Below are 57,553 nucleotides of genomic sequence, written 5' to 3' on the forward strand. Positions count from 1 at the left end.
GATGGCTGCCGGGGGGCCGGAGAGCCTGAGCGCCCTCGCGGCGGCCGTCGCCGAGTACACCGGCGGTTCGATCACCATCGAGGACACCCGCCTGCGGGTCCTGGCCCACTCCGCGACCGGCCCTGACGCCGACGTGCTGCGCCGCTCCACCATCCTGGGCGGCCGGGTCCCGGAGTGGCGGGTCGCCGAGCTGCGGCGCAGCGGGCTGCTCCGGGCGCTGTGGACTTCCCGGGACGTGATCCACCGCGCGGCCGACGCCGAGGGGCCCGAGCGCCTGATCATCGCGGTCCGCAGCGGCCCGGAGGTCCTCGGCTCGATCTGGGTGGCCGGCGACGGACGCCCCCTGCGCACGGACGCGCCGGACGCCCTGCGCCGGGCCGCCGAGGTCGCCGCTCCCCTCCTGGTGCGGCACCGGCTGCGCGAGAGCGGCGCCGCCCGCCGCAGCGAGGTCGCGCTGCGCGGACTGCTGTACGGGGACGGGGACGCCCGCACGCACGCCTGGTCGCTCGGCCTGTCCCCGGACGCGGCCTGCGCGGTGGTGGTGGCCGAGCCCCTCAGCTCCGCGTCCTCCCCGGGCGGCCGCTCCCTCGACGTACCGGCGCTCCAGGCGGCGACGTACCGCCCGTCCGCGCGGGTCCTGCGCGACGGGGACCGACTCCTGGTGCTGCTGCCCGTGGACTCCGGCGCGGAACACGGACCGGCGGCGCTGGCCCGGGAGCTGGCGGGCCAGGGCGGCGCCGCCGGGGTGCTGGCGGGCGCCGGTCCGGTGGTCGCCGGGGCGCAGGGGGTGCGGGAGTCGTACGACGAGGCCCAGCTCATCGTGCGGGTGCTGCGCGAGCGGGCGGGGGCGGGTGGCGCCCAGCGGTCGGCGGACGCGGCGGGCGTCGGCCCCTCGCTGGACGTCGCCCGGGTCCTGGACGCGGCCCGGCCGGTCTGGGAGTCGGGGAACGGGCCCGTGCACGAGCTGGTCCGCGTAGATCTGGCGGCGGGCGGGGAGCTGGTCAGGTCGCTGGCGGCCTACCTGGACGCGTCGGGCGATGTGGCGCGGGCGGCCGCCCGGCTGGTCGTCCACCCCAACACGCTGCGCTACCGGCTGCGGCGCGCCCGGGAGCGGTTCGGCGTGGATCTGGACGATCCCGACACCAGACTGCTGGTCACGCTCGCCGTCCGGCTCAGCGGGTAGGTTGCCGTCTGTCCGTACGGTTCCGGGTCCGTCCAAGGCTTGGCCGGTCCGACAAGCGAGCGCACCGTCCTTGGCCGCCCGGACAGAGACCTGGGGGCACCCATCACCGAATCTGGCTCCATGAGCCTCTCTTCGCCGTCCTCCGCCCTGTCCCCCTCCAGCCCGCCGGCCTCCGCGCGTGTCGCGGCGGTGGTCCGCCACGCCGTGGCCGCCGGCCTGCTGGGCGAGTCCAGCCCGGTCGCCGGTTTCATCGACACGGACGGCGTACGCGCCTCGGTCGCCGCCCTGCACGAGGCGTTCCCCGGGGTGCCGGCCGTGCTGCACACGTTCGCCGCGAAGGCGTCCTCGCTCGTCCCCGTGCTGCGGCTGCTCGCCCGGTGCGGGATGGGCTGCGAGGTCGCGAGCCCCGGTGAGCTGCGGCTCGCGCTGGACGCCGGGTTCGCGCCCTCGAAGATCGTGCTCGACTCCCCCGCCAAGACGCGTGACGAGATCCGTCGTGCGCTGGCCGTGGGTGTGGCGATCAACGCCGACAACCTCGACGAGGTGGACCGGATCGCCTCGCTGCGCCCGGCGGACGCGGTGTCCGCCATCGGGCTCCGGGTCAACCCGCAGGTCGGCGGCGGCTCCATCGGCGCGATGAGCACGGCCACCGCCACGTCGAAGTTCGGCGTGGCGCTGCGCGACCCCGGCGCGCGCGAACAGGTCGTGAAGACCTTCGCCGCGCACCCCTGGCTGACCCGGCTGCACGCCCATGTCGGCTCGCAGGGCTGCTCGTTGGAGCTGATCGCGGCCGGGATCGCCGAAACGTACGCGCTGGCCGAGGAGATCAACGAGACGCTGGGCCGCCGGCAGGTCACCGGGCTCGACATCGGCGGCGGCCTCCCGGTGAACTTCGACGACGACGAGGTGCGCCCCACCTTCGCCGCGTATGCCGAGGCGCTGCGGGCCGCTGTGCCCGGGCTCTTCGACGGGCGGTACGAGCTGGTCACCGAGTTCGGCCGGTCCCTGCTGGCGAAGAACGGCTTCATCGGCGCGCTGGTCGAGTACACGAAGGAGGCGGGCGGCCGCCGCATCGCGCTGACCCACGCGGGCGCGCAGACCGCCACCCGTACCGTCTTCATGCCCGACGCCTGGCCGCTGCGGGTCGGCGCCTTCGACGCGGAGGGGCGGCCGAAGGACGGGCCCGTGGTGGTCCAGGACGTCGCGGGCCCGTGCTGCTTCGCCGGTGACGTGGTCGCGCACGCCCGGGAACTGCCCGAGCTCCGGGCGGGCGACTACGTGGTGCTGTACGACACGGGGGCGTACTACTTCTCCACGCCGTGGTCGTACAACAGCCTGCCGCGCCCGGCGGTGTACGGCTTCGGCATCGCCGGTACGGGCGGGCGTGCGGAGCCCGTGGTGCGGTTCGCGCCGGTGCGCGACGCCCAGTCGCTGGATTCCGTCGCCGCCGAAAGCGGCCTCGCGCACGCCGATGCGCTGCTGAATCTGCGGGACTGAGGCAGCCGGATACGAACCGCCCATTGGCTCCGGGAATTTACTAGCCATGGACATAGTAGCCATGTACGGTATTCGCCATGAGCAACGCGATCGAGGGCGCGACCCCGGGTTTCCTGGTCTGGCGCCTGTCCATGAAATGGCGGGTGGCCATCGACAGGGCCCTGGCCCCGCTCGGCCTGACGCACGCGCAGTATTCGCTCGTCGCTTCCCTTCAGGGCATGGAGCATGCGGGGATGCGGCCGAGCCAGCGGGTGCTGGCCGACCACACCGGACTCGAAGCGCTCTACGTCTCGAAGCTGGCCCGCGCCCTGGAGACGGCGGGGCTCGTCGAACGGACCACCGACCCGGCGGACAGCAGGGCGGTCCTGCTGTCGCTGACCGGGGAGGGCCGCGCGGCGGCCGGCCGCGCGGTCGAGGTGGTCCGGGAACTCATCGACGGGCTGCTCGCGCCGCTGGGCGGTATCGGCGGCGCCGGTACCGAGGCGTTCACCGAGGCACTGACGGCTCTGCTCGACGTGCCCGTTCCCCCCGTCACCGCATCCCGCGAGGAGTAATCATGGCTACCGCCCCCGCTGTCAACGGCCAGGTCATCGGCATGGCCCACTACGCCACCCGCGCCGTGGCCGAACGGCTCCTGCCCGAGGGCACCACCTTCCACCAGGCTCTGGCCCTCAACGCCGCCGAGGGCGCGGGCGGCACCGTCGGGCGCCGCGCGCTGATCGCGCGCCTGACCGGCGCGGTGAAGCTCGGCCTCGCGGCGGCGGAAGCCACCGTCGTGGCGCTGACCTCCGCCGGACTGCTGGAGGAGCGGCCCGGGGACCTGCTGGCGCTCACCCCTGCGGGCGACGCGCTGGTCCAGGCGTACAAGGCGGGCGTCGCCGACATAGCCGCCGAGCTGTACGGGGACCTGCCGGCCGAGGACCTGGCCGCGGCAGGGCGGGTGCTGACCGAGGTGACCGCTCGGGCCGACGCGATGCTGGCCGCCGGCTGACCGGCCGCCCGGGTCAGCCGACCGGCGACGGCTCGGGCTCCGGCGGCGGCACCGGGTCGGGGTTCGGGGACGGCGGCTGCGGAATCGGGTCGGGCGCGGGGCCCGGCGCCGGCGGCGTGGGTGCCGGCGGCGTGGGTGCCGGCGGGGTCGGCGCCGGGGGCGTCGGCTCCGGCAGCGGCCCCGGGGTGGGCGCCGGCGGGACGGGGTCGGGGAACGGATGAGTCATCTCGGGCCTCCGAACATTCGGGGTGGATCTCTCTTTCCACCGTCTCCCGGAGCGGCTGCCCGCGCCCGGCGAGCCCATACGTACGAATGCGGAAGAGTGCTGCGCACGGGCCACGGACCCGACCCGTCCGGCTCAGCCCTCCGAGGCCGCCACGGCGGCGGCCAGCCCGGGTCGCGGGCTGGACAGCACCGGGATGTCGGTGGTCGTACGGTCGGCCGCGCCCGCCATGGAGCCCTGGGCGAGCACGATGACGTCCGCGTCGGTCACCGCGTCGGCCGCGGCGGCGACGAGATCGAGGCTGCCGCCCTGGTCATCGGCGACGAAGCGCTCCCAGGCACCCTCCACCAGGACGGTGCGCACATCCGCCCCGGGCAGGCCCGCCGCGGCCGCCTCCTCGGTGAGCAGGGCGCGGGTCGGCGCCAGGGTGGAGGCGAGGGTGGCGAGGACCGTGACCCGTCCGGCGCGTACGGCCGCCGCCGCCATGGGCCGGTCGACGCGCAGGACCGGGACACCGACCGCGACTCCGGCGGACTCGGCCACCGCCCCGATCGTCGAACAGGTGCAGAGCACGGCGCCCGCCCCTTCGGCGGCGAGCTCCGCGACCAGCGCCTCCACCTCGTCCGCCACCGCGTCGGGCCCGAGGGCCGCGGCCCCGGCCAGCAGTTCCTCGCGTACGACATGCCGCAGGACGGTCCCCGGGTGGTCGGCGTCGCGCAGGGCGTCGAAGACCGGGACGTGCACCGGCGAGGTGTGGAGCAGTGCGAGCGTCACGGAGGCCCGTCCTTCCGGTTCAGTACAGCTCGGGGTGCGTGGCGAGCTGCGTCTTCGCGCGCTCCACCAGTTCGTCCGGCACCCCGGGGGCCTCGTCGGGGTGGCGCGAGGCCCACTTGGCGGCGTACGGGCACAACGGCACGACGGGCACGCCCTCGCGCCCCGCCATGGCGTAGAACTCCCCGACCAGGGCGCCCCCGATGCCCTTGCCCTCGTGTCCGGGCTCGACGACGGTGTGGACGGCGACGAGCCCGGCGGGCTCACCGTCCATCACGAAGTACGCGACGACGCCGACGGCCTCGCCGCCCTCGTACGCGGACAGCCTGCCCGCCGCCCGGTCGTCACGGATGTCGGGCCCGGTCTGCTCTGCCATGGCGTCTTGCTCCCTAGCTGGACGAGCCGCCTCAGCGCGCCGCGGGCACCGCGTGCGGGCTGCGCTCGGTGTCACTGCCCGGCACGGGCGCGGAGGCGTCGGCACCGAGTGCGACGATGCGGTTGTCCGCGTCGACGTGCACGATACGCGGCACGAGGGCCCGCGCCTCGGCATCCTCGACCTGGGCGTAGCTGATGAGGATGACCAGGTCACCCGGGTGCACGAGGTGGGCGGCGGCGCCGTTGATCCCGATCACCCCGGAACCGCGCTCGCCCTCGATGACGTACGTCTCCAGCCGGGACCCGTTGTCGATGTCCACGATGTGCACCAGCTCACCGGGCAGCAGGTCCGCGGCCTCCATGAGCTCGGCGTCGACGGTGACGGAACCCACGTAGTGCAGGTCGGCCTGGGTGACGGTGGCACGGTGAATCTTGGACTTGAACATGGTGCGCAGCATCGAGACACTCCTGGTTCTAGGCTCCCTGCCTGCGTTTTTGCAGGTCAAGGGCTGACTTTCCAGCCTACAGCGAGTCGCGTTTCCAGGTGGAGTTCCCCAGATTTTTCAGGACTCGGGCTGATCGCTCATCGACTTTCCTCACGGGCCGTCAGGCACCGCCGGAGGGTCCGCCCACTCACCCGCAGCCCGCCACGACGCCCAGGCAATCTTACGCAGCACCCGTTCGGGAACCTTCGTGACGGTCGTCACCCCGGAGGACAGGTGTCCGGGATCGGTCGGCTACTCCGCGGGGTTCGCGATGAACGTGCGGATTTCGGCGGCGAGGTTGCGCATGTCCTCCCCCGCCGCGTGCCACGTGGCGGCCTCGAACCGCCATTCCTCCGAGGGGGGCCCGGTCACGTATCCCCCAGGACAGTCGGACGTGACCGCTGGGGTGGTGTTCCGCCGAGAGAGTCAGGTCGTAGCAGAGGGAGTGCCACGTACGCGCTCCTTCCCAGCCCCGGAAGTCCTCGGCAATTGAGGCGAGGAAGGTGTCGAGACCGTCGCCGCCCCACGTCTCCACCGAGGTCTCGACGCTTCCCCAGGGCCCGCGGGCCCTGACGAGGAAGTCGAGTGCCGGCTCGTCCTCGTACCGCCGGGTCGGCTCCGAGAGCAGGAGTGGTGCGGGCTCGGAGTTCCCCACCAGGACCACGGGGCGGCCGCACTCGTCGTAGTCGATCACGCCATCAGATCAGAAGACCGGTTGGGCTGTGCCGCCCTGCCTCGGCGTGAGCCCGGCCTCGGGGCCTGACCGGCGACGACTGTCCGCGTGTCAGCTCCTGCTGGGTGCGATGCTTCAATGAACCGTCATTCCTGATCGCGCAAGGAGATGTGCCGTGCCCCTGGTGTCCGTCGTGATGCCCGTTTACAACTCGGCAGCCACCCTCGGCACAGCCGTCCGATCGGTGCTCACGCAGACGCACAGCGACGTAGAGCTGCTGGTCACCGACGACCAGTCCACCGACGGCTCGATGGATCTGCTGCGCGAATTCGCCGAGCAGGACGAGCGCGTGCTGCCGCGGACGGCGCCCGAACGCGGTGGTGCGGGCCGGGCCCGCAATCTCGCGATCGAGCGCGCCCGCGGGGACTACGTGGCGTTCCTCGACTCCGACGACATGTGGCTGCCGGAGAAGACAGAGAAGCAGCTCGCCTTCGCCAAGGAGGGCACCGCCCCGCTGACGTTCACCAGCTACTTCAAGATGGACGCCGACCACGACGGCGAGAGCGCCGACTGGGTGCCCAACGGACGGGTGATCCGCGCGCGGGCACATGTGGACTACCGCGCGATGCTCCGCCGGGACTACATCGGCGCCCTCACCGCCATGTACGACCGCACCGTCCTGGGCACCAGGCTCATGCCCGAGATGCGCAAGCGCCAGGACTACGCGCTGTGGCTGTCGATCATGCGCGACGGTGCGAACGCCCGCGGCCTGGCCGAGCCACTTGCGGTGTACCGGGCCGGGCAGGCGGCGTCGTTGTCCTCCAACAAGATGTCGCTGGTCAAGTACAACTGGTCCCTGTACCGCGAGCACGAGCACCTGTCCGTTCCGAGGGCGACGCGCGCACTGGCCGGCGCGGCGTGGCAGTCGTTGCGCAACTCACGCATCTGACGCGTACGGTCCCGAGGAGTCGTACGCCCGACCGTTCCGGACGGGCTTGGCCGAGCCCCACCCCGGGTACGCCGCGGGGCCGTCGTCGGCCCCTGCGCGCAGAAGGTGCTGGAGTGAAGCCGGGCGCCGGTCGGCAACCGGGAGGATCTCCTGACCGCCGTGGAGCGTTTCCCGACCGTGTCAACTCCGAGGCAGCCCGGGCGGCAGGCCACGCCTACTTGATGTAGACGAGTCCGTCGGTGGTGATGGCCGGACGGCCGGTCGTGCCGACGACGACAACCTTCACTGTGTGCTTGGCACTCTTGCTCCAGGTTTTGGTCCAGAGGGCTTGACGGTACTTGGTGGTGGAGGACCTGAGGTCGATGGTGGCGGCCTTGGTGCCGTCGACGTGGACGTACGCCTGGCCGGAGGTGGCGGCGCGGGAGACGATCCACGCTGTTGAGCGGCCGGTGAAGGTCCACGTCAGTGAGGCCTTCTTGGATGCGCTGGAGTACGACTTGCCGCCCAGGTAGCTGGAGGAGGACTTTGTCGTCCAGGCGCCGGACTTGGTGGCTGCGGTCTCCTGGAGGATCACCGGTGTGGCGGTGACCGACGCCGAGGCGGTGTTGCCCGCGTAGTCGTAGGCCGTCATGTTCCAGGCGCCGGCCTTGGCCGAGGGGGCGGTGTGCGAGGCACCGGTCGTGGCCGGCCCCGTACGTCCTGGCCACTGGTGCGGTCAGGCGGACCTCCCTCAGTGCCGCGCCGTCGACCGCCTTCCAGCTCAGCTTCACCGGCACTGCTGTGGTGCTGACCGTGCCCGTGCTCAAGGCCGGCGAAGGCTTGGTGGTGAAGGAGGGAGGGGTCTTCTCTGCGATCACGGTCGCGGCCGCGCTGGTCGTTGTCCTACCTGAGATGTGAGTGGCCCGGACGGCCACGGTGTGGGTCCCGATGCCGAGTTTCGCCTTCGCCGAGGTGGCTGTGCCGGCGGTGGTCGCGACGGGCTTGCCGTCGACGAGCAGTTCGTTCTGCTTGATGAGCGCGGCCGGCGTGCTGGTCGACCAGTTCACGGTGATGTCGGACTTGGTGTAGTACTTCGTCGCCGACAGACCGGCGCCGGTGACGGACTTGACCGTGAGCCCTGAAACGGGGCCCGCCGCCCAGGTCCGGATGGTGGCCAGCCGGCTGTGGAACGCGTCGCCGGGGCACTGGGTGTTGTAGCCGTCGCGGTGGCCGTGGATGACGGGGAAGGAGAGCTTCGCACCCTTGGCCCAGCTCTTGCGGAAGTAGTTGGTGCCGGCGTCTCCGGCGGTCAGCGTGGTGGTGCCCGACGGGTTCACACCGTACTGGCCGAGTTTCCATGCGGCGATCCGCGCGACAGAGGTCATCGCGGCTTCGGAGGGGGCGGCGTCGGTGTACGTGCCGAGGACCGAAATGCCCGTGGTCTCGGCGTTGAAGCCGTAGGCGTGGGCGCCCTGGACAGGCTTGTCCACGCCACCCTTGCGGCCTTCGTAGATGGTGCCGCACTTGTCGACGAGGAAGTTGTATCCGACGTCTTTCCAGCCCAGCTGTTTGACGTGGTAGGCGTAGATGCCCCGGACCACCGCCGGTGCCTGCGCGCAGGTGTAGGTGTTGGATTCCGCGGTGTGGTGCACCACTACCGCCTTGACCTTGCCTCCCGGGAGATAGCCCGGCGCCTCGGGGCTGATCGACTCATCGGCTCCCCAGCCGGCGCGCGCAGTGATGGGAGGAGGACCGGGAACGGTGGGCGACGGAGTCGCCGGGGCGGTTGCGGTCGGGCTCGCGCTCGCCGTCACGGACGGGGCGGGAGAGGTGGTCGGCGCAGAGGGTGGCGTAGTGTATTCGGCCGGCGGTTCACTGGCGGACGGCTGGACGGGCGGCTCCTGGCTCAAGGAAGCATCCGGCTCCGCCGTGGCGTCCTGTCCTTGGCCGGCGGAGTCCGAGGCGGAGGGCGTCGGCTCGCCACTCTCCTCCACGGCGAACCCGGCGGGCTCCATGGCATTCACCTTGCCCGCACCGGGATCGACCATGTCCAGACGCAGCCCGGCGGGCAGTCCGGCCGACGTCCGTCCACCCGCGTTCACCCGGGCCTCGACCGCGTCGGAGGGGCCGACCCATGCCGGCTCCGTGCCACCCCGGGCCGCGCCGCGCTCCCCCTGGCCGCTGTCGCCGTCCAGCCGCAGCCACGGTGACCACTGCCCGGTCCCGATGTCGCGGGTACGGACCTCGACCTTGCCCGTGACGCGCGCGCCCGGGTCCGTCCACGTCATGCCCAGCATGCTGAACGGCTCCGCGTCATGACGGCCCAGTGACGCGGCGTTCCCGTCCTCGCTGGTCAGCAACTGCTGGGAGTACGCCTTGGCCTTGACCGGCTCCTGTTTCGCGTCGGCCCCGGGAGTCCCGTCAGCGCCACCTGTCGCCCCCTGGAGGATCAGCGCGCCGGTCAACCCGGTTACCACGGCCGCGGCCGTGCCCCATATCCGATGCCGCTTCACGCAGCCCCACCCCTAGTTCCGTCAACCGGCCGGTTACACCTGCACCGGCTTCACCGGGCACACAGGCTCACCGGAAAGTACACGGAAAACCACCGACAACCACAACTTCCACACAAAGGCGTGCGGTCCGGCCGACCTTCCGGCCGGCCGGGGCCCGGCCCCGCTGAAGCCGATCAGCCGATGATGGCGACTGGGGCGTCCCAGGCGCTGCGGTCGACCGTGATGGTGTAACCGCCCCGCGTTTCCTTGCTGTTCACCATGTACTGGTGGCCGCGGCTGTGGTCGGTGTACTGAGTGGGTTTCCACGGCCAGTCGGTGGTGGTCGTGTTCTTCTTGTCCCACAGCGCGTACCAGAGGTTGCCCGGCAGGTCCGTCCGGTTCGGGGCGGTGGCGACGGCCTTGGCACTGGAACTGCTGAAGCCGTACAGGCCGGCACGGTAGGTGGCGTTCCGCAGCGTTCTGGTGAAGGAGCGCACGTACGTCAGAGTGGCGTCGTTGCACGCCTTGTCGCTGATGTCGTACGACTCCATGTTCAGGTAGATCGGGCTCCCGGCCTTCATCCCGAGGGCTGACGCCTTGGCCACCGCGTCCTTCGCGTTGCTCGCACCGACGGAGGCGGCCGTGGACGCGGTGAACCTCTCCCGGTTCGCGCTCTTCTGGCACGGCGGCTGCGCGCCGACGTAGAGCGGTATGAGCTTCCAGCCCGTGGAACTAACCGACTTCACCCAGGACTTGGTCAGGTTGGGCTGGGCGCAGCCACGGTTCTTGCCGCCGATGTAGACGGCGGCGGCGCCGTAGAACTTCGTGTTCCACGCCTTCATCGCCGCGAGCGAGGGCGCGGTGCACGTATCGAACGCCCGACCGGTGTAGGTCTTCTGCGCAGGCCACGCGGTGGCCGCCATCGACGTCTGTGCTGCGATTCCGGCGCCCGCGGTGACGACGACACCCGTCGTCGCCCAGGCGATGTAGCGGCCCCTCTTGGACAGCCGATGACTGGACAATCCCCACCCCATTCGTATGGCGGCCCACGGCCGCCGTGGATTCGACGCGCGTCCGAGGGGACAGCCCGCGCCAAGTCGCGACCGGACAGCGGTGCGGGTGCGGCGTCCGCGTCGTGGCGCGGCCTCCGCTTCGGATGCCCGAAGCGGATCGCAGAATAGCCGACGCCCGTGTCGCGGAAGTGAGCAGCTTCGGGTGCTCGGTCGGCGGCTGCACCGGCGCCGGCGCCGGTCTCCGTCGCCAACGGCGCCGCCCCCAGCCGTACCCGCCCGATGCGTCTGCGCCACTGAGTGAAACGGGGTGCCTGCGCGGACGCGTACCGACCGCGATCACAGGGACAGATCGAACACGCCCGGCTCGGCGGTGAGGGGTTGTTCGGTCCAGAGGGTCTTGCCGCTCCGGGTGTAGCGGCTGCCCCAGCGGGTGGTGAGCTGAGCGATGAGGAACAGGCCCCGGCCGCCTTCGTCGGACCATTGGGCGCGGCGCAGCCGTGGCTGGGTGTTGCTGGGGTCGCTGACCTCGCATACCAGCACGTCTCCGCGGATGAGGCGCAGGCCGATGGGACCGCCCGCGTACCGCACGGCGTTGGTGACGAGTTCGCTGACGACCAGCTCGGTGGTGAAGGACACCTCGTCCAGTCCCCACGCGGCCAGCTGCCCGGCGGCCGCCTCGCGGGCGGCGGCGACGACGGACACGTCCGCGGGGAATTCCCAGCTCGCGGTGGACTCCGGAGCGATGGCACGCGTACGCGCCAGAAGCAGGGCCATGTCGTCGCGGGCCGGCGCGTCGCCCAGGCTCTGGAGAAGCTCATGTCCCGCACCGTCGAGTTCGCAGTCGGTGCCGGTGAGCCGCGCGAGACGGTCGGTCAGCCGCCGCAGACCCGCGTCGAGATCGTGGTCGTCGCGGTAGATGACCCCCTTGGTGTACACCGCGACCGTACTGCCGGGCTCCAGGTCGAACGTGGTCGCCTCGAACGGCATCCCTCCCACCCCGAGCAACGGTCCGGGCGAGATCTCGACGGACTTGACGGTGCCGTCGGGCCGGATCACGACGGGCGGCGGGTGTCCCGCGCTGGCGAGGGTGCACTGGCGGGTGACGGGGTCGTAGACGGCGTACAGGCAGCTGGCACCGACGGTGTCCCCCTGGTGGGTGCCCTCCTCCTGGAACTGCTGGACGAGGTCGTCGAGGTGGGCGAGGAGTTCGTCCGGGCCCAGTTCCAGGTCGGCCAGGGTGTCGACGGCCGTGCGCAGCCGGCCCATGGTGGCGGTGGCGGGCAGACCGTGTCCGGTGACGTCGCCCGCGACGAGGGCGACGCGGAAGGACGGGAGGGCGATGACGTCGTACCAGTCGCCGCCGATCTCGGCCCCGTCCCCGGCGGGCACGTAGAACCCCGCGGTCTCCGCCGCGGGGGTGTCGGTGGTGGCCGCGGGGAGCAGGCGCTGCTGAAGGGCGACGGCTGCCCGGTGCTCGCGGGTGTAACGGCGGGCGTTGTCCACGCCGAGCGCGGCCCGGGACGCGATCTCCGTGAGCAGGTCGGCGTCCTCCTGGCGGAAGGGGACGGTCGTACGGGTGCGCCAGACGACCACGGTGCCGAGGACGAGGCCACGGGCGAACAGCGGAGCCGCGACTGCCGAGTGGCCGTGCTCGGGGACGAACAGGTGGGCCAGCTCCAGGTGCCCCTCGGCCGCGGCGATCACGCTGTCCCGGTCGGGCAGCAGGACGGTCTCGCCCTGCCCGATCCGCTGCAGAAGCGGGTGGTTCGGCAGCGTCGGCGAGACGGCGCCCGCGGCCGGGAGACCTGCGGGCCAGGCCTCACCCCGCGGGGCCACACCGGTGCGGCGCAGATTCCACTGTCCCGGGCCGGACATCTTCGGGGGCTCGTCCCCTTCGAGCACGGCCTCGGACAGTGCCACCCAGGCCACGTCACCGAGGTCCGGCATGAGGACGTCCGCCAGCTCCTGCGCGGTGCGTACCACGTCCAGCGTGGCACCGATGCCTTCTCCGGCCTTGGTCAGCAGTTCCATGCGCCGCTCGGCCCGGTGGCCCTCCGTGATGTCGGCGTACGTCTGGCACATGCCGAGGAGACGGCCGGCCGGGCCGGTCAGCCGGAACGTGGACAGCGACCACCACCGGTCGCGGTCCGGACCGGACGGAGGGCTGCCACGGACCGGGAGGCCGAGGACGGACTCACCGGTCTCCCTGACCTGCCGCAGAACCCGGTCGGTCGTTTCCGGGTCGACATGGGAGGTGTCCGTGCCGACGTGCCGGCCGACGAGGCGGTTCGCGGGGTGGCCGAGAACGCGCTCCGCCGCCGCGTTCAGCAACCGGTACCGCGACTCACCGTCCATGAGGGCGATGGGGGCGGGATTCTGCTCGAACAGCGCCCGCATCGTCTCCCGGTCGGCGACCTCCCGCTCGATTCGCCGGGCGTCCCCCGCGGAGACCGACCAGCCCGCCCGGCCCTCCCCGTCCGTGAGCGGGCGCACGTGCAGCGCGACCCTCACCTCCCGCCCGTCCCGGTGACGCAGGGCCCGCACTCCGGCCCAGCCCCGACCGGTCTCGGGCCGGTCGCGCGCCGCACGGGCGGCTCCGCGGTCCCCGTCGGCGGTCAGCAGCTCCACCGCCGGTGTGCCGCAGACTTCCTTCGCCGAGTATCCGAGGAGGGCTTCCGCCCCCGTGCTCCACAGCCGGACCGCGCCCATGCGGTCCAGCTGCGCAGTGGCGGGGCAGAGCTCCGGTGGCGGGCCGTGCTCGACCGCGCCGGTCCCCTCGGTATCCCCGGGTCCGCTCATCGGCATCAGCCCATTTCTGGCCTCGCCCCCCGGCCATCATAAGAGAAACGGGCATCCGGGACGCCTCGAACGCCAAGAAGCAGGGGCTCGGACGAGTCGGGTAGGGGCCCCGGATGCCTACGAGAGGTCCTTGCGCATCAACGCGCACATCGTTTCGTAGCGGTACGACGACCCGTCCGGGGCCTGGGCGTCCCACGAGTCGGCTCGGCGGTCGAACGCGACGTAGCCGAGCCGTTCGTAGAGCGCCCGGGCGCGCGGGTTGTTCTCCTCCACGCCCAGCTCGGCCTGGAGCAGACCGCGCCGCCTGATGCGCTGCTCGGCGGCCTCCACCAGGAGCGTGCCGATCCCGCACGACTGCAACGCGGGATGCACCGCGAGCTGCCACAGCGTGCCGACCCCCTCCTTGACCCGGTAGTCGACCCCGCCCTTCGCCAGGGGAAGGTCCGTGGGAGGGCAGACCGCGAGGTAGTCCACCTCTCCGAGCCGGGCGCGTTCCAACTGCTTCGCGACACTGGCCAAGTGCTGTTCGGAACCCGACCACCCGCAGTGCGCCAGGTCCGCCGGCACCAGATCGCGCACCGACAGCTTCAATACGACATCGACCATCTTCACCGCCTCCGGTCGGCAAGCCTCCATGCCCGCCGCACGGGCCGCAACGGTTTATGCGCGCCCATGAAGGCGTCGGACGACGGACGAGCTGTGCGGGGGCGGGAGCGTGTCCGCCGAGCACAAGGGCCGTCATGCCGGATCCGGCAGCAGCCGCACCGACGCGGGTCTTCACCCTCGACGATCACGAGGTCGTCCGCGGGGCGGCGACGGCGGAGCAGGCGGTGGCCCGTCCCCCGCGCACCCCACCGATCCGCGCGTCCCGGGGGCGCCGGAAGGGCCGGAACCGAGTCCGTCATCGGTTCCGACCCCGTCTTTCGGGCAGTTCCTCAGGTGCGGGTCCACCGCTGGTTGCTGCCGTTGGAGCAGGAGTAGAGCTGGATCTGGGTGCCGTTGGCGGTGCCGGCTCCCACGGCGTCGAGGCAGAGTCCGGACTGCACACCGACGATGGACCCGTCGGAGTTCAGCCGCCACTTCTGGTTGTCGCCGCCCCAGCAACTGTAGATCTGGACCTTGGCGCCGTTGGCGCTGCCGGCGGCGTCCAGGCACTTGTTGCCGTAGACCTTCAGCTCGCCGGCGGACGTCAGCTCCCACTGCTGGTTGGTGGCGCTGTGGCAGTCGTACAGCTGGACCGCGGTGCCGTCCGAAGTACTGGAGTTGGGCACGTCCACGCAACGGCCCGAACCGACTCCCTTGAGCTGCCCGCTTCCTCCGCCCTCGCCTCCCGGGTCGGTAGGCGTGGTGCTACCGCCGTTGAGTGCGTTCAGAACGGAGGTGTAGGCCGCCTTCTTGCTGCCGTCGTTGTTGAACAGCAGCGGCGTGTCCCCCGACCTCCAGGAGTCGCTGTCGCGTACGCCCCAGACGGTGATGCCGAGACAGCGCGAGACGGCCAGGCAGTCGTTGGTGACACTGGCGTACGTCGAGGCCGAGGCACCCTGGATGTCGAGCTCGGTGATCGCCACGTCCACGCCGAGCGCGGCGAAGTTCTGGAGCGTGGTGCGGAAGTTGCTGTTGTACGGGCTGCCACTGTTGAAGTGCGACTGGAAGCCGACGCAGTCGATGGGGACTCCGCGCTGCTTGAAGTCCTTGACCATGTTGTACATGGCCTGGGTCTTGGCCCAGGTCCAGTTCTCGACGTTGTAGTCGTTGTAGCAGAGTTTGGCGGCCGGGTCGGCGGCACGCGCGGCGCGGAAGGCGGCCTCGATCCAGTCGTTGCCGGTGCGCTGCAGGTTGGAGTCGCGGCGGGCGCCCGAACTGCCGTCGGCGAAGGCCTCGTTCACGACGTCCCACTGGGCGATCTTGCCCTTGTAGTGACCCATCACGCCGTTGATGTGGTCGATCATCGCTTGGCGCAGCGTGCTGCCGCTGAGGCTCTGCATCCAGCCCGGCTGCTGGGAGTGCCAGGCCAGGGTGTGGCCGCGCACCTTCTTGCCGTTCTGCACCGCCCAGTTGTAGACACGGTCGCCGCTGCTGAAGTTGAACTGGCCCCGTTGCGGTTCGGTGGCGTCGATCTTCATTTCGTTCTCGGCCGTCACCATGTTGAACTCACGGCCCGCGATCGACGTATAGGCCGAGTCGCCAAGCTTGCCCGAGGCGATGGCGGTGCCGAAGTAGCGGCCGCTCTGTGCCGCGGCGGCACCGAGCGTGTTCTCGGCAGCCTGCGCGCCGGACGGGGCGACCAGCGCGGCGGACGCGCCGAGCACGCCGACGAGCAGCGCCGGCAGCAGCGCGCGGAACGGCCGGCTGAGAGCAGATCTCGGAAGGGCGTAGGAGCCCATGACTGTGCCTCCAGGGTAGGAAGAACTCGGAAGAACCGAAGAGCGGCGGCCTGCGTCGTCGCCCCGTGCGGCCGCGGACGGTCGGCCGACGTGTACGCGGATCAGTGGTGCGGCACCGGTCGCCCGGAGCCACCCGACCGGAGATGTGACCCTCGAGCCGGGTGCCTCAGACACGGATGATCGAGCGATTGACTGGGCATCGTCAAGAGTCCGAGCAGAAAATATTTCTGTTCCATGTCCGAAACTTTCGAAGATGGGTAAGGGTGCCGCCCAATTCGCAGCGAGACCGCGCACACCCGCCCACCTGGCACTGACACCAGAGTTCCCCCGGAAAGAGGAGCGTCCGAGCCACCTCGCCGGACATCATTACCGCGCCGTACGCCTTGACTGTGAGCGTTAACATTTCTAGCTTGTGGCGACGCCCGTAGAAGGCATGTCGAAATGTTTCGAGCGACTTTGTCTGCCTGGCAACCCTTTCCGCAGCTCGTGGGGCAACCCATCCCCATCCCTCTCAGGAGGTCCACCCATGCGGTTTCGTCATACGTTCCTCGTTCGTCCAGGACGTCTGTTCACGCTCCTCGCGCCCTTGCTGCTCGTAGCCGCCTTCCTGGGCGCCCAGCCCGCCGAAGCGGCGACCGTCGACGGCAACGCCTCGTACGTGCTGGTCAACCGCAACAGCGGCAAGGCCCTGGACGTCTACAACATGGCGACCTCGGACGGCGCGCGCATCACCCAGTGGTCCCGGAACGACCAGAGCCAGCAGCAGTGGCAGTTCGTCGACTCCGGGGACGGCTACTACCGTCTGAAGTCCCGCCTCTCGGGCAAGGTGCTGGACGTCTACAACTGGTCCACGGCGAACGGCGGTTCGATCGTCCAGTGGACCGACCTGAACGCCACCAACCAGCAGTGGCGCCTGGCGGACAGCTCGGACGGCTACGTGAGGCTCATCTCGCGCCACAGTGGAAAGGCCCTCGAAGTGCAGGGCGCTTCCACCGCCGACGGCGGGAACATCGTCCAGTACGACGACTGGGGCGGCACCAACCAGCAGTGGAAGCTGGTCAAGACGACCGGCAGTGAGAACCCCGGCGCATGCGACCTTCCGTCGTCCTACCGATGGACATCGACGGGTGCGCTCGCTCAGCCCAAGCCGGGGTGGGCCTCCCTCAAGGACTTCACGGTCGTTCCGTACAACGGCAAGCAGCTCGTCTACGCAACGACTCACGACAACGGCTCCAGCTGGGGCTCCATGAACTTCGGCCTGTTCACCAACTGGTCGGAGATGGCATCGGCCGGCCAGAACACGATGTCGTCCGCGACCGTCGCACCCACGCTGTTCTACTTCGCACCGAAGAACATCTGGGTCCTCACCTACCAGTGGGGGGCGACCGCGTTCTCCTACCGGACGTCGAACGATCCCACCAACCCCAACGGCTGGTCCTCCCCGCAGGTGCTCTTCTCCGGAAGCATCAGCGACTCCGGAACGGGGCCCATCGACCAGACGCTCATCGGGGACGGTACGAACATGTACCTGTTCTTCGCCGGTGACAACGGCAAGATCTACCGGGCCAGCATGCCGATCGGGAACTTCCCGGGCAGCTTCGGATCGTCCTCGACCGTGGTCATGAGCGACACGACGAACAACCTGTTCGAGGCCCCGCAGGTCTACAAGCTGCAGGGCCAGAACCGCTATCTCATGATCGTCGAAGCGATCGGCGGACAGGGCCGCTACTTCCGCTCGTTCACCGCCACCAGCCTGAACGGCTCGTGGACGCCCCAGGCCGCGACCGAGAGCAACCCCTTCGCCGGCAAGGCGAACAGCGGCGCCACCTGGACGAACGACATCAGCCACGGCGAACTGCTCCGCACCGGCCCCGACCAGACCATGACCGTGGACCCCTGCAACCTGCAGCTGCTCTACCAGGGCCGCAGCCCCAACTCCGGCGGTGACTACGGCCTGCTGCCCTACCGGCCGGGCCTGCTGACGCTACAGCGCTGACGGCAGGAGGACGAAGGGACCGGCCCCCCGCCCGTACGAGCGGGGGGCCGGACGCTTCAGCGGGTGACGACGTGCCGTTCGTCCGGGACGCAGTGGGTCATCGTCAGCCCGGCGACGTCGCGCGGCGGGTTGTCGCCGAGGCGGGAGAGCCGCTGCCGGTCCTCGTCGGTCAGGGTCTGACCGGCCAGGGGTTCCAGACCCTTGACGTCCTGGGGGCTGATGCCCAGCCCTTCGCCGATCTTGAGGCCCAGCTCGTTCTCCACCAGGAGGAAGTGCCAGACCATCCGCTCCTGCACCGGCCGGTCGCACTGCGAGAGCAGGTCGACGAGGTTGTGCACCAGGTCGTCGCGCTCCCACTGCTCCATGAGCAGGTAGCGCTGCCCGGCCTGGAGGTAGTCGTTGGTGCGGGGGATGCGCTTGCGCGTGAGCCGGCCGCGCAGTTCCGGGCCGACCTCGTCGTGCGTGGGGTACTCCGCCTCGCGCAGGCCGCCGGTGATGGACGGCTCGTAGTTGACGATCGGGTTACCGCCGCCGCCGTCGACGTGGTACGTCATCAGGCCGTCGCGCTGGTTGGTGCGTACGGGGGCGTTCTTGGCCTGGTTGACGGGCAGTTGCAGGTAGTTGGGCCCGACCCGGTAGCGCTGTGTGTCGCTGTACGAGAAGGTGCGGCCCACCAGCATCTTGTCGTCGGAGAAGTCGAGCCCGTCGACCAGCACACCGGTGCCGAAGGAGATCTGGTCGTTCTCCGCGAAGTAGTTCTCGGGCATCCGGTCGAGCACCATCCGGCCGACCGCCCGGGGCGGGAAGTCCTGCTCCGGCCAGGTCTTGGTGTCGTCGAGCGGGTCGAAGTCCAGCTCGGCGTGCTCGTGGTCGTCCATCAGCTGGACGAGCAGCTCCCACTCCGGGTGGTCACCGCGCGCCACCGCCTCGTACAGGTCCTTGGTGGCGTGGCCGAGGCCGGCCGCCTGGACGTTGGCGGCGTCCTCCTCGGTCATGCTCCGTACGCCCGCCTTGGGCATCCAGTGGTACTTCACGAGGAAGGACTCGCCCGCCTCGTTGACCCACTTGTAGGTGTTCACGCCGAAGCCCTGCATGTGGCGGTAGTCCGCCGGGATGCCGCGCGGGCTGAACAGGTTGACGAGCATGTGCATGGACTCGGGCGTCTGCGACATGAAGTCGAAGATGCGCCGCGGCTGCTGCTCGAACGTGACGGGGTCCGGCTTGAGCGCGTGGATGACGTCGGGGAACTTGATCGCGTCCCGGATGAAGAAGATCCCCAGGTTGTTGCCGACGAGGTCCCAGTTGCCGTCCTCGGTGTAGAACTTCACCGCGAAGCCGCGCGGGTCGCGGGCCGCCTCGGAGGAGTCCCGGCCACCGATGACGGTCGAGAACCGCACCGCCACGTCCGTACGCTTTCCGCGTTCCTGGAAGAGCTTGGCGCGGGTGAAGCGGGCGATGGGCTCGTCGCCGAAGGCGCCGTACGCCTCGAAGTAGCCGTACGCGGTCACGCCCCGGGCGTGCACGACGCGCTCGGGGATGCGCTCGCGGTCGAAGTGGCTGATCTTCTCCAGGAACTGGTAGTTCTCCAGGGTGGCCGGGCCGCGCGCGCCCACGGTGCGCTGGTTCTGGTTGTCGTACACGGGGTGGCCCTGCCGGTTGGTGAGCGCCTCGCGCTCGTCACCGGCTGCGGGGCCCCTGCTCGATACGTCCGTCACGTGCGTCGACTCCTTCGAAACGTGTACCTATGCCCCCTTTCATCAAGTTATGCGAGGTTTGGGCACAGGGCAGGGTGAGCCGTCCGTGCGTGCGAGCGGCCCTCGGCCCGGACACTCCGAGGGGCTGGGCCGTTCGGGTCGTCCCTCCCCGTCAGAGCAGCAGGATGATCGCGTAGACCAGGAAGAACGCCGCGATGAGGATCGTCACGCCGATGATCAGCGCCATCGGGGCCTTAGCCCAGCCCTTGGGCGGGTTGTACGTGGTGTCCTGGGGGCCCGTCCCCGACAAGCCGCTCTCGGCGGGTGGGGTCTCACCGGGCGGCACTCCGCCGCCGGGCTCCAGTCCTGTCGTCTCGCGGGGTTCCGGGTCGGGGTTCGGGGTCTGCGAAGGAGTCATGTGATCCACGTTCCCCGAAGAGTGCCGGATGCGCAGGCCCACGGCACGCCCGCGTCCGTCCCGCGCGGGGAGGTGGCCTCTCGGAGCCTGCGGTGGAACGGGCGCGAGGCGTGCGGCCCGTGTCGAAAGCGGCGGAGCGGGTACCGGTTCCTGCCTGGGCAGGAGCGTCGGAGACGGCCGGCCCGCACGATCAGTGCAGCGGCCGGCGTCCGGGAACGGAGCAGCAGGTGACGCGGAACGCGAAGGACCCCGCCCCCGACGGCGAGCCGGTGCGCAGGTTGCGGCCGACCGGTCCGCCGGACGGGCCTGTCGGCGGGTCGCCGCACCATGCGGCCCCCACGCAGGAGCTGCCACCCGACCTGAACCAGGCGATCCTGGAGGCGACCAAGCAGGTCGCCGTCCTCCTCAAGCGCGGCGGGCACGCCTTCGCGCTGGCCGGGAGCGTCGCCGTCTACGCGCACGGCGGGACCGGGAACCTCCAGCACGACGCGGACTTCTGCGTACTGCCCGAGGAGGCGGAGGCGGTCGCGGCGACGCTCGCGGAGGCCGGGCTGCCGGTGTTCGCGCCGCCCGAGGACTGGCTTCTGAAGGCCAAGTGCCTGGGCCAGGACATCGACCTCATCCACGAGCTGGCCAACCGGCCGGTCGACGCGGAGCTGCTGGGCCGGGCCGTAGACCTCTCCGTGGACTCGGTCCACATGCCGGTGCTGGCGCCGACCGATCTGATGCGGTCGCTGCTGGCCGCGTTCTCCGCGCACCACTGCGACTTCGGCGCCGTGCTGCCGATCGCCCGGCAACTGCGGGAGAAGGTCGACTGGCCGGCGCTGCGCCGCGAGTACGGGGACGAGCCGATGCCGGACGCCTTCCTCTACCTGCTGGAACGCCTCGGAGTGGTCGCCGCGCAAGAAACCCCCGCGCCAGGAGGAGAGCAATGAACGCACCGCCCGATGTCGAGTACCGCATCGCCCATCTCAAGGAACGGCTCGCCGCGGAGGAGACGGGCGACCTCGGCATACGTATCGAGAACCGGGGATCGTCCGTCACGGTCATCGGTACGGTGCCCACCGCGCACTCCCGTGCGGCGCTGATGGACACCGTGAACGAGGAGCTGGCCGGTCTGACGGTCCACTTCGACGTCGTCGTGGCCGAGTGCGCGGCCCCGGACCACCCGGAGGAGGTCATATGATCCGCGTCGCCGCCGTCGGGGACATCCATATGGGACCGGACAGTCAAGGGGTGCTCCGGCCCGCCTTCGAGACCCTGGGCGACTGCGCGGACCTGCTGCTGCTCGCCGGGGACCTCACCCGCCACGGCACACCGGACGAGGCCCGCGTGGTCGCCCGGGAGGTCGCCGGCCTCCCGGTCCCGGTCGTCGCCGTGCTCGGCAACCACGACCACCACGACGAACGGCCCGACGAGGTCACCGCCGTCCTGCGCGAGGCCGGCGTACAGGTGCTGGAGGGTGAGGGCACCGTCGTGGAGACGGGCGGGGGCCGCGTCGGGGTGGCGGGCACCAAGGGGTTCGGCGGCGGGTTCGCCGGGCGCAGCGGCGGGGAGTTCGGCGAGCCGCTGATGAAGGAGTTCATCCGGTACACCCGGCGCTGCGCCGACGGGCTGCGGACCGCGCTGGAGGAGCTGGCCGGGCAGGAGTGCGCGGAGCGCGTCGCGCTGACGCACTTCGCGCCAGTCCCGGACACGCTCGCGGGGGAACCCCTGGAGATCTACCCGTTCCTCGGGAGCTATCTGCTGGCAGAGGCCATCGACGCGGCCGGGGCGGGCCTGGCCGTCCACGGTCACGCGCACGCGGGCACGGAGCACGGGATGACCAGCGGCGGCGTCCCCGTGCGCAACGTCGCGCAGCCCGTGATCCGCAAGGCGTTCAACATCTACCACCTGCACGGCGACCGGAGCGGGAGCGGCGGGACCTCGGCGGTGGGCCGCCGGTAGCGGCCGGGTACGGCGGAGGGGCCGGCGCCCTGTCGGACGCGCCGGCCCCTCTCCGTCTCCGTGTGCGCCTGGCTCAGCCCGGCCAGCGGCCCGTCAGGCGGCGGGCGGTCACGGCGCCGGAACGCTCTATCGCCGCCTTGACCACGGCGAAGATCGCGCCCTGGACGGCCGCCGCCAGCAGGATCTCCTTCCAGCGGCGGTCCTCGTCCATGGCGTCGGGAGCGTCGCCCTCGCCCTCGATGACCTTCCAGACCTGCTTGAACGCCATGCCCGCGAGCATGCCGCCGGCGGCGCCGAGCACGAGCCCGACCGGCTTGTAGGCGATCTTGGCCGCGTTCACCGACGGTGGCTCCGGCTGCGGCGGACCAGGAGGACTGCGGCGATCAGGGCGCCGGCCGCGAGCAGCGGGACGCGGTTGGCGCGTGCCGCGGTGGCGGCCTGGCCGGCCGACTCGCGCAGCGGCTCGGGGGCCTTGTCCGCGGCGTACTGGCCGGCCTTCGCCGCGCTCTCGCGTACCTGGGCGGCGGCCTGGGCCGTCTTCTCCAGCACGGGGTCGGGGGTGTGGTCCTTGAGCTTCTGGGCGACCTGGGCCGCCTTGTCGCGTACCTGACCGGTGGCCAGGGCTGCCTTCTCCGCGGTCTGCTGCTTCACAGCGGCCGTCCTCTCCTTCGCCTGCGCCTTGACGTCGGCCTTGGCGGCCAGCGCCTCGACGGTCATCCCGAGTTCGTCACGGGTGTGCTCGACCTGCCTGCGCAGGTCCTCGGGTGTGGGGTTCTCGTTGTCCGTCCGGTGTGTGTCGCTCATCGGTGTGCCTTTTCCTTGATCTCTGCGACGTCGGCCTTGACGCTGTCGATGGTCTGCTCGGGTGCGGGGGTCCCGGCCTCGGTGATCTGCCGCTTACCCGCCAGGGCGGCGACGGCGGCCACGACCGCCAGCACCGCCGTGACGACGAGAGCCGCCGCCCACACCGGCAGGACCGACGCGAGGGCGGCGATGCACGTCACCACCAGGGCCTGGGCCGTGAGGAAGCCCAGCAGTCCGGCGGCGCCGAAGAGGCCGCCGCCCTTGCCGTACCGCTTGCCCTTCTGGGTCATTTCCACCCGGGCGAGCTGCATCTCCTCCCGTACCAGCTCCGAGATCTGCTGCGAGGCACGCGAGACCAGCACGTTCACCGACTCGTCGGTGGCGCGGGCCTGACGCTCCATCGTGCTCATACGAGGTCACCTGGCCTTCCTCGATCGTCCGAATCATGCGCCGCGCCCATCCGTCCGGCGCAGCGGCGTGTATCCCGGTCCCGGCACGGCTACCCCGTGATCGTCCGGGTAGTGCCCGGCTCACTCCTCCATCCGGCGGCGGTCCTCCTCGCTCCAGGCGCGGGTGTCGCGCGGGGCGACGTACGGCTCCTCGTCCTCGGGCAGGCCGCCGGCGATGGCGCGGCGACGAGCCATCTCGGCGTCGAATTCGAGGCCGAGCAGGATCGCGAGGTTGGTGATCCACAGCCATACGAGGAACACGACGACGCCCGCGAGGGTGCCGTAGGTCTTGCTGTACGAGGCGAAGTTCGCGACGTAGAGCGCGAAGCCGGCGGACGCGGCGAGCCAGACGAGCAGGGCCAGGAAGCTGCCGGGGGTGATCCACCGGAAGCCGCGGCCCTTGGCGTTCGGGGCGGCCCAGTACAGGAGGGCGATCATGAGGACGACCAGGAGGACCAGGACCGGCCACTTGGCGATCGACCACACGGTCAGGGTGGTGTCTCCGATACCGAGGGCGGTGCCGGCCTGCCGGGCGAGGGCACCCGAGAAGACGACGATGAGCGCGCTGACGCACGCGAGGACCATCAGGACCACGGTCAGGGCCAGGCGCAGCGGCAGGATCTTCCAGACCGGGCGGCCCTCGGGCAGGTCGTAGACGGCGTTCGAGGTGCGGATGAACGCGGCGATGTATCCGGAGGCCGACCAGACGGCGACGGCGAGGCCGACGACCGCCATGACGGATCCGACGCCGGCGTTCCCCTGGAGCTGGTGCACCGCGTCGGTGATGACGTCGCGGGCGGAGCCGGGTGCCAGTTTCCGGAGGTTGTCCAGGACCCGCTGGGTGGCGGACTCCCCCGCGACGCCCAGCAGGGAGACCAGCACCAGCAGTGCGGGGAACAGCGACAGGACTCCGTAGTACGTGAGTGCCGCGGCCCGGTCGGCGAGCTCGTCGTCCTTGAACTCCCTCGCGGTGGAGCGCAGCACGGCGAGCCAGGACCGGCCGCTCAGGTCGCTGGGCTGGTCGGGTGCCCGTTCCTCGACCTCTTCCCCGGGTCCCGGGTCCGGTGCCGGGTCGTCGGTGTCGTACCGGTGTTCTTCCCGGTCGGCGCCGGGGTGCGGTGTCCGTGTCATACGGTGCGGTTTGCCCGCCCGGCGCGACTCATGTGTGCGGCGGCCCGGTCCGGGGAGGACGGTGCTCCCGGGCCGGGCCGCCTGTCTGCGGTTTCCGCCGCTATCCGGCGTACGTCTCGAACTCCGCGACCCTCGGCGTGCCACTGGCGCCGGTGATCTCGAAGGTGATCTTGCGCAGGGAGGTGGCCGGGAAGCTGATGCCGCCGGCGCCGCTGCCGGTCTTCAGGACCGCGCCGGTGTCCGCGTTCAGCAGCCGCCAGGAGCCGATCACGCCCTGGGCGCCCGCGGCCTCGCGGATGGTGACGGCGGAGACGCTGGTGGCGGAGGGCCACTTGACGGAGACGGAGCCGGTCGAGCCCGCCGGGGACCAGTAGGTGCCGAGGTCGCCGTCGCGCACGTTGCCGTAGCTGGTTCCGCTCGCCTTGCTTGAGCCGTCGGCGCCGGCGCCGAGGCTGAGGTTGGTGCCGCCGGGCGTGGTCGGGTCGGTCGGGTCCGGGGTGGGGTCGGTCGGGTCGGGGGTGGGGTCGGTCGGGTCGGGGGTGGGGGTGGTGGTGGAGCAGTCGCCGTCGGAGACCTTCAGCCCCTTGTTGGCTCCTGCCGTGCCGGTCACGATGGCGGGCACGCAGGAGGCCGCGTCGAGGGTGTAGGCGTAGGGGATGCTGACCGTGGTGTTGGACTTCGGGTCGGGTCCCGCCGGGTGGTTCTCGGTGCCGGGCGAGGACCATGTGACGTTGTCGAAGGTGTTGCCGCTGACCTGCCAGTATCCGGTGCTGTCGGTATAGAAGGTGCCGAGGACGTCCTTGGAGTCCTTGAAGTAGTTGTTGTCCACCTTGGCGTGGGCGCCGGCCCGGGAGTTGATCCCGGACTTGTTCAGCTTCACGTAGTAGTTGTTGTAGATGTGGGCGACGCCGCCGCGCAGCAAGGGTGTGCGGGAGTCGACGTTCTCGTACAGGTTGTGGTGGAACGTGACGTAGCCGTTGTCGAGCTGCGTCTCGCTGGAGCCGATGAGGCCGCCACGGCCGGAGTTGCGCAGGGTGCTGTAGGACAGCGTGACGTACTGGGTGTTGTCCTTCATGTCGAAGAGGCCGTCGAACCCGTCGTCCTCGCCGCCGGACGCCTCCAGGGTGGCGTGGTCGACCCAGACGTTGCGGACGTCGCTCTCCATGCCGATGGCGTCGCCGCCGTTGGAGGTGGGCGAGCCGGACTTCTTGACGTTCTTGACGGTCACGTTCTGGATGATGATGTTGCTGGACTGGCGGATGTGGATGCCCAGTTGGTCGAAGACGGCCCCGCTGCCGACGCCGACGAGGGTGACGTTGCTGATCTGCTTGAGCTCAATGACTCCGGCCGCCGTGTTGCAGCTGTCGCCGGACACCTTGGCGGTGTTGGCGTGGTTGATGGTGCCCTCGACCTCGATGGTGATCGGGGTGCTGCTGCTGGCCCGGCCGCACAGGGCCTGGTGGATCTGGGTGCCGGTGGTGGCCCGTACGGTCTGGCCGCCCGCGCCGCCGGTGGTACCGCCGTTCTGGCTCGCGAAGCCGGTGGCGCCGCCCGCCGCGGCGGCGGAGGCCTCGGGCATCGTCAGGACCGCCCCGGTCGCGGCCGCCAGGGCCATCGTGGACAGTGCCGCGGAGAGTCGCAGTGCGACTGGTCGCCTCATGTTCGTTCCCATTCGTCGAAGAGATGGAAAGCGCTTTCGGGATGGTGACGATAGAGGTGGCAAAGCTTGCAGTACAAGGATGTGAACAGAGAAAGACGGCGCTTTCTTGATTTGGGCACGACAAATTTATGCCGTTCACGGCGCAACCGGGTCGTAACGACCGCGAGGCCCCCACCCGGCCGGACAGCCGGCTGGATGGGGACCTCATCCACGGACGCGCGCGGGCGGGTCAGAGCACTGCGGCAAGGACGCCCGCCGTCACCGGAGCAAGGGCGCAGCCCGCCCCGGCCGCCGGCGGCCGGGGCGCACCGGAGCCCGAAGGAGGGCTCCCGGGCGGTCGCGGCCTCGGGTGCGTCCTGCGCGTAGTACACGGTGAAATCGCCCTCGGTCACGTCGAGTCGGCGCTGCCGCTCCTGGAAGGCAACGGTCCGGCCGGCCCCCGTACGGAACTCCAGGGTGGCGTGCGACACGGCGATGAGCACCCCCTCGGCGTCCTGCGCCTCCTCCGCGCGGACCCCCGTACACCGCGCCTCGGCTGTGCGACCGGCCCACGCGACCCGCAGCCGAGGGCCCTCCGTCTGCCGGTCGAGGCTCCGCGCGAGGATCACGGCCGCGGCCGCGGCGGTGACGAAGTAGACGGCGGCGACGACCATGACGCTCCCTGGGGCGGCGGGCCGGGGCGGCGCCACCTGGCCGCGGCGGACCGTCATGGCCCCCGGCTCCGATCGGCGGACAAGGCCCCTCGCGACCTCGGGCCAACGCCCCGCGCACCGCCGCACCGTGGAGAGAACGTGCGAATTTCGGCCCCGGGGGTGGTTCGCGCGCGCCTCTTGCTATACCTTCCGTCTAACAGCTTGCTAGACATCGCGTCTAACAAGCGAGGGCGGCGCCCGTCGGCAGGCGGTCTCACCGGGTGACACGGGATGAGGGCCGGACGGCGCCGGGTCGATCTCTCGAGTCAAGGAGCCGCAGCATGGCAAGCAGCACCGTTCGGCCGGAGGACCAGGACCGGGCCGCCGAGCAGGACGTCGCCCGGCGCCTGCTCGATTCGTCCGCGAAGCTCTCGTACGACCCGGCCACCGAGGTGGACTGGGACACCCCCCTGGACACGGACCACCACGGGGCCAGCCCCGAGTGGAGCACGCTCTACGCCACCCCGTACTGGGGCGAGTTGACGGAGGCTCAGCGCAAGGCGCTGACTCGCCAGGAGGCCGCGTCCGTCGCCAGCACCGGCATCTGGTTCGAGATGATCCTCCAGCAGATGGTGCTGCGGGACATGTACGCCAAGGACCCGACCGATCCGCGCTTCCAGTGGGCGCTGACCGAGGTCGCCGACGAGTGCCGGCACTCGATCATGTTCGCCCGGGGCGCGGCGAAGCTCGGCGCTCCCGCGTACCGGCCGCGCCGCCCGGTGCTCGAACTGGGCCGCGCCTTCAAGACCCTCGCCTTCGGCGAGGCGGCGTACGCGGCGATCCTCGTGGCGGAGGAGGTGCTCGACGTGATGCAGCGCGACTGGATGCGCGACGAGCGCGTCGCGCCGTTCGTCCGCACGATCAACAACATCCATGTGGTGGAGGAGTCGCGCCACATGAAGTTCGCCCGCGACGAGACCCGCAAGCGCCTGCGCGGCGCCGGTCCGGTGCGCCGCCACCTGAACGCGCTCGTCGTCGCCATCGCCTCGTACTACATCGTCACCAGCATGGTGAACCGGGACGTGTACGCGAACGCCGGCCTGGACGCCGCGCGGGCGCGGGCCGAGGCGAAGACCAACGAGCACCACAAGTCCCTGATGCGGTCGAGCTGTTCGGGGCTGATGGAGTTCCTGGCCTCGGCCCGTCTCCTGACGAAGCCGGCCCTGTTCTTCTACAAGCGCGCCGACCTGATCTGACCCGAGCCGAGAGCCCGAGCCATGACCTACGCCATCACCCAGACCTGCTGCAGCGACGCCACCTGCGTCGCCGTGTGCCCCGTCAACTGCATCCACCCGACGCCGGAGGAGCGGGACTTCGGCAGCACGGAGATGCTGTACGTCGACCCGCGGACCTGCATCGACTGCGGGGCCTGCGCCGACGCCTGCCCGGTGGACGCGATCTTCCCGGTGGACAGCCTCTTCGGGGCGCGCAAGGAGTACGCCGCCATCAACGCGGCCTACTACGCGGACCGCGAGCCGGAGCCCGCCGCCGGGCCCAACTTCCACACCTGGGGCGCCCCCTCCTTCGAGCGGAGCCTGCCGTCGGACTTCGCACCGATAAGGGTGGCGGTCGTGGGGACCGGTCCCGCCGGGATGTACGCCGCCGAGGACCTGCTGCTGCACACCAACGCCGAGGTGACCCTGATCGACCGGCTGCCGGTGGCGGGCGGTCTCGTCCGGTACGGCGTGGCGCCGGACCACCCGGGGACGAAGGGGGTGGGCGAGACCTTCGCACGGTTCCACTCCCATCCCCGGGTACGGATGCACCTCGGGGTCGAGGTGGGCCGGGACATATCCGCCGAGGAGCTGGCCGCGCACCACGACGCGGTGATCTACGCGGTCGGGGCGGGCGCCGACCGCAGGCTCTCCATCCCGGGCGAGGACCTGCCGTCCAGCATCGCGGCGACCTCGTTCGTCTCCTGGTACAACGCGCACCCCGAGGTGGCACCGGGGTCCGTGGACCTGTCCCGCGCCGAGCGGGTGGTCGTCGCGGGGAACGGCAACGTGGCGCTCGACGTGGCGCGCATCCTCGTCGCGGACCCGGCCGGGCTCGCCGGCACCGACATCGCCGACCACGCGCTGGCCGCCCTGCGGGGCTCGGCGGTCCGCGAGGTCGTCCTGCTCGGCCGGCGCGGCCCCGAGGACGCGGCGTGCACCTCGTCCGAGCTGCTGGCGCTGAAGCATCTGCCGGGTGTGGAGCTGGTGGTGGACGACCACGATCCGCGCATCGGTCCCGCGATCGACGGCGCGACACCGGGCGGACCGGCCGCCGTACTGCGCGGGGTGCGCCGGGAGCGCGTGGACTGGTCGAGCCCGCCGGCCGAGGGGCGGCGCATCGTGCTCCGCTTCCACTCGGCGCCCGTGGAGATCGGCGGCGGGAACGACGTGACGGGCGTGCGGGTCACGGCGGACGGGGGCGAGACGGAGATACCGGCGCAGCTGTTCCTGCGCGCCATCGGGTACCGGGGCCTGGCGGTTCCCGGCCTGCCCTTCGACGAGGCGGCCGGCACGGTGCCTCACGAGGGCGGCCGGGTGGCCGGCCTGACCGGTACATATGTCGTCGGGTGGATCAAGCGGGGGCCCTCCGGGGGCATCGGCGCCAACCGCACGTGCGCCGCGGAGACCGTGGGCACGCTCCTCGCGGACGCGGTCGCCGGTGCGCTCCCCTCCCCCGCCCACCCGGCCAAGGCGTTCGGCCGCCTGGTCCGGGGCCGCGCCCGCCAGGTGGTCGACGCCCGCGGCCTCGCCGCCATCGACCGGGCCGAGCGGGCACGCGGCCGGGACGGCGGACGCCCGAGGGTCAAGTTCGGCACGGTCCCGGAACTGGTCGCGGCCGCGAAGGGACGCCGCTGACCCGATGTCCCGCCCCGGTGTGGCCCGTGACTCCCTTGAGGCCGTCGCCGGGCCACACCCTTTGCGGCTGCGGGCCCTCAGAACTCCTCCGGCTCCGGCATCCGCGCCCGGGACCGCTTGCCGACCACCGCCGCGGCCGCCGCCGCGCTGCCCGCGAAGGCCAGGGCGACCATCCACGGCTGGTTGAACGCGTGCCCTGTCGCGTGGTCGACCGAGTAGCGGCCGGGGCCGGTCAGACCGATCGCGGCGGCGGTGAAGCCGAGGAACGCCGGGTACTCGTAGCCGCCGCCCTGTGCGAAGAAGCCCGCGGGGGCGTGAACCGCCACCGCTCCCGCCATCGCGCCGGCCGCCGCGGCCCCGGCCGCCGGGGTGGCGAGCCCCAGGGCGAGCAGCACGCCGCCGCCCGCCTCGCCGAGCCCCGCGGCGACCGCGCTGTGCTTCGGCGGATGGAAGCCCATCGCCTCCATGGCGGCGGTGGTCCCCTCGACTCCCCCGCCGCCGAACCATCCGAAGAGCTTCTGGGCGCCGTGCGCGGCGAGCACCGCGCCGGTGCCGGCGCGCAGGACGAGCAGACCGAGGTCGTGACGGTTGACGCAGCCCATGGGGGTCTCCGGTGGGTTGTTCCGGGCCCCGCCCGGACGACGCGGGCCCCTCGATTCCGTACGTCACCACTCTCCGCGCCCCGTGGAGTGCGGGGACCGTGGTGGTGCTCCATCCGGGTGACCCCGGCCCGGGGCGTGAGGCGTGACACAGTGCGACGAACGCCATTGTGCAACTTGTTGCACAATGGCGTGGCGGTGGTCTAGAACTGGGGCGACGCCACATCGAGGAGCCGCCGCATGAGCCCGTATCCGCACCTTCTGAGCCCGCTCGACCTCGGGTTCACCATCCTGCCGAACAGGGTGCTGATGGGGTCGATGCACGTCGGCCTGGAGGAGGTCGAGAACGGCTTCGAGCGCATGGCTGCCTTCTACGCCGAGCGCGCCCGGGGTGGCGTCGGCCTCATGGTCACCGGAGGCATCGCGCCCAACGAGCGGGGCTGCACGTTCCCCGGCGGGGCCAAGATGACCACGGAGGCGGAGGCGGCGGAGCACGCCCGGGTCACCTCGGCGGTACACGAGGCGGGCGGCCGGATCGCCATGCAGATCCTGCACTTCGGCCGGTACGCGCACCACGCGGACCTGGTGGCGCCGAGCGCGATCCAGGCCCCGATCAGCGCGTTCACCCCGCACGCCCTGACCGACGACGAGGTCGAGGCGACGATCGAGGACTTCGCCACGGCGGCGGCGCTGGCGCGGCGCGCGGGGTACGACGGCGTCGAGATCATGGGCTCCGAGGGCTACCTGATCAACGAGTTCATCGCCTCGGCGACCAACCACCGCGAGGACCGCTGGGGCGGCTCGTACGAGAATCGCATCCGCTTCCCCGTCGAGATCGTGCGCCGGGTCCGCGAGCGGGTCGGCAGCGACTTCATCATCATCTACCGGCTGTCGATGCTGGACCTGGTCCCCGGCGGCTCCTCCCTGGAGGAGGTCGTGCTGCTGGCCCGGGAGATCGAGGCGGCCGGCGCGACGATCATCAACACGGGCATCGGCTGGCACGAGGCCCGTATCCCCACCATCGCGACCTCGGTGCCCCGGGCCGCGTTCACCTGGGTCACCGAGAAGGTGCGCGGGGCGGTCTCCGTACCGCTGGTGACGAGCAACCGCATCAACACCCCGGAGGTCGCGGAGCAGGTCCTCGCCTCGGGCCGCGCGGACATGGTGTCGATGGCCCGGCCGTTCCTCGCCGACCCGGAGTTCGTCGCGAAGGCGGCGGCGGGGCGCGCGGACGCGATCAACACCTGCATCGGCTGCAACCAGGCGTGCCTGGACCACATCTTCAGCGGCAAGGTCACCTCGTGCCTGGTCAATCCGCGCGCCTGCCGCGAGACGGAACTCGTCCTGTCGCCGACGCGCACCCGCAAGCGCGTCGCCGTCGTCGGCGCCGGCCCCGCCGGACTCGCCTGCGCGGTCTCGGCCTCCGAACGCGGCCACGAGGTCACGCTCTTCGACGCGGCCGCCGAGATCGGCGGGCAGCTGAACGTGGCCCGCCGGGTGCCGGGCAAGGAGGAGTTCAACGAGACGCTGCGCTACTTCCGCACCCGGCTCGCGGAGGAGAACGTCGACCTGCGGCTCGGCACCCCGGTCGGCGCCGGGGACCTGGAGGGCTACGACGAGGTCGTGCTGGCCACCGGGGTCACCCCCCGCACCCCGCCGATCCCGGGGATCGATCACCCCAGCGTCGTCAGCTACCTCGACGTGCTGCGCCACGGCGCGCCGGTCGGCGACCGGGTGGCGCTCGTCGGCGCGGGCGGCATCGGCTTCGACGTCGCGGAGTTCCTGACGGACGGCGGCGAGGCAGCGAGCCTGGACCCGGAGGTGTTCTTCCGGCAGTGGGGCGTGGACACCGAGTACCGGGGCCGCGGCGGCCTCGCGGCCCCGGAGCGCCCGAGGACCACTCGTACCGTCCACCTGCTCCAGCGCAAGACGAGCAAGGTCGGGGCGGGCCTCGGCAAGACGACAGGCTGGATCCACCGCACCGAGCTGCGCCACCGCGGGGTCACGATGACCGCGGGCGTCACGTACGACCGGATCGACGACGAGGGCCTGCACATCACGGTCGGCGACGAGCAGCACGTGCTGCCGGTCGACACGATCGTGCTGTGCGCCGGCCAGGAGCCGCGCCGGGACCTGTACGAGGAGCTGCTCGCCGCGGGCCGCACCGCCCATCTGATCGGCGGCGCCGACGTCGCGGCCGAGCTGGACGCCAAGCGCGCGATCCGGCAGGGCACGGAGCTCGCCGGCTCGCTCTGACCCGGGTGGCCGGGCGGCCTTCCGCTGCCCGGCCGTCCCTAGGATGCACCCCATGTCACTGCCGCACGCGATCCTCACCGCCCTGCTGGAGAAGCCGTCGTCGGGCCTCGAACTGACCCGTAGGTTCGACCGGTCGATCGGTTACTTCTGGTCGGCCACGCACCAGCAGATCTACCGCGAGCTGGGGAAGCTGGAGCAGGCGGGGCAGATCAGGGCGCTGGAGCCGGCCCAGCCGTCCCGGGGGCAGAAGAAGGAGTACGAGGTGCTGCCGGCGGGCCGCGAGGCGCTGTTCGCCTGGGTGGCCCGGCAGGAGGACCCGAAGCAGGTGCGCGATCCGCTGCTGCTGCGGATGCGGGCAGCGGCGGTCGTCGGGGCGCCGGGGCTCGACGCGGAGCTGCGCCGCCACCTGGAGCTGCACCGGCGGCAGCTGGCTGAGTACGAGGCGATCGAGATCCGGGACTTCCCGCCGGAGCGGGACGCGCCCGAGGACCGCCTGCGGCACCTGGTGCTGCGCGGCGGCATCGACCTGGAGAACTTCTGGATCGGCTGGATCACCCGCGCGCTCGCGGAGTACCCCGCGTGACGCCTCTCGCGGCCTGTCCCGCGAGACGCCCGCGCCTCAGTGGCGCCCCGCGCCGACCCGGCGCCGCTGTTCGCGGCGGACCGGGCGGGGGCTGCTGATGACCACGCGCGACGGGGTGGCCGGCGGGGCCCCGGCCACGGCGGGGGCGGTCTGCGCCTGGGCGCGGCTGAGCAGGACGACGCCCCTGACGGCCGCCGCCGTGCCGAGCAGCGCGGGGACGAGGCCGGCCGGGCCGCCTTGGAACCGCTCCCCGAGCAGGGCCAGGCCGATGGCCGCGGCGGCGACGGGGTTGGCGAGGGTGACGACGGCGAGCGGTGCCCCGAGGCCGCCCCGGTAGGCGGTCTGGGAGAGCAGCAGCCCGCCCATCGCGAAGGCGGACACCAGCACCGCGACGACCACCAGGCGCGCGCTGAGCAGCGGTCCGGTGTGGTCGGTGGCCGCGACGGTCAGGGTCTGGGTGAGCGCGGAGGCGACGCCGGAGGTGATGCCGGACGCCGCCGCGTGCCTGAGCCCGGGGCGGGCGCCGGGGCGGCTGAGGCCGGCGACGAGGGCCATGGTCCCGGCGCCGACGGCCAGCGCCTCGGGCAGGGTGAGCGTCTCGTGCGGGGCGGCTCCGCCCGCCGTGAGGAGCAGGGCGCCGAGGCCGAGCAGCGTGAGCAGGGTGCCGCGCCACTCGGTGAGGGTGACCCGGCGGCCCGCGGCCCGGGCGCCCAGCGGCACGGCCGCCACCAGGGTGAGCGCGCCGAGCGGCTGGACCAGGGTGAGCGGGCCGTACTTCAGCGCGGCCACGTGCAGCAGGGCACCGCCCGCGTTCATGCCGACCGCGCACCACCAGGCGCCGCGCCCGAGCATCCGGAGCGTTCCGGTGCCGGGTGCGGCGCGGCCGGCCAGCCGGGCCTGGGCCACCGCGGCGGCGGCGTACGCGGCGGCGGAGACGAGGGACAGCGCGACGGCTGCCAGGGTGGCGTTCACCGGCGTGCCCCGGAGGCGGCGTACACCGTGGAGTGCTTCCGCTGGGGCACGACGGACGGCCACGGCTGCGGCGGGCGGACCGGTTCAGCGGGCCGGAGCGGCAGCGCGGCGAGGGCCAGCGAGAGCAGGGCGGCCACCACGATCGAGTCGAGCCAGTAGTGGTTGGCGGTGCCGACGACGACGAACAGGGTGATCGCCGGGTGCAGCAGCCACAGCCACCGCCAGCGGGAGCGGGTGGCGACGACGAGGCCGACGCCGACCATGACGGCCCAGCCGAAGTGCAGCGAGGGCATCGCGGCGAACTGGTTGGCCATCGAGTCGGTCGCGGGCCGGGCCCCGTACACCGAAGGTCCGTAGACCCGGCCGGTGTCGACGAGGTGAGCGGCGGCGAGCAGTCGCGGCGGGGCGAGCGGGAAGAGCAGGTGAAGGGCGAGCGCTGCGCCGGTGAGCGCGGCGAGGACGCGGCGCGACCACACGTAGTGGCGGGGGCGGCGCCAGTACAGCCAGGCGAGGAAGAGCAGCGTGGCCGGGAAGTGCACGGTCGCGTAGTAGGTGTTCGCCAGGTGGATCAGCGTCTCGTCGTGCAGCAGCAGCCGCTGGACGACGCCTTCGCCCGGCAGGTGCACGGCGCGTTCGAGCTCCCAGACGCGGTCGCCGTTGTGGAACGCCTCGTCCACATGGCCGTTCGCGGCCTGACGGCCGAGCTTGTAGACCAGGAAGAGTCCGACGACGAGAAGAAGCTCGCGGACCAGGGGTGGACGGGCGACGGTGTCCGGCTTCCGATCCGCGGGCGTGTTGCCGGTGTACCTCACCCGGTGCCCCTTTGCTGATGCTCCTCGGCGGTCCTCCGCCCTTATCGATACGCCAGTGTACCGATACGGAGCCGTATCGGTACACACGCGTATCGGTACACTGGCGTATCGATGGACCTCGTCGCAGAGTCGCAGAGAGGGAAGGCACATGTCGCCGCAGCAGACCGAGCAGGAGCAGCCCCCCGCGCCGCGCCGCTCGAAGATCACGCCGGAGCGGGCCCAGGAGCTCTACACCGCCGTGCTCGACACGCTGAGGGAGAGCGGCTACGAGTCGCTGACCATGGAGGGGGTCGCCGCCCGGTCCCGCTGCGGAAAGTCCACGCTCTACCGCCAGTGGGGGTCGAAGCCCGAGCTGGTGGTGGCCGCCCTGAACGGCACCCGGCGCGGAGCACTGCGGAAGATCGACACCGGTTCGCTGGCGGGTGACCTGCTGGAGGCGGCGCGGGCCATCGGCGAGGGCTCGGGGCGCGACACCTCCCTGATGCTGGCGCTGAGCCACGCGGCGCTGCAGAGTCCGGAGCTGCTGTGCGCCCTGCGGGAGTCGCTGATCCTGCCGGAGCTGGCAGCGATCGACGCGCTCGTACGACGCGGGGTGGAGCGGGGCGAGGTGGCGGCCGACAACCCGGCGGCGGAGTTCGTCTCGGCGCAACTGCTCGGCGTGATGCGGGCCCGCCCGATGCTCGCCGGGGCGTACGCGGACGAGGGCTACCTCGTCCGTTTCGTGGCGGGCGCGGTCCTTCCCGCACTCGGCCTGGACGCTCCGGCGTCCGGGTCCTGACAGACGTGGGCCGTCGTCCCAGCGGATGACGACGGCCCGCGCGCGCCGCACCGTGGGGACGGGGGCGACGCGCAACCCGAAAGGCCGGTGGCTTCTCCGAAGCCACCGGCCTTTCGCGTCCTCTTGACGATAATCGGTCACCCCCCTTATCGTCTCCATGACGAGAAAGATTCGAGGGGGTCCCCGTGGCCGACATCACCCGCCGCTTCGGCTGGCGCCATCTCCGCTCCGCGCCCACCGCGCACATCCGCCACCACAAGCGCGGCACGCTCGTCCACGACGGGACCGGGCTGAGCTTCTGGTACCGGTCGCTGAGCGCCGCGCTCTCCGAGGTGCCGGTCAACGACCGCGAGCTGGCCATGGCGTTCCACGCGCGCACCTCCGACTTCCAGGACGTCACGGTGCAGGCCACCGTGACGTACCGGATCAGCGACCCGGCCGAGGCCGCCGCCCGCCTCGACTTCTCCGTCGACCCGGACACCGGCGCCTGGCGCGGCGCACCCCTGGAGCAGATCGCCACCCTCCTCACCGAGACCGCCCAGCAGCACACCCTGGACGTGCTGGCCCGCACCCCGCTGGCCGCCGCCCTGGTCGACGGGGTCGCCGCCGTCCGCGAGCGGGTGGCGGCCGGTCTCGCCGCCGAGCCCAGGCTGCCCGCCACCGGCATCGACGTGGTGGCCGTCCGCGTCGTCGCCATCCGCCCCGAGGCCGAGGTGGAGCGCGCCCTGCGCACCCCCGCCCGCGAACAGATCCAGCAGGAGGCCGACCGCGCCACGTACGAACGGCGCGCCGTGGCCGTCGAGCGCGAGCGGACGATCGCGGAGAACGAGCTGGCCAGCCGGATCGAGCTCGCCCGGCGCGAGGAACAGCTCGTCGAGCAGCGCGGCACCAACGCCCGCCGCGAGGCGGAGGAGAACGCCGCGGCCGACGGGGTGCGCGCCGAGGCGGAGGCCGCCCGCACGGTGCGGCTGGCCGGGGCCGAGGCCGAGGCGGCCCGCGCGGTGGGTGCGGCGCGTGCGGAGGCCCAGGCGGCCTGGCTGCGGGCGCACGGCGAGGTGGAGGCCGCGACCCTGCACGCGCTGGCGGCCACCCGGCTCGCGGAGAACCTGCCGCACATCGACAGCCTCACCCTGTCGCCGGATGTCCTCACCGGCCTGCTCAGCAAGCTCGGCCGGCCGGAGGCCGGGGCGTGAGCCTGGCCCCGCGGGCGGTCCTGGTCCACCGCACCACCGAGTACGAGGAGCTGCTCGCCCGGCACGGCACGCACGGCCAGGCCGCGTTCGTCCTCGGCGCGCGCGGCCGGTCCATCGACGAGGTGGCCCGCAGGCACGAGCGGACCCGGCAGGCGCTGGCCGATGTGGCGGCGGCCGTCCCGCTCCAGTGGCGCCACTGCCGGGTGGAGCGGGCGGACCTGGACCGGTTCCTGTTCGCGCCGGAGGACGTGGTGGTGGTCGTCGGACAGGACGGCCTGGTCGCCAACGCCGCGAAGTACCTTTCCGGCCAGCCGGTCGTCGGCATCGACACCGACCCGGGCCGCAACCCCGGCGTCCTGGTGCGCCACCGGCCCGCCGACGCGGGAGCGCTCATGCGGGCGGCCGTGACGCCCGGCGGGCGGGCCGACGCGCTGACGATGGTGGAGGCGGCGGCCGACGACACGCAGCGGCTGCTCGCCCTCAACGAGATCTACCTCGGCCCGCCCGGCCACCAGACGGCCCGCTACCGGCTGGGCCCCGACGCCACGGACTCCCCCGCCGAGCCGCAGGCGTCCTCCGGCGTCCTGGTCGGCACCGGGACCGGGGCCACCGGCTGGCTGCGCTCGCTGTGGCAGGAGCGGCACAGCGCCCTTCCGCTGCCCGGGCCCGCCGATCCCCGGCTGCTCTGGTTCGTCCGGGAGGCGTGGCCCTCGCCGTCGACCGGCACCTCGTTCGTCTCGGGCGAGCTGGGGCCCGGGCAGGGGCTGCGGCTCACCGTGGAGTCGGACCGGGTGGTGGTGTTCGGCGACGGGATGGAGGCGGACGCGCTGGAGCTGACGTGGGGGCAGAGCGTACGGCTGGGCGTCTCGGAGACCTCGCTGCGGCTGGCCGTGTGAACGCGGGAGCAGTTGCGGCATCCCCGTAGGCTCGGCGCCCGGACCCGACCGCCCCCGCCCGAGGAGCACCATGGCCACCGAGAACGCCGCCCCCTCCCGCAACACCCAGCCGCCCAAGGCGCAGGCGGCGCTGGGTGTCGGGGTGATCGTGCACGACGCGCGGGGCCGGGTACTGCTCGGCCGGCACCACAGCGGCACCTGGGAGCTGCCCGGCGGCAAGGTGGACCCGCTGCCCGAGTCGGTGGCGGCGGCGGCCGTGCGCGAACTGCGTGAGGAGACCGGTCTGACGGTCCCCGAGGAGGCGGTCACCGTCTTCGCGATGCTGCACGACGCCGTCGGCGGGATCAACCGCGTGACGATGGCGGCCCTGGTGCGGGTGGACTCCGGCACCGCGCGGGTGACCGAGCCGCACCTGATCAGCACCTGGCAGTGGACCGCGCTCGACGCGCTCCCCTCGCCGCTATTCGATCCCTCGGCGCAGATCCTCGCGGCCTGGCGCCCGGACCTCGGCATCACCCACCCGCCCGTGCACCGGCTCGCCCTCGTGGCCGATGAGCACCAGGTGAAGCCCTAAGGTAATTAATCGTTTGCCTAGGGCTCATAGGCAGAGTTAGCTTCGTGGGTATGAAGGCCGTGACCGAGCAGGACATCCGCTCATCGTTCGTGAATTGCTCCAAGGGGGAGGCCAAGCGTCTGCCGCTGCCCAGGGACTTCGAGGAGCTGCCCTGGGAGGATCTCGACTTCCTGGGCTGGCGCGACCTGTCCGCGCCGGGACGCAGCTACATCGTCACCGAGCACGCGGGCGAGCTCGCCGGGATCTCGCTGCGCTTCCCGTCGCAGCAGCGCGGCTTCCTGCACCGGAGCATGTGCTCGCTCTGCCTGACCACCCACCCGGGCAGCGGAGTCTCCCTGATGACCGCCCGCAAGACCGGTCCCGCCGGGCGCGAGGGCAACTCGGTCGGGCTGTACATGTGCACCGACCTGGCCTGCTCGCTGTACGTGCGCGGGAAGAAGGCGGTGGCCTCCGGGGCCCGGTTCAAGGAGAGCCTGACCACCGAGGAGCAGATCGCCCGTACGGTGGCGAACCTCTCCGGGTTCGTGACGAAGCTGTTCAGCTGAGTGGCCGCGCCGGGCGATGTGGCACTCTTGCCGCGCACCGCCCGGCGCCGGACCCGGCGGACTCCACCACGACGAACGGACTTGCCCATGAGCGCCTGCTGCGGACCGGGCCGCGAGAGTGCCACCGTCACCACCACTCCCCCGGCCGACTTCGCCGTGCCCGAGTGGAGCACCGCAGACCTGCTGCGCGGCACGGTCGCCGTGCCGGGCGGGCCGTTCCTGATGGGCGGCGCCGACGAGGACGCGTTCCCCGCCGACGGCGAGGGGCCCGTCCGTGAGGTCGTGCTCGCACCGTTCCGCATCGACGCGGCCTGTGTGACGAACGCCGGGTTCGCCCGCTTCGTGAAGGCCACCGGCTACCGCACCGAGGCCGAACTCATCGGCTGGTCCTACGTGTTCGGCGCCTTCGTCACCCGCGAGGCCCGCCACGCCGTGCTGCCCGGAACGGTGCCCGGCGCACCCTGGTGGAGGGCGGTGACCGGGGCCTGCTGGCGGGCGCCCGAGGGGCCCGGCACCTCGATCGGCGACCGCCGGGACCACCCGGTCGTCCACGTGTCGTGGAACGACGCCACCGCCTACGCCCGCTGGGCCGGGAAGCGGCTGCCCACCGAGGCCGAGTGGGAGAAGGCGGCCCGGGGCGGACTGGTCCGGGCCCGCTTCCCCTGGGGCGACGAGCTGACCCCGAAGGGCCGGCACCGCTGCAACATCTGGCAGGGCGACTTCCCGGTCCGCAATACCCGGGAGGACGGCTACGCGGGCACCGCGCCCGTGAAGGCGTACGCCCCCAACGGCTACGGCCTGTACAACGTCTCGGGCAACGTGTGGGAGTGGTGCGCCGACCGGTTCAGCGCCGACTGGCACGTGCCGGACCGTCCGGAGACGCGGATCGATCCGGCCGGGCCGCCCGAGGGCGGCAACCGGGTGCTGCGCGGCGGGTCGCACCTGTGCCACCGCTCGTACTGCAACCGCTACCGGGTGGCCGCCCGTACGTCCAACACTCCGGACAGCACCACAGGTCACGGCGGTTTCCGCTGCGCGCTTCCGCTCTGAGCACGCGGCGGACCCCCGGTCCGGCCCGCGCGTCCCTCCGGCTATCCTGGCCGCCACACCGGACACGGGGTGCCCCGCACAGGGGCTGAGATCACACCCGTCGAACCTGAACCAGTTAGCACTGGCGGAGGGATGTCTTCATGTCCTTGTCGCATGCCCGGGACGAGCGCGCCGCTTTCGGCGGGCGCATGCCGACCGCGCCCGGCGATCTGCGCGTCGAGGCGCACGGGATAGCCCCGGTCCCGGAGTACCGGCGCTACGGCGGTCCCGGGCGGCTGTTCACCGTCTGGTTCGCGCCCAACCTGACCATGACCGGCGTCTTCACCGGCACCGTCGGCATCGCGCTGGGGCTGGACTTCGGCACCGCGCTCGCCGCCGTCGTGCTCGGCACCCTCGTCGGCGCCGCGCCCACCGCGTATCTCGGCACCTGGGGAAGCCGCACCGGATCGGGGCAACTGCCGCTCGCACGGCTGGCGTTCGGGCCGGGTGTGGTGCTGCCCGGCGCGCTCCAGTGGCTGTCGTCGATCGCCTGGGACGCGCTGATCGGGCTGTTCGGCGGGGACGCGCTGGCTCAGTTGTGCGGCTGGCCGTTCTGGCTCGGGGTCCTGGTCATGATGGCCGCTCAGGGCGCGCTCGGTGTTCTGGGCTACGAGGTGATCCACCGGCTCCAGACCGTGATGACGTTCGCGCTGGCCGCCGCCTTCACCGTCCTCGCGACGAAGCTCCTGAACGGTGTCGACCCCGTGACCAGCGGTTCCGTGCACGGCGCGGACCGGGCCGGGGCCTTCGTCCTGACCTGCACCATCGCCCTGAGCCTGGCGCTGTCCTGGGCCCCGTACGCCAGTGACTTCAGTCGCTACCTGCCGCGCGAGACGTCCCGGCCGCGCATGTTCTGGTGCACGCTGGGCGGGATCAGCGCCTCCTTCGTGGCGGTCCAGACGATCGGGCTGTGGGGTGCCTCGGTCTTCACGGACCAGACCGCGCGCGGCATCGACATACTGCTGGGCGGGGGCGCGCTCGGCGCGTTCGGGCTGCTGGCGGTGGCGCTGGCGGCGCTGTGCAGCAACGCGATGAACGACTACAGCGGTTCGCTGGCGTTGCAGACCATGGGGGTACGCGTGCCCCGCCCGGCCGCCGCGGCGCTCGCCGCCGCCCTGGGCTTCCCGCTGGTGCTGTGGATGCACGCGGCGGACACCACGGCCCGCTTCCAGAACGTCCTGCTCCTCGTCGGCTACTGGATCCCCGGCTTCGTGGCGATCGTGTCGGTGGACTGGCTGGTCCGGGCCAGGGAGCGGCGCGGCGCCCCCGTCGACCTCGCCGCCGAGCACGCACGGCCGCGCCCGTGGTGGCCGGCGCTCGCCGCGTTCGCCGTGGCCTTCGCGGCTGCGGTGCCGTTCATGAGCACCGGCCTGTACGTGGGACCGGTGGCCGAGGCGCTGCACGGGGCGGACCTTGCGTACGGGGTGGCGTTCCTCGTGGCGCTCGCGGCCTACGCCCCGCTGCGGATGCGCCGGGTCCGCTGAGCGGGCTCACTCCTCGCCGGTCCACGGCCAGTGCGCCCGGCGGCCGTTCTCGATGAGGCCGGCCATCCGGAACGCCGCGTCGGTGAGGCCGCCGAAGGTGTGCCGGTTCGGCCCGGCGGGAGCGTGGGCCGGCCGGTATCCGGCGAGGTTCCAGGTGTGGACCGGGACCCCGGCCGGCACCGGGTCGGATGTCCGGGGGCCGTACGGCAGGGCCTGTTCGTCGGTGACGAGGAGCACCCGGTCGTGGTCCAGGTAGTGGGGGCGCAGCGCCTTCACGGTGTCGGTGCCGCCGAGCCGGTGGAACCGCTTCAGCACGTCGAGGACCGGTTCGCCGGGCGCGTACGGGACGGGCGCGCTGCGCCAGCCGAACTCCACCAGGTCCGCCTGCTCGGCGCGCAGGGCCAGCGCGGTGCCGAACACGGCGGCCGCGTCGGCCCGGCTGAGCGTGGACCGTGCGGAGACGGTGTCGCAGAACATCGAGTCGGACCGGTCGACCAGGACCAGCGTCCGGCCGGACAGGGCGGGCACGTGAGCCAGGCAGTGGCCGAGTGCCGCTTCCAGCGCGGCGGCCCAGCGCGGTGCGGCGTGCCGGTGGGCGGCGAGGTAGCGGAAGGGGAACTGCCGTGCGCGGGCCACCTCCGCGGGGTCCGCGATGCGTGCGGCGACGTGATCAGCGACCGCGTCGGCGATTCCGGCCTCGTCGAAGTTGCGCAGGTTCCGCAGGAGCGCCATGGGCCCCATGCCGGGGATCAGCGCCTCCCAGACGGCCGCGTCCATCGGCCCGTGCAGCCAGCCCGCCACGGACTCCCAGGTCATGCCGGCCCCGGTGAGCCGTTCCGCGCCGCCGGGCCCGGTGACCAGGGCCCGCCGCTCGTCCGCCGGGGTGGCCAGGAGCGTCCGCCGGGCGGTGAGCGTCCGGTCGCCTTCCGGCGCCTCGGCCCGCTCCGGGTGGTGGCGGCGGTCGAGGGCGTACCGGAAGAGCGCGCCCTGCCAGGGCTTGGCCGGGTCCGGTGACGCGTGCACCAGGTTGAGCACGTCACCGAAGCGGAAGTCCCGGGACTCGGTGTCGTACTTCAGCAGGGACCGGGAGGTGTAGAGCCTGCGTACGGCGTCGGCGACGCCCCGCTTCACGGGCTGCGGGACCTGGCGCCCGTACGTCGCGATCCAGTGCGCGAGCAGTTCGCCGGGCTCGTCGGCGCGTTGGAGCACCGAGTCGACTACGGACCGGTTGGAGGGCCCGTCGCTCGTCCCGGCGGCGAGCCGTGCGCGTACGTACGCGGCGGCGCCGACCAGGGAGGCGGTGCGCATGTTGCCCTCGCCGCGCAGCCAGCGCAGCAGTCCGGCCGTCCAGGCGGGGTGCTCGACGGCGAGGCGGGCGACGAGGGCGGTGTACCGGTCGTCGCGATACGCGCCGCTCTCGTAGAAGGTCTCCTGGGAGACGAAGTTGGCGACGGCGAGGAGGAAGAGTTTCTCGCGGGGCTCCCGGATGTACGCCGTGCCGCCCTCGTAGGTGTGGAGGTTCCGTGCGGTCGAGCCGGGCACGGGCCGGGTGGCGGCGAGGTGGCGGGCGGCGGCCGAGACATGCGGGGCCACCAGCATCTCGGACCAGACCTTGGAGACGCGTCGGGAGTGACGAGGCAGGGAATCCCCCCGGATTCAAGGAGTGTTGAACGCGCCCGCGCCCGGCGAGATCAAGTAAGTCGGCGGCGGCATCACTTGGAGTGTCAGAAGGAAGTAGCCGCAGCCGGGCGCATCGCCGGGCGCGGGCGCGACGAAACCGTACAAGAGCCTCCGCCGGGCGCACCACCGAATTACGTCGCCCCTTGTTCTGCGCTTCAACTGCCGCCGTTCTCAGCGGTATTGACCCAGGTGAAACACTTCAATACTGCCAGCCGTGGCCCGCGCACGGGAGGCCCAGAAGACCTGGGCCGCACTGCCCGCCTCCCGGTGCCGCGACCATCTGCTGCGCTGGAAGAAGGCCCTGGCGACCGGTTTGGACGAGGTGGCCCGGACCGTTTCGGAGGAGACCGGGAAACCGGCCGGGGACGCGGCGTCGGAGGTGGCGCTCACGCTGGAGCACCACGCCTGGGCCGCCCGCAACGCGGAACGGGTGCTGCGCCGGCGGAAGGTGGGCACGGGCCTCTTCACCGTCCACCAGCGGGCGTCCCTGGCGCACCGGCCGCTCGGCGCCGTCGGGTTCATCGGCCCCTGGAACTACCCCGTGTACACACCCATGGGCTCCATCGGATCGCCCTGGCGACCGGGAACGCGGCAAGACGTACGGGCTCTGAGACGGCCTGGGCGCGGCGGCCCCGTGCGACGGCCGCGCCCCCCGTTCAGTTCTCGTAGAGCCCGGACAGCGCGTCGGCGTACTTGTCCCGGATGACCCGGCGCCGCATCTTCAGCGACGGCGTCAGCTCACCGGTCGCCGGCCCCCACTCCTCGGCCAGCAGCTCGTACCGCTTGACCTGCTCGCTCCGGCTGAGGCGGGTGTTGGCGGCGGCGACCGCCCGGTCCACCTCGGCCAGGACGGCGGGGTGTGCGGCCAGCCCTGCCGGTCCCCCGTCCACGGGGACGCCGTTGGCCTCCGCCCAGGCGGGGGCGGCCTCCGCGTCGAGTACGAGGAGGGCGACCAGGTAGGAGCGGTGGTCGCCGTGCACCATGGCCTGGCCGATCAGCGGGTGCTCCTTGAGCGCGTTCTCGACCAGGGCCGGCGAGACGTTCTTGCCGGTGGAGGTGATGATCATCTCCTTCTTGCGGTCGGTGAGCCAGAGGTAGCCTTCCTCGTCCAGCCGGCCGATGTCCCCCGTGGCCAGCCAGCCGTCCGCGTCCACGGCCGGCAGCACCGAGCCGTCGGGGCGCAGATATCCGGAGCAGACGGACGCGCCCCGGACCATGATCTCGCCGTCCTCGGCGACCCGGACCTCGACGGACTCCACCGGGCGGCCCACCGAGCCGAGCCGGAAACCGGCCCTCGGGCTGTTGCTGGTGGCGACCCCGGCGGTCTCGGTGAGCCCCCACGCGTCCATGACGACGATCCCGAATCCGGCCCAGAACCTCACCACCTCGACCGGCATCGGTGCCGACGCGCTGGCCGTCCAGGTCACCCGGTCCAGACCGCCCGCCGCCAGCATCGGCAGCAGCACGTCCTCCCGCGCCCGCGTGTACCGCTTCTCCAGTCCGGCGGGCGGGGCCTCGCCGCGCTCCCGGTGACCGACGTGCTCGCGCCCCACCGCGAACGCCTCCTCGACGATCTCGCGCTGCCCGGCGGGCATCAGCGCGAGAATGCCGCGCACGGTGGCGGACAGCTTCTCCCAGATCCTCGGCACCCCGAAGAACTGCGCAGGCCGCACCTCGCGGACCACGGCGTCCACCCCCGCCGGGTCGGCGCAGAGGTGAACGTGCGAGGCGCGGTGACAGGGCAGGTAGATCCCGAGCATCCGCTCCGCGATGTGGGCGAGAGGCAGATAGCAGATGTGCTCGACATGCGGCGGCAGCTCCACGACCGCGTCCAGCGCCAGCGCGTTGGACAGTACTTGACGGTGTGTCAGGACAACGCCCTTGGGCTCGCCGCTCGTACCCGAGGTGTAGACGACGGTCAGCGTGTCCTCCGGGCGGGCCGTGTCCAGTTGCCAGGCGAACCCGTCCGGCACCGGCTCCCGGAGCAGTGCGCCGTACGGGAGGTGGCCGCCCTCCGTGCCCGGTTCGGCGACCACCAGGCGTTCCAGCGGTGTGCCCTCGTCGGTCAGCAGCGGTTCCCAGAGCGCCACTTGGGGCGCCCCGTCCACCACTGCGATCCTGGCCCGGCAGTTGCGGGCGATGTGGGTGATCTGCTCGGGCGCGGCCGTGCCGTAGACGCTTACCGGGACCGCGCCGAGGCGGACCAGCGCCAGGTCGGACAGCCAGTGCTCGGGCCGGTTGGGCATCATCAGCAGCACCCGGTCGCCGCGCCCGGCCCCGAGCGCCCGGTATCCGGCGGCGAGGACACGCGTGTGCGCCTCGACCTCGGCCCAGGTGTACGTCGACCAGCCGCCGTCCTCGCGGGTGCGCCGCCAGGACAGCGCGGGGAGTTCGCCGTACTCCCGGGCGTTGCGGGCCAGGAGCCGGGGCAGTGTGCGGTCGGGCAGGTCACCGGTGGTGCGGGGCATCGGGGCCTCCTTGCGAAGTGGTGGACGGGATGCGGTGGTGTGCACCGCCGCGCGCGGTTGGCTCCTGACGCGTTCGACAGGCCATCTGACCCTGTGTGATTGACTGATCCGCATGGTCCCGGCCCCCCGTTCCGCGCGCCCGGCCGCGGCCGGGAAGCCCGGACGGGAAGCCCGAAAGGGGAGCATGCGCAGAGAAGGTGACTTATGCACCTTATGACGGCTTGGGGCGTCGCCGCTCTTCGCGCGTTCACCACGGCGTTGAGAATTTACGCGCCGAATGTCCGATATGCGGCTTCGGCTTAACCGTATCGCGACCTGACCAGCCTTGACGTGATCACGGGCAGTTGGAATCGTCAGCACAGGCGCTGCCGAATCGGGCAGCGCCCACGAATCGGCTCATTCCGACGCAAGGTTGTCGCTTCATGCCCGGCGCACTGCTCACTCCCGCCCCACGCACCCGTGCAGCACCGTCAGCACACAGCAGACTCCCTCATCGGAGCGTCTTCGCACCAATCATTTTCTGACCCGAGAGTCCGCACGTCCTGTCCGAGCGCTCGCAACCCGGTGCCCGGTCAACGCGGCCAAGCGTCCAGTCACTCACCGGATCTGCGGGCCCAATTTTCAAGAAAGGCCGGCTCACAGTGCTGCGTTATATCGCCCGCAAAGCAGTCGGCTGGTTTTTGATGATCGCAGTCGCAACCAACCTGACGTACTTCCTCGCTAATGCATTCCTTAAGCCTGCGTCGAACTACACCGCGTTGCGACCGCCTCGAACTCCAGCCCAGATCAACCGATCACTGGCGCAATTCAATCTCAATCCAGACAAACCGATCCTGGATCGCTGGTGGGACTGGATCTCCGGGATCGTGACCCATTTCGACTGGGGTCAGTCGCCGACCGGGGGCAGTGTCAACGAACAGGTCGCCTACCGGATCTTCGTCAGTGGTCAGCTGGTCATCGCCTCGACGATCCTCTCCATCGTCATCGGCGTCGGAGTGGGCGTGTACACCGCGTCGCGCCAGTACAAGGCCGGCGACCGGGTGTGGCAGGGAATCTCCGTGATCTCCTTCAACACGCCCTCCGCCGTGGCCTCGCTCGGCGTGGTCCTCGCGGCCATCTGGCTCAACCAGTCCGTCGGCGACACGCTGCTGCCCGTCGCCGGAGCGCAGAGCCCCGAAGTCTCCGGCTTCTGGCCGGTCCTGGGGTCGAGAGTGATGCACGCGATCCTGCCCACGATTTCGCTGACGTTCATCTCCTACGCCGGATACCACCTGTTGCAGCGTTCACTCCTGCTGGACAACATCAACTCCGATTACGTGCGCACCGCACGGTCCAAGGGGCTGACCCGGCAGCAGGCCATCTACCGGCACGGACTGCGGACTTCGATCATTCCCGTCGCCACCCAGGTCGCCTTCGCGATGCCCGCCCTCTTCACCGGCGCGGTCATCACGGAAACGGTCTTCGCGTGGCACGGCATGGGTGAGTACTTCACCAAGACCATCAGCACGAACGACGTGCACGGTGCCGTCGCCGTCGCGGCCTTCGGCGCCCTCATGACGGCCATCGGCGCGATCCTGGCCGACCTCGTCGTCGTGGCCCTCGACCCCAGGATCAGGGTGAGCTGACGTGGCCATCAACATGCCCGGCGCCGGAACCGCCCCCGAAGAGGCCCCGGAGATCGCCGAAGTCCTGGAGCCCGGCGCGACCGGCGGCAAGCGCCTGTCCCCGACGAAGCTCTACGTGCGCCGCTTCGCGAGGAACAGGCCCGCGCTCGGCGGGATGATCCTTTTCGTGCTGCTGGTGCTCTTCTCCCTGTTCGGCCGGTACCTGACCCACTGGAACTACGAGGAGGCGGACTTCACCGCCCTCTCCGTGGCCCCCGGGGTCGGCGGCCACATCCTGGGCACCAACAGCGCGGGCAACGACGTCTACGCCCAGCTCGTGCACGGCCTCGGCAGGTCGCTGATCATCGCCGTGGCGGTGTCGCTCATGACGACCGCCATCGCCGGCCTGTTCGGCACGACCGCCGCCTACTTCGGCGGCAAGGTGGAACGGGCGATGCTCGGCTTCGTCCACTTCCTGCTCATCCTGCCCTCGTTCCTCATCATCGCGCTGGTCGGTACGCACTACCGCGGTGAGTGGAAGATCCTGGTCGTGGTGCTCACGCTCTTCGGCTGGATGCTGACCGCCCGGGTGATCTGGTCCCTGGCCACGTCCCTGCGGGAACGCGAGTACGTGATGGCGGCCCGCTTCATGGGCGTCGGCGCGTTCCGGACCATCGTCCGCCACCTGGTGCCCAACATCGGCTCCCTGCTGATCGTGACGTTCACCCTCGGTGTCGCCTCGACCGTGCAGTCCGAAACGGCGCTCTCCTTCATCGGGTTCGGCGTCAAGCAGCCCGACGTGTCCCTCGGTTCCATGCTGGCCGACGGGCAGAACACCCTGTCCACCGCTCCGTGGCTGTTCTACATGCCGGCGGCCCTGGTGGTCCTGCTCACCGTGGCCATGGCCCTCATCGGTGACGGTCTGCGCGACGCCCTGGACCCCACATCGCAGTCTGGAGGCCGCGCATGATCGAGCAGCGCGCTGTCACTACCGAGCCCGGCACGCAGCGGGCCCTGCTGTCCGTACGTGACCTGAAGGTCGCCTTCCCTTCGGAGGCCGGCCGGGTGGACGCCGTACGCGGCGTCTCCTTCGACCTGCACCGCGGCAAGACCCTCGGCATCGTGGGCGAGTCGGGTTCCGGCAAGTCCGTCACGTCGATGGCCGTCATGGGGCTGCTCCCCGAGTACGCCTCGGTCACCGGCGAGATCCTGCTCGACGGGAAGAACCTCCTCGACCTGGACGACCGCCGGATGTCCAAGGTCCGCGGACAGCAGATCGGCATGATCTTCCAGGACCCGCTCTCGTCGCTCACCCCGATCTTCAGCATCGGCGCCCAGATCGTCGAGTCCCTCCAGATCCACCAGGACATCTCGTCCGCGGCCGCCTGGAAGCGGGCCGTCGAGCTGCTCGACCTGGTCGGCATCCCCAACCCGGACCGCCGGGCCAAGGGCTTCCCGCACGAGTTCTCGGGCGGTATGCGGCAGCGGGCCGTGATCGCCATGGCCATCGCGAACGACCCCGACCTGATCATCGCCGACGAGCCGACGACCGCCCTGGACGTCACCGTGCAGGCGCAGATCCTGGAGGTCCTCAAGACGGCCCAGCGGGAGACCGGCGCCGCCGTCATCATGATCACCCACGACCTCGGGGTGGTGGCCGGCTCCGCCGACGACGTCATGGTGATGTACGCCGGACGCCCGGTCGAGCACGCCGGGGTGGACGAGCTGTTCGCGCAGCCCCGGATGCCGTACACCATCGGTCTGATGGGCGCGATCCCCCGCCTGGACGACCGCGACCGGGACGCCCTGACCCCGGTTCCGGGCACTCCCCCGCTGCTGGTGGACCTGCCCGACGCCTGCCCCTTCGCGGCGCGTTGCCCCGCGGTCGAGGACGCCTGCCGTGCGGCCGAGCCGCCGCTGCTGACCATCGGCGGGGCCGGCACCGGTGCCGCGCACTCCGCGGCCTGCCGGCGTGCCGAGGAGATCGAGGACGGCGCCATCGCCGGCAAGCCGATCTTCCCCGTTCCCGCCGCGCGGGAGGACCGTGTCGCGGACGTCCCGCGCGAGGAGCGGCCAAAGGTCCTGGAGCTCTCCGGGGTGACCAAGACCTTCCCGCTCACCAAGGGCGGCCTGCTCAAGCGCAAGGTGGGCACGGTCTTCGCCGTCAACGGCATCGACCTCGACATCCGCGAGGGCGAGACGCTCGGGCTGGTCGGCGAGTCGGGGTGCGGGAAGACCACCACCCTGCTGGAGATCATGGGGCTGAAGCCGCCGGAGCAGGGCAGCATCGCCGTCTGCGGCCAGGACACGGCCGGGCTGAAGCGGAAGCAGGACATCAGAGCCGTACGCCGCGACATGCAGATGGTGTTCCAGGACCCCATGGGGGCGCTGGACCCCCGCATGACGGTCTTCGACATCCTCGCGGAGCCGCTGCGCGCGGCGGGCGAGCGCGACAAGAAGGTGCTCGGCACCAAGGTCGCGGAGCTCATGGAGCTGGTGGGGCTCGACCCCGAGCATCGCGACCGCTTCCCATCGGCCTTCTCCGGCGGGCAGCGGCAGCGCATCGGCATCGCGCGGGCGCTCTCCACCAAGCCCCGGCTGCTGGTGCTGGACGAGCCGGTCTCGGCCCTCGACGTGTCGGTGCAGGCCGGTGTCATCAACCTGCTCAACGACCTCAAGGCCGAGCTGGGTCTGTCCTACCTCTTCGTCGCCCACGACCTGTCGGTGGTGTGCCACATCTCCGACCGGGTGGCGGTGATGTACCTGGGCCGGATCGTCGAGATCGGCGACACCGACGCCGTCTTCGACAACCCCAGGCACCCGTACACCCAGGCGCTCCTCTCCGCGATCCCGCTGCCCGACCCGGTGGCGGAGCGCACCCGGGAGCGCGTCCTCCTGGCGGGCGACCTTCCCAGCCCCACCGACGAGACGCCGGGCTGCCGGTTCGTCTCCCGGTGCCCCCTTCACACCACGCTGTCGGATCCCCAGAAGGAGCGGTGTCGCGGGGTCACCCCCCTGCTCACCGATCGGGGCGACCCGGACCACCGCGACGCATGCCACTTCGCGGGCACGACCACGTCTGTCGACAACTAACCAAGCCAGAAAGGCCAAGGCCGTCATGAGAAAGATCTCTCTGAGCCTGGTGGTGCTCGCCGCCGCCTCGTCTCTCGTCCTCACCGGGTGCAGCAGCGACTCCAACGACTCCAAGGAGCCGAAGTCGAAGGGCGCCACCGCGGAGAAGGACGTCCTGACCTCGTACAACCCGCAGCCTGCGAGCAACCTGAAGCAGGGCGGCAAGCTGACGCTCCCCATCGTGGAGATCCCCGACCAGCTGAACCCGCTCAACGGTGACGGGTCGCTGTACACGTCGAAGCTGGCCTGGTTCTACATGCCGCAGCTGTCCTTCAACGACCCGAAGGGCAACATCACCTTCAACAAGGACTACCTGACCGACGTCAAGGAAGAGACGGTGGGTGGCAACACCCAGGTCACGTACACCATCAACCCGAAGGCCAAGTGGAACGACGGCCAGGACATCGACTGGACCGCGTTCCGTGACACCTGGAATGCGCAGAGCGGCAAGGACAAGACGTTCAACGTCAGTTCGACCGACGGTTACTCCAGCATCACCGGTGTGAAGCAGGGCAAGGACGCCAAGCAGGCGGTCGTCACCTACAAGGGCAGCTTCGTCTACTGGAAGTCCCTCTTCTACCAGCTGGTCAACCCGCACATCGCCAAGGCCGCGGACTTCAACAAGGCGTACGTGAGCAAGCCGCACGCCGAGTGGGGCGCCGGTCCTTACACCATCGCCAAGTTCGACGCCAAGGGTGGCACCGTCACCTACAAGCCCAACCCGAAGTGGTGGGGCGAGAAGGCGCACCTGGACGAGCTCACCTTCGTCCAGATGGAGTCGAGCGCCAGCATCAACGCGTTCAAGAACGGCCAGATCGACGGCGTCTCGGCGGCCAACGCCGAGGAGCTCAACCAGGTGAAGGGCGTGAAGGGCACCGAGCTGCGCCGCGGCACGACCACCTCGAACAACCTCCTGGTCTTCAACAGCACCTCGCCGCAGTTCAAGGACGTGGCGGTGCGCAAGGCCGTGATGGAGGGCATCGACCGCTCCCAGCTCGCGAAGATCACCTTCCAGGGTATGGGCTACACCGAGCCCCTGCCCGGCTCCTTCACCCTCTTCCCCTTCCAGAAGGGGTACCAGGACACCTTCGGCGACCTGGTGAAGTTCAACGCCGACAACGCGAAGAAGGAGCTGGACGCCGCCGGCTGGAAGGCCGGCTCGGACGGCATCCGCGCCAAGGACGGCAAGAAGCTGGAACTGAGCTTCCCGACCATCGGTGACAGCTCCACCGTCAAGGCCCGTGCCACCGCGATCGCCCAGATGATGAAGAACATCGGCGTCAAGGTGAACATCGAGGCGCACCCGTCCGCCGACTTCAACAAGGTGTTCACCAAGCGCGCCTTCGACATCTTCGGCATGGGCTTCATCTCCAGCGACCCGAACGGCATGCTCTACATCTGCCAGATGTACTGCTCCGACTCGACGCTGAACGTCTCGCGCTCGGTCCCGATGAGCATGGACGAGGAGACCAAGGCCGTCACCAACCTGCCGACCCTGGACGAGCAGATCAAGGCCGGCAACGCGGTCGAGAAGAAGGCCATGGAGACCTACGGCATCATGCCGCTCCACAACGGCCCCACCATCTGGGCCGTCAAGAAGGGCCTCGCCAACTTCGGCGCCGCCCAGTTCTACGGCAACTACGGCAACATGGGCGCCCCGGAGCTCATCGGCTGGCAGAAGTAAACCCCTCCGGGGTTCTGCGGCACCGCCGCGGAACCCCGGTCCACGACACCGCCCGGCAGGCCAGTGGCCTGCCGGGCGGTGTCGTGTCCGCACGGCGCTACTACCGGCTCAGCTCCGTGCGCCGGCGTGACAGGCTCGTGGCCTGCCGTACGTCGGTGAGGGGGCGCAGCCGGTAGGTGTACGTGTACTCCCGGTCGGCGGGCAGCTTGTACGCGTCGTGCGTCTGCGCGCCCCAGCTGTTGTCGCCCCCGACGCCCATCTGCCGGTGGTTGACCCGCAGGACGACCTCGTCACGGGGTGTGAGCTGGTAGTCGTGGCGGGCGCCCGCGGACAGGTCCTCCGGTGTGAAGTGCGAGGCGTTGATCTCCAGGAGCCCGTCGCCGCTGACGAGCAGACCGCGGCCGTGCCGGTCGGTGAGCGCCGCCCAGCGCACATCGGTCTTGTTGCCGTTCTCCTGCGGGCGCAGGTACGGGGTCCACTGCCCGGTGACGGTTCCCGACCAACGTCCCACGTCCGTACCGTCCTTGCGGTCCCAGTGGTTCTCCTCCGGGCCGCGCCCGTAGTAGTGGAGGTGTTCCAGTGCGGCGGGCAGGTGCAGGACCGTCCCGATCTCGGGGATGTACGGGAGGCTCGTCGCACCGGGAGCCAGGGTGTTCTCGACCTTGATCTCACCGTTGCCGAAGACCGTGAGGGTCGTGGTGTACGCGGACGGGGTGCTCGTCGGCAGCGTTCCCTCGACCTTGATTTCGACCGCGCGCCCGCCGTGCCCGCGCACGGTCACCCCCGTCACCTCGCGCCGGGCGCCCGCGTCCCGCCAGGTCCGGTTGCGGACGTGCTGACCGTTGCCCTGGTCGTTGTCCGTCGGGGCGCGCCAGAAGTTGGGCACCGGGCCGGAAGCGAGGAGCCGGGTGCCGGCCGCCTCGTACGAGGTGATGAGTCCGGTCGACCGGTCGACGACGACCTCGAAACCGCGGCCCGTGACGGTGACGTCCGTCGTGCTCTCGCGGAACGACAGCTCGGGGGTGCCGGCCGAGGGGACCGGCGTGGGCTCGGGGACCCGGGCGTCCAGGGGCAGTTGCACGCGTGCCACCTCGAACCCCGCGTCCGCCCAGGGGGTGCGTTCCCTCGTCGTGAAGGACAGCTGGAGGAAGTACTCGGTGCCGGCGGCGGGGTTGTCGGGCAGCCGCACGGGCAGCGTGATGGTCTTCTCGGACCTCGGGGGCACGTCGAGCTGGTCGCGGCCGATGCGGCCGCTCCGCACCGTCTCGCCGTCGGCCGAGAGTACCCAGCCGGCGTTGTAGATACGGAGGCCGGTGAAGAGGTTGTCGTTCACGAGGGTGACCTCGCCGGGCGCCGCCCCGTCCGCGCGCCTGGCTCGGATCGGCTGATAGACCCGTTTGACCTCGGCCGCCTTGCCGGTGTGACTGCGGTCGGGCAGGACGATGCCGTCCCCGGAGAACGCCCCGTCGTTGGGGTTGTCGCCCCAGTCACCGCCGTAGGCGTAGAAGGTCCTGGCCGGGGCCTTCTTCTCCTGGTAGCGGGTCGTCCGGGCGTCGAACCAGAAGCGCACGCCGTCGTCACCCGGGCCGCGCCCCTCGTCGGCGAGCTCGGTGGACGTGAGGGCGCGTGCGTACACCCGGGCCCGGCGGACGGTGCCGCTGAACTCGCGCGTCGGGTTCTCGACCTCGCCGGCGAGCGACAGCGGCGCCGTGCTGCCGTCGGGCCGGTGGGCCGTGCTCTTCGTGGCCCGGGCGACGCCGTCCACGTACAGGGTCAGCGTTCCCGCGTCCGCGTCGTAGACGCCCGCGACGTGGTGTTCCTCGCCGGTCCAGCCGTCCTCCGGGGTGGTCCAGGAGGCGGCGACCCACTGCCCGTCCGCGTAGATGTAGAACTCCAGGCCCTTGTCGGCCTGCTTCAGGGCGTAGTGGGTGTCGCCCTTCGCCAGGATCGGCTGGTGGAAGCCGCGGACGTGCGGGGTCATCCAGGCTTCGAGGGTGAGCGAGCCGGTGAGGTCGAGTCCGTCGTCGCGCGGGAAGACGGTCGCGCCGCTCACTCCGTGCTCGCGGCTGAAGGAGCCCGACGGGTTGATGATCTCGCCGGTCAGTCCGGCGGGGCCGGTCTCCCCGAGCAGCTTGCGTGTGGGGGCCGGCCAGGCGAGTGCCTGGTCGACGAAGTCCCAGATCCAGCCGCCCTGCAGGACGTCGTAGCGGTGGATGACGTCCCAGTACTCCGTGAAGTTGCCGGTCGAGTTGCCCATCGAGTGGGCGTACTCGATCATCACGTAGGGCCGGGGGTCCGAGGTGTCCTTCGCCCGCGCCTCCACGCGGCTCGGCGATTCGTACATCCGGGAGCGGATGTCGCTCGTACCGGGGCTGTCGTCGCCCTCGTACTGGATGACGCGCGTCGGGTCGTAGGAGCGGATCCAGTCGTGCATGGCGCGGAAGGCGGAGCCCGAGCCGGCCTCGTTGCCCAGGGACCAGATGACGACGCAGGCGTGGTTCTTGTCGCGGTGGACCATGTTCCGCGCACGGTCCAGGCACGCCTCGGTCCAGTCGGGCCGGTCCTTCGGGTACGCGTTGTTGATGCCGTGCGTCTCCAGGTTGGTCTCGTCGACCAGGTAGAGGCCGTACTGGTCGGCGAGTTCGAGCCAGAGCGGGTTGTTGGGGTAGTGCGAGGTGCGTACGGAGTTGATGTTCAGCCGTTTGATGAGCGCGATGTCGGCGACCATGTCGGCGCGGCTGAGGGCCGAGCCCCGCACCGGGTGCATCTCGTGGCGGTTGGTTCCGCGGAAGGTGACCGGCTGTCCGTTGATGCGCATCAGACCGTCGGTCAGCGCGAACTCGCGCAGCCCGACCCGGTGCGACAGTGTCTCCACGACCCTGCCTGCACGGTCCCTGAGCCGGAGGACCGCCGTGTACAGGTAGGGGTCCTCGGCGGACCACAGGCGCGGTGAGGGTACGGATCGGTCGGCCGTCGCGGTCACCTCGCCGCCGGCCGGTTTCGCGCCCGCGGTCAGCGGCCGCCCCCATACAGGGTGTCCGTCGGCGTCGTACAGCTGTGTCTCGACCGTGTAGGCGGTGTCACCGGCGTCGCCCGCGTAGTCCCGCACGTGTGCGGTGACGGACAGCCGGGCGGTGGTGTGGTCGTCGCCGAGCGGGGTGTCGAGCTTGAAGTCCCTGATGTGGACACCGGGCGTCGAGTACAGGTACACGGACCGGAAGATGCCGCTCAGCCGGATCATGTCCTGGTCCTGGAGCCAGTCGCCGTCGGAGTAGCGGTACACCTCGACGGCGACCTGGTTGGTCCCGTCCTTCAGATGCGGGGTGATGTCGTACTCGGCGGGGGTGTACGAGTCCTCGTGGTAGCCGGCCAAGTGACCGTTGATCCATACGTAGTGGGCGGCCTTGACGCCCTCGAAGTGCAGGAAGGTCCGCCGGCCCGCCCACCCCTTCGGCACGGTGAAGGTGCGCCGGTACTGCCCGACGGGGTTGTACCGGGTCGGCGCGGCGGGCGGCTGGGCGTCCTCGCCGAGGCCGTTGGCGCCCCACCACGGGTAGGTGATGTTGACGTAGATCGGGCGGTCGTGGCCGTGCAGTTGCCAGACCGAGGGGACCGGGGTGGTCTCCCAGCCGGAGTCGTCGAGGTCGGTGCGGTAGAAGTCCGCCTGCTTGTCGGCGGGCCGGTCCACGTACGCGAACTTCCAGGTGCCGTCGAGGCTCTGACGCCACGGAGAGGTGGAGCGGTCGGCGGCCAGCGCCTGCTTGAGGTTCCCGTACGGCATGAGCGTGGTGTGCGGCGGCTCGGTACCGAGACGGAAGACGTCGATGTGTCCGTTCCACTCCTGACCGGCCGGGGCGTCGGCGGCGAAGGCGGAGGGAAGCCGTGGGAGGCCGGACAGGGCGAGGCCGCCGAGCACGGCGGCACCTGCCTCCAGCAGACGGCGACGGCTGACGGAACCGCGGTGCGGGTGGGGGGACGGGGTCGGACGGGCCATGGCAGGACCTTCCTCGTACGCCGAGATGTGCAACCGGGTGGGGTGGGTGCTCGTGGTACGAGCGCCCACTCTAGAAAGGAAACACAACCGACACAATAATGACGTCAGGTTCTGTTGGTTTCTGACGAGGAATTCGGCAGTCACGGCGAGGTGCCCGGCAGGGAGGGCGGTCCCCCGGGGGCCCCCGGGGGACTCCGGGAACGATCAAGGGCCGGTTTCGGATGGCTCCGAAACCGGCCCTGAATCGCGACTTCGCAAAGTCGGGACGACAGGATTTGAACCTGCGACCCCTTGACCCCCAGTCAAGTGCGCTACCAAGCTGCGCCACGTCCCGCTGCCACTTCCCCGGTCTCGCCGGGTGGCGGCTGCAGGACAAACATTACCTCACTCGGTGGACCGGATCGACGCGCGTGCCTGCTGGGCGCGGGCGGCCAGTCCTTCGGCGCCGCAGGCCGCTGCCAGTTTGTGCGCACGGGCCAGTTCGCGGGGCGAGCGGGTGGCGATGCCGTAGTCGACGAGCGCCTGGGCGAACTCGTAGCCGGAGGGCGACGCCTCCAGGTGGCGGACCGCCTCGCCCAGCAGGTGCACGGCCTCCTCCGGGCGGGCGAAGAGGGCCACGCAGCGCAGGGCCTCGCCGATGGCGGTCTCCGTGCCGAACCGCTCCGCGTGGACCCGGGCCGTGTTGGCGAGCTGGGCGGCGCGGCCCGGGTCCTCGTCGGCCAGGGCGCGTGCCAGGTCGCCGGCCCAGGGGCCCCAGATGCCGTTGAACCGGCCGCGCGGCTCCAGCGAGCGCCCGGCGGCCTCCAGCTCGGTCACCGCTTCCTTCGTACGGCCTTCGGCCAGGAGCAGGCGGCCCCGGACGCACGGCGCGTCCGGCAGCACCATGGCGCTCGGGTACGGCAGGCCGAAGTCGTACTGGTCGGCGATCTTGCGGGCCTCGGGGACCCTGCCCCGGGCCAGCAGGGTGTCGATGAGCAGGCAGGCCGCGTCCCAGTGGACGGGGAGTCCGCTGCCGACGCGGTCCGCGAGGCGCAGCCCCTCGCGCAGGAAGCCCTCCGCCTCGGCGAGACGGCCCCGGCGGCGGTGGACCAGGCCGAGCAGGGTGTGCGCGAACGCCAGGTGGGCGCCGCTCCAGCCGGAGATCTCGAAGGCCCGGACCGCCTCGCCGAAGAGCTCCTCGGCACGGTCGAGCCGGTCCGTGAAGGCGTAGGTGATCCCGAGCAGGGTGGGGAGCTCGAAGCCCCACTCGGCGTCGGTCCAGCCGAGTCCGCGTGCGGGGTGACCGTCGACCAGGGCGCGCTCGCAGAGGTCCACGATGACTTCGGCGTTCTCGCCGCGCAGCATGGCGTCGAAGGCGCGCAGGGTGAGCAGGGCCCGTTCGGCGTTGTCCCGGCCGGTGAGGTGGTCGGCGTTGGCGGCGAGCCGGCGCGAGCGGCCCGGTCCGTCCTCCTCGGTGGCCTGCATGCCCTCCCAGAGGAAGTGGGCGGCCTGGAGGCGCATCAGGCCGGGTCCGGGAGCCGTGCGCTCGGCCTCGGCCGCGAGGGCCAGGGCCGCCTCCTTGAGCTGGTTGTTGTGGGACAGCGCGGCGGCGAGCCGGAAGGTGGCGTCGACCCGCAGGTCGTCGGCGAGTCCGGGCATGTCCAGGGCGGCCCGCAGGTGCTGCACGGTGGTGGCCGGGGAGCTGAGGAGCGTCGCGCAGCCCAGCTCGTACAGCAGGGTGGCGCGCACGTCGTGGCGCGGCGGCTCGTCGAGC

At 71.4% G+C, this 57,553-nt stretch carries 45 protein-coding genes, 1 tRNA gene, 4 pseudogenes and 1 riboswitch (2 of these 51 running past the window's edge); of the genes and pseudogenes, 25 read left to right on the forward strand and 25 right to left on the reverse strand.

Going from position 1 to position 57,553, the window contains the following annotated elements:
• From BLW14_RS02755 to BLW14_RS02770, 4 genes are all read left to right on the forward strand, one after another.
• A protein-coding gene (locus tag BLW14_RS02755; protein WP_093703929.1) for a PucR family transcriptional regulator crosses the window boundary here: on the forward strand, positions 1–1,183 show its 3' portion. It extends 434 nt beyond the left edge of the window; the window shows 1,183 of its 1,617 coding nt (coding positions 435–1,617); its start codon lies off the left edge, out of view; its stop codon occupies positions 1,181–1,183.
• 120 nt (positions 1,184–1,303) lie between these two features.
• Entirely contained in the window at positions 1,304–2,680 is a 1,377-nt protein-coding gene (locus BLW14_RS02760) for a type III PLP-dependent enzyme domain-containing protein (RefSeq protein WP_093703931.1), read from the forward strand.
• Between the two features lie 77 nt (positions 2,681–2,757).
• Positions 2,758–3,234, forward strand: a complete 477-nt coding sequence (locus tag BLW14_RS02765; protein WP_093703933.1) for a MarR family winged helix-turn-helix transcriptional regulator — start codon at positions 2,758–2,760, stop codon at positions 3,232–3,234.
• A gap of 2 nt (positions 3,235–3,236) precedes the next feature.
• Positions 3,237–3,671 (forward strand): hypothetical protein, encoded by a 435-nt coding sequence (locus BLW14_RS02770; RefSeq protein WP_093703935.1) that lies wholly within the window; start codon positions 3,237–3,239, stop codon positions 3,669–3,671.
• A gap of 358 nt (positions 3,672–4,029) precedes the next feature.
• On the opposite strand, the gene BLW14_RS02780 is transcribed toward BLW14_RS02770, so the two are convergent.
• From BLW14_RS02780 to BLW14_RS02795, 4 genes and pseudogenes are all read right to left on the reverse strand, one after another.
• Positions 4,030–4,668 (reverse strand): aspartate/glutamate racemase family protein, encoded by a 639-nt coding sequence (locus BLW14_RS02780; protein WP_093703939.1) that lies wholly within the window; start codon positions 4,666–4,668, stop codon positions 4,030–4,032.
• Between the two features lie 19 nt (positions 4,669–4,687).
• Entirely contained in the window at positions 4,688–5,041 is a 354-nt protein-coding gene (locus BLW14_RS02785; RefSeq protein ID WP_093703941.1) for a GNAT family N-acetyltransferase, read from the reverse strand.
• A gap of 31 nt (positions 5,042–5,072) precedes the next feature.
• Positions 5,073–5,498, reverse strand: coding sequence for an aspartate 1-decarboxylase (gene panD / locus BLW14_RS02790; protein WP_093703943.1), 426 nt, complete (start codon positions 5,496–5,498; stop codon positions 5,073–5,075).
• A gap of 279 nt (positions 5,499–5,777) precedes the next feature.
• A pseudogene (locus BLW14_RS02795) lies at positions 5,778–6,219 on the reverse strand (DUF6228 family protein).
• Positions 6,220–6,373: 154 nt separating this feature from the next.
• Between BLW14_RS02795 and BLW14_RS02800 the strand changes: the two are divergent.
• Entirely contained in the window at positions 6,374–7,147 is a 774-nt protein-coding gene (locus BLW14_RS02800; protein WP_093703945.1) for a glycosyltransferase family 2 protein, read from the forward strand.
• A 214-nt stretch (positions 7,148–7,361) separates the two neighbouring features.
• Here the strand turns inward: BLW14_RS02800 and BLW14_RS02805 are convergent.
• From BLW14_RS02805 to BLW14_RS02825, 5 genes and pseudogenes are all read right to left on the reverse strand, one after another.
• Positions 7,362–9,591, reverse strand: a pseudogene (locus BLW14_RS02805) (N-acetylmuramoyl-L-alanine amidase).
• 221 nt (positions 9,592–9,812) lie between these two features.
• Positions 9,813–10,640 carry a glycoside hydrolase domain-containing protein gene (locus BLW14_RS02810; protein WP_093703947.1) on the reverse strand — a complete coding sequence of 276 codons (828 nt, stop codon included), beginning with the start codon at positions 10,638–10,640 and terminating at the stop codon, positions 9,813–9,815.
• Between the two features lie 327 nt (positions 10,641–10,967).
• Positions 10,968–13,430 carry a SpoIIE family protein phosphatase gene (locus BLW14_RS02815; RefSeq protein WP_093710631.1) on the reverse strand — a complete coding sequence of 821 codons (2,463 nt, stop codon included), beginning with the start codon at positions 13,428–13,430 and terminating at the stop codon, positions 10,968–10,970.
• Between the two features lie 117 nt (positions 13,431–13,547).
• Complete coding sequence (locus BLW14_RS02820; RefSeq protein WP_093710632.1) at positions 13,548–14,036, reverse strand: GNAT family N-acetyltransferase; 489 nt, start codon at positions 14,034–14,036, stop codon at positions 13,548–13,550.
• Positions 14,037–14,365: 329 nt separating this feature from the next.
• On the reverse strand, positions 14,366–15,814 hold the full coding sequence (locus BLW14_RS02825) for an endo-1,4-beta-xylanase (RefSeq protein WP_093703949.1): 1,449 nt from the start codon (positions 15,812–15,814) through the stop codon (positions 14,366–14,368).
• Between the two features lie 526 nt (positions 15,815–16,340).
• Here BLW14_RS02825 and BLW14_RS02830 point away from each other — a divergent pair.
• The gene (locus tag BLW14_RS02830; RefSeq protein ID WP_093703951.1) at positions 16,341–17,810 is read left to right on the forward strand and encodes a non-reducing end alpha-L-arabinofuranosidase family hydrolase; all 1,470 of its coding nucleotides are present in this window, start codon (positions 16,341–16,343) and stop codon (positions 17,808–17,810) included.
• Between the two features lie 56 nt (positions 17,811–17,866).
• Here the strand turns inward: BLW14_RS02830 and BLW14_RS02835 are convergent, their stop codons facing one another.
• Both BLW14_RS02835 and BLW14_RS02840 read right to left on the reverse strand, forming a co-directional pair.
• Positions 17,867–19,525, reverse strand: coding sequence for a catalase (locus tag BLW14_RS02835; RefSeq protein WP_093703953.1), 1,659 nt, complete (start codon positions 19,523–19,525; stop codon positions 17,867–17,869).
• Between the two features lie 151 nt (positions 19,526–19,676).
• Positions 19,677–19,922, reverse strand: a complete 246-nt coding sequence (locus tag BLW14_RS02840) for a DUF6480 family protein (RefSeq protein ID WP_093703955.1) — start codon at positions 19,920–19,922, stop codon at positions 19,677–19,679.
• A 227-nt stretch (positions 19,923–20,149) separates the two neighbouring features.
• Here BLW14_RS02840 and BLW14_RS02845 point away from each other — a divergent pair, with 227 nt between their 5' ends.
• Genes BLW14_RS02845 through BLW14_RS02855 form a run of 3 tightly spaced genes read left to right on the forward strand, consistent with a single transcriptional unit; the run spans position 20,150 to position 21,869 of the window.
• Complete coding sequence (locus tag BLW14_RS02845) at positions 20,150–20,857, forward strand: nucleotidyltransferase family protein (protein WP_371128043.1); 708 nt, start codon at positions 20,150–20,152, stop codon at positions 20,855–20,857.
• Positions 20,854–21,108 (forward strand): hypothetical protein, encoded by a 255-nt coding sequence (locus BLW14_RS02850; RefSeq protein ID WP_093703957.1) that lies wholly within the window; start codon positions 20,854–20,856, stop codon positions 21,106–21,108. Before BLW14_RS02845 ends, BLW14_RS02850 begins: the two co-directional genes overlap by 4 nt.
• Positions 21,105–21,869 (forward strand): metallophosphoesterase family protein, encoded by a 765-nt coding sequence (locus BLW14_RS02855; RefSeq protein ID WP_093703959.1) that lies wholly within the window; start codon positions 21,105–21,107, stop codon positions 21,867–21,869. The genes BLW14_RS02850 and BLW14_RS02855 overlap by 4 nt, the downstream gene beginning before the upstream one ends.
• A 73-nt stretch (positions 21,870–21,942) precedes the next feature.
• Here BLW14_RS02855 and BLW14_RS02860 read toward each other — a convergent pair whose 3' ends face one another.
• From BLW14_RS02860 to BLW14_RS34970, 6 genes are all read right to left on the reverse strand, one after another.
• Entirely contained in the window at positions 21,943–22,209 is a 267-nt protein-coding gene (locus BLW14_RS02860; protein ID WP_093703961.1) for a DUF4235 domain-containing protein, read from the reverse strand.
• A complete protein-coding gene (locus tag BLW14_RS02865; protein WP_093703963.1) occupies positions 22,206–22,673 on the reverse strand; it encodes a DUF3618 domain-containing protein in 468 nt (155 codons plus the stop codon). Before BLW14_RS02865 ends, BLW14_RS02860 begins: the two co-directional genes overlap by 4 nt.
• On the reverse strand, positions 22,670–23,083 hold the full coding sequence (locus BLW14_RS02870; RefSeq protein WP_093703965.1) for a phage holin family protein: 414 nt from the start codon (positions 23,081–23,083) through the stop codon (positions 22,670–22,672). Before BLW14_RS02870 ends, BLW14_RS02865 begins: the two co-directional genes overlap by 4 nt.
• Positions 23,084–23,203: 120 nt before the next feature.
• On the reverse strand, positions 23,204–24,253 hold the full coding sequence (locus tag BLW14_RS02875) for a YihY/virulence factor BrkB family protein (RefSeq protein ID WP_093703967.1): 1,050 nt from the start codon (positions 24,251–24,253) through the stop codon (positions 23,204–23,206).
• Positions 24,254–24,353: 100 nt separating this feature from the next.
• Positions 24,354–25,913, reverse strand: coding sequence for a pectate lyase family protein (locus BLW14_RS02880; protein WP_093703969.1), 1,560 nt, complete (start codon positions 25,911–25,913; stop codon positions 24,354–24,356).
• Positions 25,910–26,566, reverse strand: coding sequence for a hypothetical protein (locus BLW14_RS34970; protein ID WP_256332660.1), 657 nt, complete (start codon positions 26,564–26,566; stop codon positions 25,910–25,912). The genes BLW14_RS02880 and BLW14_RS34970 overlap by 4 nt, the downstream gene beginning before the upstream one ends.
• 320 nt (positions 26,567–26,886) lie before the next feature.
• On the opposite strand from BLW14_RS34970, the gene BLW14_RS02890 reads away from it, so the two are divergent.
• Together BLW14_RS02890 and BLW14_RS02895 are read left to right on the forward strand one after the other, a co-directional pair.
• A complete protein-coding gene (locus tag BLW14_RS02890) occupies positions 26,887–27,801 on the forward strand; it encodes an AurF N-oxygenase family protein (protein ID WP_093703971.1) in 915 nt (304 codons plus the stop codon).
• A 21-nt stretch (positions 27,802–27,822) separates the two neighbouring features.
• The gene (locus BLW14_RS02895; protein WP_093703973.1) at positions 27,823–29,457 is read left to right on the forward strand and encodes an FAD-dependent oxidoreductase; all 1,635 of its coding nucleotides are present in this window, start codon (positions 27,823–27,825) and stop codon (positions 29,455–29,457) included.
• A 77-nt stretch (positions 29,458–29,534) separates the two neighbouring features.
• On the opposite strand, the gene BLW14_RS02900 is transcribed toward BLW14_RS02895, so the two are convergent.
• Positions 29,535–30,059: a DoxX family protein gene (locus BLW14_RS02900; protein WP_093703975.1), complete on the reverse strand. Its 525-nt coding sequence runs from the start codon at positions 30,057–30,059 to the stop codon at positions 29,535–29,537.
• Between the two features lie 237 nt (positions 30,060–30,296).
• Here BLW14_RS02900 and BLW14_RS02905 point away from each other — a divergent pair, with 237 nt between their 5' ends.
• Positions 30,297–32,312 (forward strand): NADPH-dependent 2,4-dienoyl-CoA reductase, encoded by a 2,016-nt coding sequence (locus tag BLW14_RS02905; protein ID WP_093703977.1) that lies wholly within the window; start codon positions 30,297–30,299, stop codon positions 32,310–32,312.
• Between the two features lie 52 nt (positions 32,313–32,364).
• Positions 32,365–32,895 (forward strand): PadR family transcriptional regulator, encoded by a 531-nt coding sequence (locus tag BLW14_RS02910; protein WP_093703979.1) that lies wholly within the window; start codon positions 32,365–32,367, stop codon positions 32,893–32,895.
• A 36-nt stretch (positions 32,896–32,931) separates the two neighbouring features.
• Here BLW14_RS02910 and BLW14_RS02915 read toward each other — a convergent pair whose 3' ends face one another.
• Together BLW14_RS02915 and BLW14_RS02920 are read right to left on the reverse strand one after the other, a co-directional pair.
• Positions 32,932–33,867: a DMT family protein gene (locus tag BLW14_RS02915; protein WP_093703981.1), complete on the reverse strand. Its 936-nt coding sequence runs from the start codon at positions 33,865–33,867 to the stop codon at positions 32,932–32,934.
• Positions 33,864–34,679, reverse strand: a complete 816-nt coding sequence (locus BLW14_RS02920) for a phosphatase PAP2 family protein (protein WP_093703983.1) — start codon at positions 34,677–34,679, stop codon at positions 33,864–33,866. Before BLW14_RS02920 ends, BLW14_RS02915 begins: the two co-directional genes overlap by 4 nt.
• A 148-nt stretch (positions 34,680–34,827) precedes the next feature.
• On the opposite strand from BLW14_RS02920, the gene BLW14_RS02925 reads away from it, so the two are divergent.
• The 7 genes from BLW14_RS02925 to BLW14_RS02955 all read left to right on the forward strand — a co-directional run bounded on the left by BLW14_RS02925 (position 34,828) and on the right by BLW14_RS02955 (position 41,238).
• A complete protein-coding gene (locus BLW14_RS02925; RefSeq protein ID WP_093703985.1) occupies positions 34,828–35,457 on the forward strand; it encodes a TetR/AcrR family transcriptional regulator in 630 nt (209 codons plus the stop codon).
• Between the two features lie 185 nt (positions 35,458–35,642).
• Positions 35,643–36,650 (forward strand): SPFH domain-containing protein, encoded by a 1,008-nt coding sequence (locus tag BLW14_RS02930; RefSeq protein ID WP_093703987.1) that lies wholly within the window; start codon positions 35,643–35,645, stop codon positions 36,648–36,650.
• Positions 36,647–37,546 (forward strand): hypothetical protein, encoded by a 900-nt coding sequence (locus BLW14_RS02935; RefSeq protein ID WP_093703989.1) that lies wholly within the window; start codon positions 36,647–36,649, stop codon positions 37,544–37,546. Before BLW14_RS02930 ends, BLW14_RS02935 begins: the two co-directional genes overlap by 4 nt.
• A gap of 70 nt (positions 37,547–37,616) precedes the next feature.
• Positions 37,617–38,120 (forward strand): nucleotide triphosphate diphosphatase NUDT15, encoded by a 504-nt coding sequence (locus BLW14_RS02940; protein WP_093703991.1) that lies wholly within the window; start codon positions 37,617–37,619, stop codon positions 38,118–38,120.
• Between the two features lie 50 nt (positions 38,121–38,170).
• Positions 38,171–38,665 (forward strand): FBP domain-containing protein, encoded by a 495-nt coding sequence (locus BLW14_RS02945; RefSeq protein WP_093703993.1) that lies wholly within the window; start codon positions 38,171–38,173, stop codon positions 38,663–38,665.
• 87 nt (positions 38,666–38,752) lie between these two features.
• On the forward strand, positions 38,753–39,715 hold the full coding sequence (locus tag BLW14_RS02950) for a formylglycine-generating enzyme family protein (RefSeq protein ID WP_093703995.1): 963 nt from the start codon (positions 38,753–38,755) through the stop codon (positions 39,713–39,715).
• A 55-nt stretch (positions 39,716–39,770) separates the two neighbouring features.
• A riboswitch (TPP riboswitch) is annotated at positions 39,771–39,865 on the forward strand.
• Positions 39,856–41,238: a purine-cytosine permease family protein gene (locus tag BLW14_RS02955; RefSeq protein ID WP_093703997.1), complete on the forward strand. Its 1,383-nt coding sequence runs from the start codon at positions 39,856–39,858 to the stop codon at positions 41,236–41,238. Its footprint overlaps the riboswitch before it by 10 nt.
• A 6-nt stretch (positions 41,239–41,244) precedes the next feature.
• Here BLW14_RS02955 and BLW14_RS02960 read toward each other — a convergent pair whose 3' ends face one another.
• On the reverse strand, positions 41,245–42,837 hold the full coding sequence (locus BLW14_RS02960) for a TROVE domain-containing protein (protein ID WP_093703999.1): 1,593 nt from the start codon (positions 42,835–42,837) through the stop codon (positions 41,245–41,247).
• 283 nt (positions 42,838–43,120) lie between these two features.
• Here BLW14_RS02960 and BLW14_RS02965 point away from each other — a divergent pair.
• Positions 43,121–43,509 (forward strand): annotated as a pseudogene (locus BLW14_RS02965) (aldehyde dehydrogenase family protein); the annotation flags it as partial.
• A gap of 65 nt (positions 43,510–43,574) precedes the next feature.
• Here BLW14_RS02965 and BLW14_RS02970 read toward each other — a convergent pair.
• Positions 43,575–45,386 (reverse strand): AMP-dependent synthetase/ligase, encoded by a 1,812-nt coding sequence (locus BLW14_RS02970; protein ID WP_093704001.1) that lies wholly within the window; start codon positions 45,384–45,386, stop codon positions 43,575–43,577.
• Positions 45,387–46,252: 866 nt separating this feature from the next.
• Between BLW14_RS02970 and BLW14_RS02975 the strand changes: the two genes are divergently transcribed.
• From BLW14_RS02975 to BLW14_RS02990, 4 genes are read left to right on the forward strand one after another with little or no spacing between them, the layout of a single operon-like run.
• On the forward strand, positions 46,253–47,011 hold the full coding sequence (locus tag BLW14_RS02975; RefSeq protein WP_256332661.1) for an ABC transporter permease: 759 nt from the start codon (positions 46,253–46,255) through the stop codon (positions 47,009–47,011).
• A 1-nt stretch (position 47,012) separates the two neighbouring features.
• Positions 47,013–47,960, forward strand: coding sequence for an ABC transporter permease (locus tag BLW14_RS02980; protein WP_093704005.1), 948 nt, complete (start codon positions 47,013–47,015; stop codon positions 47,958–47,960).
• Positions 47,957–50,083 (forward strand): ABC transporter ATP-binding protein, encoded by a 2,127-nt coding sequence (locus tag BLW14_RS02985; RefSeq protein ID WP_093704007.1) that lies wholly within the window; start codon positions 47,957–47,959, stop codon positions 50,081–50,083. Before BLW14_RS02980 ends, BLW14_RS02985 begins: the two co-directional genes overlap by 4 nt.
• Before the next feature lie 25 nt (positions 50,084–50,108).
• Complete coding sequence (locus BLW14_RS02990) at positions 50,109–51,806, forward strand: ABC transporter family substrate-binding protein (protein ID WP_256332662.1); 1,698 nt, start codon at positions 50,109–50,111, stop codon at positions 51,804–51,806.
• 100 nt (positions 51,807–51,906) lie between these two features.
• On the opposite strand, the gene BLW14_RS02995 is transcribed toward BLW14_RS02990, so the two are convergent.
• The 3 genes and pseudogenes from BLW14_RS02995 to BLW14_RS03005 all read right to left on the reverse strand — a co-directional run.
• Positions 51,907–55,800 carry a glycoside hydrolase family 2 TIM barrel-domain containing protein gene (locus BLW14_RS02995; protein WP_093704011.1) on the reverse strand — a complete coding sequence of 1,298 codons (3,894 nt, stop codon included), beginning with the start codon at positions 55,798–55,800 and terminating at the stop codon, positions 51,907–51,909.
• A gap of 260 nt (positions 55,801–56,060) precedes the next feature.
• Positions 56,061–56,134: transfer RNA gene (locus tag BLW14_RS03000), tRNA-Pro, on the reverse strand.
• Between the two features lie 50 nt (positions 56,135–56,184).
• Positions 56,185–57,553: pseudogene (locus BLW14_RS03005) on the reverse strand (AAA family ATPase) (it continues 1,264 nt past the right edge of the window).

The sequence above is a fragment of the Streptomyces sp. 2131.1 genome (genome assembly GCF_900105515.1).
Lineage (GTDB): Bacteria > Actinomycetota > Actinomycetes > Streptomycetales > Streptomycetaceae > Streptomyces > Streptomyces drozdowiczii.

Coding starts and splice junctions, on each gene's coding strand:
- BLW14_RS02760 (WP_093703931.1), top strand. CDS start 1,304: ATGAGCCTCTCTTCGCCGTCCTCCGCCCTGTCCCCCTCCAGCCCGCCG.
- BLW14_RS02765 (WP_093703933.1), top strand. CDS start 2,758: ATGAGCAACGCGATCGAGGGCGCGACCCCGGGTTTCCTGGTCTGGCGC.
- BLW14_RS02770 (WP_093703935.1), top strand. CDS start 3,237: ATGGCTACCGCCCCCGCTGTCAACGGCCAGGTCATCGGCATGGCCCAC.
- BLW14_RS02785 (WP_093703941.1), bottom strand. CDS start 5,041: ATGGCAGAGCAGACCGGGCCCGACATCCGTGACGACCGGGCGGCGGGC.
- panD (WP_093703943.1), bottom strand. CDS start 5,498: ATGCTGCGCACCATGTTCAAGTCCAAGATTCACCGTGCCACCGTCACC.
- BLW14_RS02815 (WP_093710631.1), bottom strand. CDS start 13,430: ATGAGCGGACCCGGGGATACCGAGGGGACCGGCGCGGTCGAGCACGGC.
- BLW14_RS02820 (WP_093710632.1), bottom strand. CDS start 14,036: ATGGTCGATGTCGTATTGAAGCTGTCGGTGCGCGATCTGGTGCCGGCG.
- BLW14_RS02825 (WP_093703949.1), bottom strand. CDS start 15,814: ATGGGCTCCTACGCCCTTCCGAGATCTGCTCTCAGCCGGCCGTTCCGC.
- BLW14_RS02830 (WP_093703951.1), top strand. CDS start 16,341: ATGCGGTTTCGTCATACGTTCCTCGTTCGTCCAGGACGTCTGTTCACG.
- BLW14_RS02840 (WP_093703955.1), bottom strand. CDS start 19,922: ATGACTCCTTCGCAGACCCCGAACCCCGACCCGGAACCCCGCGAGACG.
- BLW14_RS02850 (WP_093703957.1), top strand. CDS start 20,854: ATGAACGCACCGCCCGATGTCGAGTACCGCATCGCCCATCTCAAGGAA.
- BLW14_RS02855 (WP_093703959.1), top strand. CDS start 21,105: ATGATCCGCGTCGCCGCCGTCGGGGACATCCATATGGGACCGGACAGT.
- BLW14_RS02865 (WP_093703963.1), bottom strand. CDS start 22,673: ATGAGCGACACACACCGGACGGACAACGAGAACCCCACACCCGAGGAC.
- BLW14_RS02870 (WP_093703965.1), bottom strand. CDS start 23,083: ATGAGCACGATGGAGCGTCAGGCCCGCGCCACCGACGAGTCGGTGAAC.
- BLW14_RS02875 (WP_093703967.1), bottom strand. CDS start 24,253: ATGACACGGACACCGCACCCCGGCGCCGACCGGGAAGAACACCGGTAC.
- BLW14_RS02880 (WP_093703969.1), bottom strand. CDS start 25,913: ATGAGGCGACCAGTCGCACTGCGACTCTCCGCGGCACTGTCCACGATG.
- BLW14_RS34970 (WP_256332660.1), bottom strand. CDS start 26,566: ATGGTCGTCGCCGCCGTCTACTTCGTCACCGCCGCGGCCGCGGCCGTG.
- BLW14_RS02890 (WP_093703971.1), top strand. CDS start 26,887: ATGGCAAGCAGCACCGTTCGGCCGGAGGACCAGGACCGGGCCGCCGAG.
- BLW14_RS02895 (WP_093703973.1), top strand. CDS start 27,823: ATGACCTACGCCATCACCCAGACCTGCTGCAGCGACGCCACCTGCGTC.
- BLW14_RS02900 (WP_093703975.1), bottom strand. CDS start 30,059: ATGGGCTGCGTCAACCGTCACGACCTCGGTCTGCTCGTCCTGCGCGCC.
- BLW14_RS02905 (WP_093703977.1), top strand. CDS start 30,297: ATGAGCCCGTATCCGCACCTTCTGAGCCCGCTCGACCTCGGGTTCACC.
- BLW14_RS02910 (WP_093703979.1), top strand. CDS start 32,365: ATGTCACTGCCGCACGCGATCCTCACCGCCCTGCTGGAGAAGCCGTCG.
- BLW14_RS02925 (WP_093703985.1), top strand. CDS start 34,828: ATGTCGCCGCAGCAGACCGAGCAGGAGCAGCCCCCCGCGCCGCGCCGC.
- BLW14_RS02940 (WP_093703991.1), top strand. CDS start 37,617: ATGGCCACCGAGAACGCCGCCCCCTCCCGCAACACCCAGCCGCCCAAG.
- BLW14_RS02945 (WP_093703993.1), top strand. CDS start 38,171: ATGAAGGCCGTGACCGAGCAGGACATCCGCTCATCGTTCGTGAATTGC.
- BLW14_RS02950 (WP_093703995.1), top strand. CDS start 38,753: ATGAGCGCCTGCTGCGGACCGGGCCGCGAGAGTGCCACCGTCACCACC.
- BLW14_RS02955 (WP_093703997.1), top strand. CDS start 39,856: ATGTCCTTGTCGCATGCCCGGGACGAGCGCGCCGCTTTCGGCGGGCGC.
- BLW14_RS02960 (WP_093703999.1), bottom strand. CDS start 42,837: ATGCTGGTGGCCCCGCATGTCTCGGCCGCCGCCCGCCACCTCGCCGCC.
- BLW14_RS02970 (WP_093704001.1), bottom strand. CDS start 45,386: ATGCCCCGCACCACCGGTGACCTGCCCGACCGCACACTGCCCCGGCTC.
- BLW14_RS02985 (WP_093704007.1), top strand. CDS start 47,957: ATGATCGAGCAGCGCGCTGTCACTACCGAGCCCGGCACGCAGCGGGCC.
- BLW14_RS02990 (WP_256332662.1), top strand. CDS start 50,109: ATGAGAAAGATCTCTCTGAGCCTGGTGGTGCTCGCCGCCGCCTCGTCT.
- BLW14_RS02995 (WP_093704011.1), bottom strand. CDS start 55,800: ATGGCCCGTCCGACCCCGTCCCCCCACCCGCACCGCGGTTCCGTCAGC.